General features: G+C 46.4%; 49 protein-coding genes and 2 tRNA genes (1 of these 51 running past the window's edge). 36 read left to right on the top strand and 15 right to left on the bottom strand.

Translation table 11 applies throughout. The features are described 5' to 3' along the window. Window positions 1–185 precede the first annotated feature (185 nt). A complete protein-coding gene (locus tag NH568_RS06320) occupies window positions 186–1,598 on the top strand; it encodes a glycosyl hydrolase family 18 protein (RefSeq protein ID WP_253045748.1) in 1,413 nt (470 codons plus the stop codon). A gap of 52 nt (window positions 1,599–1,650) precedes the next feature. Here NH568_RS06320 and NH568_RS06315 read toward each other — a convergent pair whose 3' ends face one another. After that, the gene (locus NH568_RS06315; protein ID WP_253045746.1) at window positions 1,651–2,439 is read right to left on the bottom strand and encodes a metal-dependent hydrolase; all 789 of its coding nucleotides are present in this window, start codon (window positions 2,437–2,439) and stop codon (window positions 1,651–1,653) included. 40 nt (window positions 2,440–2,479) lie between these two features. Beyond that, window positions 2,480–2,887 (bottom strand): MAPEG family protein, encoded by a 408-nt coding sequence (locus NH568_RS06310; RefSeq protein ID WP_253045744.1) that lies wholly within the window; start codon window positions 2,885–2,887, stop codon window positions 2,480–2,482. 97 nt (window positions 2,888–2,984) lie between these two features. Here NH568_RS06310 and NH568_RS06305 point away from each other — a divergent pair, with 97 nt between their 5' ends. From NH568_RS06305 to ccoG, 5 genes are all read left to right on the top strand, one after another. Beyond that, on the top strand, window positions 2,985–3,938 hold the full coding sequence (locus NH568_RS06305; RefSeq protein ID WP_253045741.1) for a helix-turn-helix domain-containing protein: 954 nt from the start codon (window positions 2,985–2,987) through the stop codon (window positions 3,936–3,938). A 73-nt stretch (window positions 3,939–4,011) separates the two neighbouring features. Beyond that, window positions 4,012–6,060, top strand: a complete 2,049-nt coding sequence (locus NH568_RS06300; protein WP_253045739.1) for a DUF1800 family protein — start codon at window positions 4,012–4,014, stop codon at window positions 6,058–6,060. 12 nt (window positions 6,061–6,072) lie between these two features. Further along, window positions 6,073–7,416 carry a DUF1501 domain-containing protein gene (locus tag NH568_RS06295; RefSeq protein WP_253045737.1) on the top strand — a complete coding sequence of 448 codons (1,344 nt, stop codon included), beginning with the start codon at window positions 6,073–6,075 and terminating at the stop codon, window positions 7,414–7,416. A 64-nt stretch (window positions 7,417–7,480) separates the two neighbouring features. Then, a complete protein-coding gene (locus tag NH568_RS06290; protein ID WP_253045731.1) occupies window positions 7,481–8,917 on the top strand; it encodes a sigma 54-interacting transcriptional regulator in 1,437 nt (478 codons plus the stop codon). A gap of 137 nt (window positions 8,918–9,054) precedes the next feature. Beyond that, entirely contained in the window at window positions 9,055–10,440 is a 1,386-nt protein-coding gene (gene ccoG / locus NH568_RS06285; RefSeq protein ID WP_253045721.1) for a cytochrome c oxidase accessory protein CcoG, read from the top strand. Window positions 10,441–10,447: 7 nt separating this feature from the next. Here ccoG and NH568_RS06280 read toward each other — a convergent pair whose 3' ends face one another. Beyond that, window positions 10,448–11,332: a transporter substrate-binding domain-containing protein gene (locus NH568_RS06280; protein ID WP_253045720.1), complete on the bottom strand. Its 885-nt coding sequence runs from the start codon at window positions 11,330–11,332 to the stop codon at window positions 10,448–10,450. Window positions 11,333–11,623: 291 nt separating this feature from the next. Here NH568_RS06280 and NH568_RS06275 point away from each other — a divergent pair, with 291 nt between their 5' ends. The 7 genes from NH568_RS06275 (at window position 11,624) to NH568_RS06245 (ending at window position 24,845) form a co-directional block, all read left to right on the top strand. Beyond that, window positions 11,624–12,238 carry a hypothetical protein gene (locus NH568_RS06275; protein ID WP_253045719.1) on the top strand — a complete coding sequence of 205 codons (615 nt, stop codon included), beginning with the start codon at window positions 11,624–11,626 and terminating at the stop codon, window positions 12,236–12,238. Window positions 12,239–12,401: 163 nt separating this feature from the next. Next, window positions 12,402–13,364, top strand: a complete 963-nt coding sequence (locus NH568_RS06270) for an acetoacetate decarboxylase family protein (RefSeq protein WP_253045718.1) — start codon at window positions 12,402–12,404, stop codon at window positions 13,362–13,364. 9 nt (window positions 13,365–13,373) lie between these two features. Beyond that, a complete protein-coding gene (locus NH568_RS06265) occupies window positions 13,374–15,611 on the top strand; it encodes an NAD(P)-binding protein (RefSeq protein WP_253045717.1) in 2,238 nt (745 codons plus the stop codon). 234 nt (window positions 15,612–15,845) lie between these two features. Then, complete coding sequence (locus NH568_RS06260) at window positions 15,846–17,996, top strand: TonB-dependent receptor (RefSeq protein ID WP_253045716.1); 2,151 nt, start codon at window positions 15,846–15,848, stop codon at window positions 17,994–17,996. A gap of 66 nt (window positions 17,997–18,062) precedes the next feature. Beyond that, complete coding sequence (locus NH568_RS06255; RefSeq protein ID WP_253045715.1) at window positions 18,063–20,717, top strand: ATP-binding protein; 2,655 nt, start codon at window positions 18,063–18,065, stop codon at window positions 20,715–20,717. A gap of 315 nt (window positions 20,718–21,032) precedes the next feature. Then, the gene (locus tag NH568_RS06250) at window positions 21,033–22,730 is read left to right on the top strand and encodes a hypothetical protein (RefSeq protein ID WP_253045714.1); all 1,698 of its coding nucleotides are present in this window, start codon (window positions 21,033–21,035) and stop codon (window positions 22,728–22,730) included. A gap of 213 nt (window positions 22,731–22,943) precedes the next feature. Continuing rightward, window positions 22,944–24,845: a propionyl-CoA synthetase gene (locus tag NH568_RS06245; RefSeq protein WP_253045713.1), complete on the top strand. Its 1,902-nt coding sequence runs from the start codon at window positions 22,944–22,946 to the stop codon at window positions 24,843–24,845. Window positions 24,846–24,857: 12 nt separating this feature from the next. On the opposite strand, the gene NH568_RS06240 is transcribed toward NH568_RS06245, so the two are convergent. From NH568_RS06240 to NH568_RS06220, 5 genes are read right to left on the bottom strand one after another with little or no spacing between them, the layout of a single operon-like run. After that, complete coding sequence (locus NH568_RS06240) at window positions 24,858–25,187, bottom strand: TusE/DsrC/DsvC family sulfur relay protein (RefSeq protein ID WP_010386021.1); 330 nt, start codon at window positions 25,185–25,187, stop codon at window positions 24,858–24,860. Between the two features lie 2 nt (window positions 25,188–25,189). Further along, window positions 25,190–25,465: a DsrH/TusB family sulfur relay protein gene (locus NH568_RS06235; RefSeq protein ID WP_253045712.1), complete on the bottom strand. Its 276-nt coding sequence runs from the start codon at window positions 25,463–25,465 to the stop codon at window positions 25,190–25,192. Further along, window positions 25,462–25,821 (bottom strand): sulfurtransferase complex subunit TusC, encoded by a 360-nt coding sequence (gene tusC / locus NH568_RS06230; protein WP_253045711.1) that lies wholly within the window; start codon window positions 25,819–25,821, stop codon window positions 25,462–25,464. Before tusC ends, NH568_RS06235 begins: the two co-directional genes overlap by 4 nt. Continuing rightward, on the bottom strand, window positions 25,818–26,171 hold the full coding sequence (locus NH568_RS06225; protein ID WP_253045707.1) for a DsrE family protein: 354 nt from the start codon (window positions 26,169–26,171) through the stop codon (window positions 25,818–25,820). The genes tusC and NH568_RS06225 overlap by 4 nt, the downstream gene beginning before the upstream one ends. Before the next feature lie 54 nt (window positions 26,172–26,225). After that, window positions 26,226–26,891, bottom strand: a complete 666-nt coding sequence (locus tag NH568_RS06220) for a Bax inhibitor-1/YccA family protein (RefSeq protein WP_253045702.1) — start codon at window positions 26,889–26,891, stop codon at window positions 26,226–26,228. Between the two features lie 261 nt (window positions 26,892–27,152). Here NH568_RS06220 and NH568_RS06215 point away from each other — a divergent pair. The 3 genes from NH568_RS06215 (at window position 27,153) to NH568_RS06205 (ending at window position 28,051) form a co-directional block, all read left to right on the top strand. Then, window positions 27,153–27,243: transfer RNA gene (locus NH568_RS06215), tRNA-Ser, on the top strand. Window positions 27,244–27,301: 58 nt separating this feature from the next. Then, window positions 27,302–27,392, top strand: a tRNA-Ser gene (locus NH568_RS06210). 347 nt (window positions 27,393–27,739) lie between these two features. Beyond that, window positions 27,740–28,051 carry a hypothetical protein gene (locus NH568_RS06205; RefSeq protein ID WP_253045698.1) on the top strand — a complete coding sequence of 104 codons (312 nt, stop codon included), beginning with the start codon at window positions 27,740–27,742 and terminating at the stop codon, window positions 28,049–28,051. A 177-nt stretch (window positions 28,052–28,228) separates the two neighbouring features. On the opposite strand, the gene NH568_RS06200 is transcribed toward NH568_RS06205, so the two are convergent. From NH568_RS06200 to NH568_RS06170, 7 genes are all read right to left on the bottom strand, one after another. After that, the gene (locus NH568_RS06200) at window positions 28,229–29,221 is read right to left on the bottom strand and encodes an AraC family transcriptional regulator (RefSeq protein ID WP_253045764.1); all 993 of its coding nucleotides are present in this window, start codon (window positions 29,219–29,221) and stop codon (window positions 28,229–28,231) included. Window positions 29,222–29,280: 59 nt separating this feature from the next. Continuing rightward, window positions 29,281–30,063, bottom strand: coding sequence for an SDR family oxidoreductase (locus NH568_RS06195; protein ID WP_253045693.1), 783 nt, complete (start codon window positions 30,061–30,063; stop codon window positions 29,281–29,283). 244 nt (window positions 30,064–30,307) lie between these two features. Further along, window positions 30,308–31,219 carry a helix-turn-helix domain-containing protein gene (locus NH568_RS06190; protein ID WP_253045689.1) on the bottom strand — a complete coding sequence of 304 codons (912 nt, stop codon included), beginning with the start codon at window positions 31,217–31,219 and terminating at the stop codon, window positions 30,308–30,310. A gap of 15 nt (window positions 31,220–31,234) precedes the next feature. Continuing rightward, window positions 31,235–31,726 carry an SRPBCC domain-containing protein gene (locus tag NH568_RS06185; RefSeq protein WP_009704350.1) on the bottom strand — a complete coding sequence of 164 codons (492 nt, stop codon included), beginning with the start codon at window positions 31,724–31,726 and terminating at the stop codon, window positions 31,235–31,237. Window positions 31,727–31,761: 35 nt separating this feature from the next. Continuing rightward, window positions 31,762–32,589 (bottom strand): oxidoreductase, encoded by an 828-nt coding sequence (locus NH568_RS06180; RefSeq protein ID WP_253045684.1) that lies wholly within the window; start codon window positions 32,587–32,589, stop codon window positions 31,762–31,764. A gap of 48 nt (window positions 32,590–32,637) precedes the next feature. Continuing rightward, window positions 32,638–33,510, bottom strand: coding sequence for an alpha/beta fold hydrolase (locus NH568_RS06175; RefSeq protein ID WP_253045679.1), 873 nt, complete (start codon window positions 33,508–33,510; stop codon window positions 32,638–32,640). 1,357 nt (window positions 33,511–34,867) lie between these two features. After that, entirely contained in the window at window positions 34,868–35,173 is a 306-nt protein-coding gene (locus NH568_RS06170) for an HPF/RaiA family ribosome-associated protein (RefSeq protein WP_138550623.1), read from the bottom strand. A gap of 170 nt (window positions 35,174–35,343) precedes the next feature. Between NH568_RS06170 and nhaR the strand changes: the two genes are divergently transcribed. The 20 genes from nhaR to NH568_RS06070 all read left to right on the top strand — a co-directional run. After that, window positions 35,344–36,246 (top strand): transcriptional activator NhaR, encoded by a 903-nt coding sequence (gene nhaR, locus NH568_RS06165; protein WP_253045675.1) that lies wholly within the window; start codon window positions 35,344–35,346, stop codon window positions 36,244–36,246. Between the two features lie 146 nt (window positions 36,247–36,392). Further along, window positions 36,393–39,155, top strand: a complete 2,763-nt coding sequence (locus NH568_RS06160; RefSeq protein WP_253045670.1) for a cation-transporting P-type ATPase — start codon at window positions 36,393–36,395, stop codon at window positions 39,153–39,155. Continuing rightward, window positions 39,152–39,712, top strand: coding sequence for a Na+/H+ antiporter subunit E (locus tag NH568_RS06155; protein WP_253045666.1), 561 nt, complete (start codon window positions 39,152–39,154; stop codon window positions 39,710–39,712). Before NH568_RS06160 ends, NH568_RS06155 begins: the two co-directional genes overlap by 4 nt. Further along, complete coding sequence (locus tag NH568_RS06150; protein WP_138546157.1) at window positions 39,709–39,966, top strand: MrpF/PhaF family protein; 258 nt, start codon at window positions 39,709–39,711, stop codon at window positions 39,964–39,966. The genes NH568_RS06155 and NH568_RS06150 overlap by 4 nt, the downstream gene beginning before the upstream one ends. After that, window positions 39,963–40,307, top strand: a complete 345-nt coding sequence (locus NH568_RS06145; RefSeq protein ID WP_253045661.1) for a monovalent cation/H(+) antiporter subunit G — start codon at window positions 39,963–39,965, stop codon at window positions 40,305–40,307. The genes NH568_RS06150 and NH568_RS06145 overlap by 4 nt, the downstream gene beginning before the upstream one ends. Continuing rightward, window positions 40,294–40,536, top strand: coding sequence for a DUF4040 domain-containing protein (locus NH568_RS06140; protein ID WP_253045656.1), 243 nt, complete (start codon window positions 40,294–40,296; stop codon window positions 40,534–40,536). Before NH568_RS06145 ends, NH568_RS06140 begins: the two co-directional genes overlap by 14 nt. Window positions 40,537–40,569: 33 nt before the next feature. Next, window positions 40,570–41,331 (top strand): Na(+)/H(+) antiporter subunit B, encoded by a 762-nt coding sequence (locus NH568_RS06135; RefSeq protein ID WP_253045651.1) that lies wholly within the window; start codon window positions 40,570–40,572, stop codon window positions 41,329–41,331. Next, window positions 41,328–41,615 (top strand): NADH-quinone oxidoreductase subunit K, encoded by a 288-nt coding sequence (locus tag NH568_RS06130; protein WP_253045647.1) that lies wholly within the window; start codon window positions 41,328–41,330, stop codon window positions 41,613–41,615. The genes NH568_RS06135 and NH568_RS06130 overlap by 4 nt, the downstream gene beginning before the upstream one ends. Then, the gene (locus tag NH568_RS06125) at window positions 41,615–43,129 is read left to right on the top strand and encodes a proton-conducting transporter membrane subunit (RefSeq protein WP_253045643.1); all 1,515 of its coding nucleotides are present in this window, start codon (window positions 41,615–41,617) and stop codon (window positions 43,127–43,129) included. Before NH568_RS06130 ends, NH568_RS06125 begins: the two co-directional genes overlap by 1 nt. Then, a complete protein-coding gene (locus NH568_RS06120) occupies window positions 43,126–46,335 on the top strand; it encodes a proton-conducting transporter membrane subunit (RefSeq protein WP_253045638.1) in 3,210 nt (1,069 codons plus the stop codon). The genes NH568_RS06125 and NH568_RS06120 overlap by 4 nt, the downstream gene beginning before the upstream one ends. An 88-nt stretch (window positions 46,336–46,423) precedes the next feature. After that, window positions 46,424–46,801: a hypothetical protein gene (locus NH568_RS06115; RefSeq protein WP_253045762.1), complete on the top strand. Its 378-nt coding sequence runs from the start codon at window positions 46,424–46,426 to the stop codon at window positions 46,799–46,801. 122 nt (window positions 46,802–46,923) lie between these two features. Then, entirely contained in the window at window positions 46,924–47,382 is a 459-nt protein-coding gene (locus tag NH568_RS06110; RefSeq protein WP_253045635.1) for a GAF domain-containing protein, read from the top strand. Continuing rightward, window positions 47,383–47,667, top strand: a complete 285-nt coding sequence (locus NH568_RS06105; protein WP_138546150.1) for a hypothetical protein — start codon at window positions 47,383–47,385, stop codon at window positions 47,665–47,667. A gap of 8 nt (window positions 47,668–47,675) precedes the next feature. Next, the gene (proQ, locus tag NH568_RS06100; RefSeq protein ID WP_054017147.1) at window positions 47,676–48,347 is read left to right on the top strand and encodes an RNA chaperone ProQ; all 672 of its coding nucleotides are present in this window, start codon (window positions 47,676–47,678) and stop codon (window positions 48,345–48,347) included. Between the two features lie 10 nt (window positions 48,348–48,357). Beyond that, window positions 48,358–50,394, top strand: coding sequence for a carboxy terminal-processing peptidase (gene prc / locus NH568_RS06095; protein WP_253045631.1), 2,037 nt, complete (start codon window positions 48,358–48,360; stop codon window positions 50,392–50,394). 241 nt (window positions 50,395–50,635) lie between these two features. After that, complete coding sequence (gene nhaC, locus NH568_RS06090; RefSeq protein ID WP_253045627.1) at window positions 50,636–52,111, top strand: Na+/H+ antiporter NhaC; 1,476 nt, start codon at window positions 50,636–50,638, stop codon at window positions 52,109–52,111. Window positions 52,112–52,303: 192 nt separating this feature from the next. Beyond that, a complete protein-coding gene (gene pepN, locus NH568_RS06085) occupies window positions 52,304–54,895 on the top strand; it encodes an aminopeptidase N (protein WP_253045623.1) in 2,592 nt (863 codons plus the stop codon). Between the two features lie 42 nt (window positions 54,896–54,937). Then, the gene (locus tag NH568_RS06080; protein WP_082353332.1) at window positions 54,938–55,159 is read left to right on the top strand and encodes a DUF2835 domain-containing protein; all 222 of its coding nucleotides are present in this window, start codon (window positions 54,938–54,940) and stop codon (window positions 55,157–55,159) included. A gap of 236 nt (window positions 55,160–55,395) precedes the next feature. Next, entirely contained in the window at window positions 55,396–57,513 is a 2,118-nt protein-coding gene (locus NH568_RS06075; protein WP_253045621.1) for a DUF1302 domain-containing protein, read from the top strand. An 11-nt stretch (window positions 57,514–57,524) separates the two neighbouring features. Further along, window positions 57,525–57,671, top strand: partial view of a DUF1329 domain-containing protein gene (locus NH568_RS06070; protein WP_253045619.1) — the start only. 1,221 nt of this gene lie beyond the right edge of the window; only the first 147 of its 1,368 coding nucleotides appear in the window; its start codon is at window positions 57,525–57,527; the stop codon falls past the right edge of the window.

Here is a 57,671-nt window from a genome sequence, read left to right as displayed (position 1 = left end):
ACTGAAAGTGCCTCCTATCACTCTGTCGCTTAGATGCGCCTTTACAGCTTGCTATTAGACTAAGGTCGCAGAATATGTTGTTTGTATGATTTTTGTTCGCTCTGTTACTCTGAGAGGGCAGGCCATCAACTCTTAAAACGTCGGCGCAGCCTGCGTTTGCCGACAAATACAACATGGAAAAGGTAATGAAATATAAAAACTTATTAATAGCGTTGCCATTGCTTGGTGCGATGGAAGTCGCGCTTGCGGTGGACTGTAGCAGCTTAGCTGAATGGCAAGCTCAGAATGTGTATACCAAAGGGGACTCAGTTACTTATCAGTCTGTGAGTTATACCGCAAAATGGTGGACTCAGAATCAAAACCCGGCGAATAATTCTACTACTTATGCTGTGTGGAATAAGGATGGTAACTGCGATGCAACTGATCCGGTACCATTAGTAACGGTCACCTCACCGAGCAACAATGCGAGCATTATTATCGGGACGCCGGTTGATCTGGCTGCATCTGTTTCTCATCCGCAGAATGTTGCGATTGAGCGGGCTGAATTCTTTATCGATGGAACGCTGATTGCGACAGACAATACCGCGCCGTATTCTGTACCCTGGCAAGCGCAAGGACTAGGTAGCCATCAGTTACAGGTATTTGCAGTCGATGCCGCAGGCGGCAGAGGGGAGTCCAGTGCAATAAACTTTACAGTCGCTGCCGATGATTTTCCTCCGGGTGATCCTAATTTTAAAATTGTCGGCTACTTCCCAAGCTGGCAGGGGGCACTCAGCGATATCCAGTTTGATAAACTGACGCATATCAATTACTCGTTCTTATTACCTAACGCGGATGGCACGCTTCAGCCTCTTGAAAATTTGAACAAAATGACAGCGCTGGTAAACTCTGCGCATGCAAACAATGTAAAAGTTGGCATTGCCATAGGTGGCTGGAATGGTGGCGATGACAGCGCATTCGAAACATTTGCGGCGTCAGCGCAAGGTCGCGCGACGTTTGTACGTGAAGTAGTGGCCTTCGTAGAGCTGCATAATCTGGATGGTGTAGATATGGACTGGGAATATCCGGATCCTGGCACCTCTGCTAATAACTATGCGTTGTTGATGAAGGAGTTAAGCGCAGAGTTACGTGCTCGTGGTAAGTTCCTGACCGCTGCGGTTGTTGCGTTAGGCTATACAGGCGGTGGGGTTCTGGAGTCTGTATTCCAGGATATCGATTTTCTGAACCTGATGGCTTACGACGCGAACAATGGCAACCATGCGTCGATGCAGTATGCCAAAGACTCTATTGCATACTGGCAGAGCCGTGGTCTGAGCAAAGAGAAAACAGTTTTAGGTGTGCCGTTTTATGCGCGCCCAACCTGGAAGGCATATCGGACATTGGTGCAGGAAAACCCAGCGAACGCCTGTCGGGATACAGATGGCAGCAGTTATTACAACGGTATTCCAACCATTCGAGCAAAAACTGAGTATGCCAAGCTAAACGCGGGCGGTATTATGAACTGGGAGTTGTCTCATGACAGCAAGGGAGCAGCTTCATTGCTCACTGCAAAATGGGAAGTTGCAAAAGGCCTGGCCCCCAGTTATAGCTGTCAGTAATTCATCAATAATCACAGAGTTCAGCGGCAAATGCAGCTGCTGAACTCTGTGTTTAGTAAAATTGTTTTAGTGTGTCCAGATCCGGCAGTAAAGGCAGATTAGATAGCCTGTTTTGCCAGTGCTGGATAACTTCAGGTATGCTCTCGTAATGAGGGTGAAGCAAATAGCTACCCAGTAGTACCACGATTAATTGAAGGATTGATGCCAGCGGAGCACTGGTTGCAACCGGTTTAAGCGCGCTGCCAAACGAAGATTTCAGTTCGTTATTATTAATATCCACCGCGTAACACTCATCCAGGATCAGGTGGGTCAACATGCCGAGCGTGACCATTACACCGCATAGCAGCGCAAAAGGCAGCGCTTTACCCAAAAATAAGGGCATGTTAACCGCGATAACGGCAAACATTATCACAGACAATAGTGAGTGGCTTGCGCCGCGGTGAATGGTATAGCTTTCGAAGATAGGTTTCAGGGCGTACATGAAAAGCAAATAGATGCCAAACCCCGACAACCAAATGGTGAGCAATGAATTAAACTCGATGGCCAGGGGCAGGCTGATTGCAGTGCAAAGCGCGAAAATTGAAAACAAACTGTTTAAAGAGCGTGATTTATCGGCATCAAGGTCGGGGAGTAATCCCGCTAACGAGCCAACGATAAATAACACAAGCATATCGTTGAGGCCTGCCAGGTTGGTTGCCAGTATAACGGATGAAGCGGCGGCGCTCACCACCACGGATGCTTTAAAGTGAGTTGCAAAATTAGCCACTGAATATATTTCCGAATGAATGGAGACTACATCAGCCACAGAAAGTGTCTGTGGCTGCTCTATCGGTCTGATCATAATGACATTTTCAACATATGACTAGTCCAAAAAAGGCTACTTAAAGCGATTGGAACAGCAGGGTAAACCAGGCAACGAACAGGGTGATACTGCCAAGGGCAAAAGCCAGTGTGCGCATTTTCAGATTGTGCCCAAGTATATGCTCGTAGCAATGCCAATATCGCGCTGCAACAAATACGGTGCTGTACACATACCAAATTTGGTTTTGAATCCCCTGAACGTGCAGCAGGAGTAACAGACAAATAAACAAGACTGGCAGCTGGAACTGATTGTCATAGCTGTTGGTTAATAGCCTTATCCGTTCAGGAAAGCCTTCTTTACTGACAAAGCGTATGTCTGTCAGAGATATTTTCCGTTGGTAGACTGCCCGAATACGCAAGGTGGCAGTGGTAAACCACAATAAGGTGTAAAGTAACACTAAGAAAAAGATAGGGATATGGATCCACATTGGGTTGTTCCTTTTTTAATTAAGACTGGTTTTACTTTATCTGAGGCAAGCGATAAGTTACTGTGTCAATATTGACTAATTTCAGGTTAAAAATGACATGCAGGTTTTACTTTTGTGTCCTCCTAAAGTATTCGCCAGCGCATTAACTGGTGTAATAGACATCTTCAACGTGGCTAATCAGGTAATGGGCAGGCAATTTTTCACCTGGAAAATTGCAGCACTGAGCAGCGAGCTTCAGGTTGCCAGTAGCCAGGGGCTGACGATCCACTGTGATGCCACTTTGACTGAGCTAAGAGATTACGATGCCATTGTTTGGGTGGGGGCTCAGTACAGCGGGTCTGATACCTTGTGGAAGCAATGCAGAGAGGTAACACAGGCGCTTAATGGGCTTGATAATACACTCAACGGTTGCCGCTATCATTTAGCGGGCTGTTGCGGTGTTGCTTATCTGGCAGCAACAGGATTGCTTAACGAACACAGGGTTACCGCAAGTTGGTGGTTAGCGCCATTTTTTGCCAAGTACTTTCCGCATATAGACTTTAAAGCAGATGAAATAGTGTTTCGTAGTGATAACGTTTACACAGCTGGGGCGGCACACAGTTACTTACACCTGATCCTGACCTTTATCAGCGATATGGCAGGACAAGAGGTCGCGGAGCAAATAGCCTCCTGGCTGGCAATTCCGCAAAAGTCGGCAAATCAAAATCAGTTTATCAGGCTTAGTGTGCTACTGGATCATGCAGATGAACAAGTCAGAGCGGTACAATCACTTATCGATGAAAAGCTCAACGAGACCTTGAGTCTGAAAACTCTGGCAGGCGCGGTGTATATGTCAGAGCGTACTTTGATCCGGCGTTTCAAACAACACGTAGGCATGACTCCCATGGACTACGTTCGCCTGGTACGGCTGGAGAAATCCAAACATCTACTGGCTGGTTCTACTTTATCTCAGGAGCAGATCGCGTATAAGGTCGGCTACCAGGACCCGCAAGCGCTGGCGAAACAGTTTAAGAAACACTTCCAGATTAGTATGAGGGCGTTCAGAGAATAATAGTAATTTAGTATATGTATTTTGTTCTGTTACTGTTATAAAAGTACTAAGTGTCATTGTGGACTCTGCAATTATGAACGTACACCTTGGTCTGGTCGCTTTTTGCCTGACAACTCTCGTCGCCTGCGGTGGTGGCTCCTCTGACAGTGGTGGTGCCACTGATAACAATTCATCTAATACGACAGCGAATGCAAACAACGGCCAGCAGCCCTCTGGTGGGACAGATTCGCCTTCAGATGACAATTCTGGTGGTGCAGTCGATCCATCTGGTGATCTGGGAGAGGGGGGTGGCGACTCCGAGCCACAAAATGCGCCCCCTGAGGTAGAAGTCTCTATTGATCAACCCGAGGTCGTTAAGGGGGCGCCGTTGACTTTATCTGCACACGTTGCAGATCCTCAGGACACCTCATTTAGTTACCTTTGGAAACAACTTACCGGACCTCCAGTAGAGCTGGGCGATGTTACTGGCCCAACTCTCACCGTAACCTTGCCTGAAACCTATCAGGCTCAAGCTGATAACTATCAATTTTCTGTGACCGTTACGGATGCTCAGGGCGCTGAAACAACAACAGGAATCGAGATCTACGCCAGCAATGCAATGTCTGATATACAGGCAGCCATGCTTCTGCATCAGGGCACGATGGGACCGACACTTGAAGAAGTGAATGCAGCAACTGGCATGAGTGAAGAGCAGTGGTTAGCTGACCAAATGGCCTTGCCGGCAACTTATCACTCGCCATTACTGGAGAACTATCCAGAAAGGGATGCCCCATATCAAATCAACCGCATAGATGCCTGGTGGAAGGCCACTTTGCATGCCGACGACCAGCTCAGACAGCGAGTAGCCTTCGCTTTAAGTGAAATATTCGTGGTTTCTGATGCAAACAATGCACTTAAAGGTGAGCCAGAAGGGATGCTGGCATACTACGATTTATTGCTTGAACATGCGTTTGGTAACTACCGTAGTTTGCTGGAAGCCGTAACCTTGTCTCCTGTGATGGGGACCTACCTGAGTCATCTGGGCAACGAAAAAGCGGATCCTGAACGGAATATCCGCCCTGATGAAAACTACGCGCGTGAAGTCATGCAGCTATTCACTATTGGGCTTGAAGTGCTAAACCAGGATGGCACTGTGAAGCTGGACGAAGGTAATCAGCCCATTGCTACTTATTCGCAGCAGGAAATCACCGGGTTTGCCCGGGTATTTACCGGCTGGACCTTTGCTTTTTCAGCACGCTGGAATCGCCCGAGCCGAAACTTCTCTCTGCCTATGCAGGCATTTCCGGAATATCACTCCGCGCTTGAAAAAACGCTGTTAAATGGTGTTGTGATCCCTGCCGGAGTTGGACCTGAAGAGTCTATGCAGATGGCGTTGGATAACTTGTTCAACCATCCTAATGTGGGCCCTTTTATCAGCAAGCAACTGATCCAACGTTTGATCACCTCCAACCCTTCTGCTCAGTATGTTGAACGGGTAGCAGAGGTGTTTAATGACAATGGCAACGGCGTTAGAGGGGATTTGAGCGCGGTGGTCCGCGCAATATACCTCGATGACGAAGCCCGGCGATATGGTTCGGTACTTACCTATCAGGGTAAAATCAAGGAGCCACTGCTAAAAGGTGTTCAGATGTGGCGCACATTGAACGCCCACAGCGAAGAAGGTAACTATTTCACCTGGAACCTCGATGACAGGTATGGTCAGGGTCCGATGTTATCACCATCAGTATTTAATTTTTTCCGGCCTGATCACCAACCGGCAGAGCTCAGCGCCCAGGGGTTATTTGCGCCTGAATTACAGATAGCCAATGATGCAGCTATGATAGGCACTCTAAATCAACAATATAGTGACCTAATATGGCGAATGGCAGAGCGCCACACGACCTTGAATCCATCAGCGATTTACCTGTATGGCCACAGTGATATTACTTTGCTGGAGTCAAACGGTCTGAGCGCTTTGCTTAACAGATACAACGTGCTGTATTTTGCCGGCAATATGTCAGAGTCGACTCGAAATGCCCTGATTGAGCTGGACGAATACTTCAGCAATAAGAGTGCCGCAGACAGGGTTGGACAGCTTTTGTTCATGGTGTCGTTATCACCTGAATTTAATGTGCAGTATTAGGAGGCAAAGAAGATGAACAAAAGCAGAAGAGACTTTTTGTCATTGTGCCTGAAAGGCGGCATGTCTGCGGCGGCGCTAACCAGTTTACAGCTTCAGGCCCTCTCTGGCAGCATACAGGCGCGTAGTTTTTCGAACTATAAAGCACTGGTGTGTGTGTATCTATATGGTGGCAATGACTCGATGAATATGTTGGTGCCGCTGAGTGGTGAGCCACGCGCCTGGTATGAAGCAAGCAGACAAAATCTGGCCGTGCAGGGAGCAACGGTTCTCAATCCGACAAGTGAATTCGAAGGTGGTGTGGGGTTGCATCCGGCATTGAATGCACTGCAGCCGCACTTTGAACAGCAATCGCTTGCTTTCGTCGGGGGGGTCGGTACATTAATTACACCAACGTCTTTGACACAATACAAAGCTAAAAGCGTTCCACTGCCACAGCATCTATTTTCCCATAATGATCAGCAAGCGACTTGGATGCATGGTCAGGAAAAACAGACTTTGAATACCGGCTGGGGTGCCAGGCTGTTAGAGAGGCTGGATCAAGGTACGGTATTTGGCAGTAATATCACAATTGATGGAGCTAATCCCTGGCAAACAGGTACCAATACCAGTGCTTTTGCGCTAAGTAAAAGTGGGATAAGTAAAATAAATGCATTGAGTGGCTATGAACCGCGTGTTGAACATGTGCGGCGTGTTATGCAAACCTTATTTAGTGAGGCTGCACACCCCTTAGCTGCAGCTTATGCGAGCAGGTTGAATGGCTCTATTGATCACACCTTACATATGAATAGCTTACTTGAGCAGGCACCGACTTTAACCACCGAATTTGGTGAATCTAGCTTGTCTGCGCAACTCGCTGCAGTTGCAAAAACCATCAGCATTCAGTCCCAGCTCGGTGCTAAACGGCAGATTTTCTTCGTATCCATGGGTGGCTTTGATACGCACGACAATCAGGAATCAACCCATCCGGCTTTATTGGAAGGACTGGCGCAAAGCATGGTCGAATTTCAAAGTGCAATGGCTGAACTTAACCTAACAGAGCAGGTGACCACATTTACTATGTCCGATTTTGGACGCACTTTGACCTCGAATGGTGACGGTACAGATCATGGTTGGGCGGGCAACCAATTGGTATTGGGTGGCGCAGTGAATGGAGGGGATGTACACGGAGCTATGATGGCACAACGACTTGATGGGAGCGAAGATGTTGGCGGCGGGCGCCTGATCCCTGCGTTCAGTAACGAGCAGTATTTTGCGCCGCTTGCACGTTGGTTTGGTCTTGCCGACAGTGAATTAACAGAACTGTTTCCCAATCTCAGTCATTTTGATGCGCAGGCACTGTCCTTATTTAAGAGTTAGTATTTCGGTTTTTCTTCAACGACTGGCGTGGTAAATTAGCTCGTGAAATGTCACGAGGTAAGCTATGTCTTCAGTAATTGCACAATTTTTGAATGATCCCCGCCTGTTGCTTAATGCCGTGGGCGAAGGGATCTATGGATTTGATCTGTCCGGCAATGCGGTTTTCATTAATCCGGCTGCTGAAAAAATGACCGGATGGTCAGCGGATGATTTACTGGGCAAGAAAATTCATCAGTATCACCACCATAGTTATGCAGACGGCACACCTTATCCTGCTGATCATTGTCAGATTTATCGCACTATGTTTGACGGCAAGACCCGCCATGTCACTGATGAAGTATTCTGGCGAAAAGACGGCAGTTGCTTTGCCGTAGAATATACCTCAACACCGGTTTTTAAAGATGAGCAGATAATAGGTGCTGTCGCGATATTTCGCGATATATCCAAACAAGTTGAAGCTGAGCAGGCACTGAGGGACGCACTTGAACAGGTTCAGACACTTTCTGAACAGCTTAAAGAGGAAAATAGTTACCTGCTTGCAGAGATCAATGAAGACTGGCAAGACTCGGGGCTGGTAGGACAGAGTCATATTTTTCAGACCATGCTCGAGCAGATCAAGCTGGTGAGCCAGACTGATAGTACCGTCCTTATCTTGGGTGAAAATGGCACCGGTAAAGAGCTGGTCGCACGTAACCTGCACCGCTTGAGCCTGCGTAACACACAGCCCTTTGTACGGGTTAATTGTGCAGCATTTTCGCCTAGTTTGCTGGAATCTGAGTTATTTGGCCATGAAAAAGGGGCGTTTACAGGAGCGAATGAAAGACGCAAGGGGCGTTTTGAATTAGCACATCAGGGAACATTGTTTTTGGATGAAATTGGCGAGTTACCGTTGGAAGCGCAGAGTAAGCTACTGAGAGTGCTGCAGGAGCAGGAGTTTGAACGTGTTGGCGGTAGCAAAACGATTTCGGTGGACATTCGTGTCATAGCTGCCACAAACAGAGACTTATGGCAAATGGTCGAAAAAGGCGAATTCAGGATGGACTTATATTATCGGCTGAACGTCTTTCCAATCAAAGTGCCCGCGCTCAGAGAACGCCTGGAGGACATTCCACTACTGTGTGCCAATATGCTATCCCGGCTCAATGCACGTTTGGGCAAGCATTTGCGGGGCATTGCCAAGTCTTCGCTGGCAAAACTACAGGCGTATGACTGGCCCGGTAATATCCGCGAATTGCAAAATATTCTGGAACGTGAAGCCATTTTAACGACTGGCAGAACATTGAGGCTGACCCAGGCATTGGCAGCTAATACCAGTGGCGTCGCTGTAGCTCAGGATTTATCCCTTGAACATGCTCAACGTGAGCACATAGTAACGGTGCTTGATCTTTGCCAGTGGCGTGTAGCAGGTGAGCAAGGTGCTGCAGCCCTGCTAGGTATGCCTGAAAGCACCCTGAGATCTAAAATGAAAAAGCTAAATATTCAAAGGGATCGCGAAATATAACGGGGTTTCGCGATATTTCACGACTCTAATTTCTTGGTTGTTTATAATTGTTAGCTAAAACAATAAGTTAAAAACTTTCAGTTTGGTCTGAAACTTGCAAATTGTATGGTGTGTTTCACTGACAATAAGCAAGTATTATGAAGTTCGATATTAAAGAAGAAGATATGATCATCAAGCCCTATAAGCAGGACGGGCCGATCTATATCCGTGAGCAAAAGGGGCCTTTTCAGCAGATCCGTCGCTACCTGGGCTGGTTCCTTATGCTGGTTTTTATTGCTATTCCCTGGATCCCATACAAAGGCCAGCAGGCCGTGTTGCTGGACGTGGCTTCTCAGCAGTTTCGTATTTTCGGCGTGACTTTATTACCACATGATTTCATGATCCTGGCCTGGGTATTTATGGCCGGCGCGTTTGGCTTGTTTTTTGTAACTAACTGGTTGGGTAGGGTGTGGTGTGGTTACACCTGTCCACAAACGATTTGGATGCTGATGTTCACTTGGGTTGAACATCGGATCGAAGGGACTCGAAACCAAAGGATTAAGCTGGATAAAAGTAATTGGGATAGTAAAAAGGTCTCTAAAAAGTTGGCAAAACATGCTGTATGGGTACTCATCTCCGTCTTTACTGCCACTTCTTTCATGGCCTATTTTGTGCCAGCAAAAACACTCTATACCGAGATGTTTACTCTGCAATGGTCTGGCCTGGTCAGTTTCTGGGTCTTCTTGTTCGCGTTTTGTACTTATGGAAACGCAGGCTTCCTGCGAGAGAAAATGTGTAATGTAGCTTGTCCTTATTCTCGTTTTCAATCTGTGATGTTTGACAAAGATACCTTAGTCGTATCATACGATGCGGCACGGGGTGAAAACCGAGGCCCCAGAAAGCGCAAGGCAGATCACAAAGCATTGGGGCTGGGTGATTGTGTTGATTGTAATTTATGTGTTGAAGTGTGTCCGGCTGGCATCGACATCAGAAACGGATTGCAATATGAATGCATTAACTGCGGACTCTGTATTGATGCATGTGATGAGACGATGAACAAGTTTGGTTATGACACCGGACTTATCAAGTACACCAGTGAAAATACACTATCAGGCAAAAAGACCAATCCATTCAGGCTTAAGTTGGTTGGCTATGCGGCCTTATTCGCCATGATTGTTGTCACTATGGTGATTTGGGCGATGAACCGTACGCCTATAGAAGCTTCGGTGATCCGTGACCGAAATGCGTTATACCGAGTAAACTATGAAGGACTGGTTGAAAACCCCTATACATTGAGCATTATCAACAAAACGCAGCAGGTTCTGCATTATCGGATCGGTATAAGTGGGATAGAGCACGCGACTCTTTCGGCGCCCGAATCTATTAAGATTGAAGCGGGGCAAATGCTGCTAGTGCCTGTAACTGTTACCGCTGATGGTTACGATCTTAGTCGCACTGCAACGCCCATTAACTTTATCGTGACAGCTGAAGAAGATGCAGGCATCACGATTGAAAAAGAAAGTTACTTCTACAAAAATCGCTAAAGGCGTTTTAATTTCGGTCTTCTCCGATGTACACCTCATTACTGAGATTATTTGTCTCAGTGATGAGGTGTCTATTCAGTTTGCTTTTTAAATGATCCGGTAGCCATTTTAACATAATCGTTTTGTAATCATCCTCTTTGACCAATCTGATGAGTGCATTGTCAAAGAGCTGAACCAGTTTTTTACCAGCTGCATTGTTAGTACAGCCAATATAGCCTTTGGCGACAAGTGGCACGCCAGACAGGGACAGCTGAGTCAGGTTGTCTGTTCCAAGACGTTTACTCAGATAGTAATGCTCACTGGGGTAGCCCAGCACCAAATCGACACGCTTCTTCAGTAACATGTTGGTCAGGCTTTGTAAGGTGTCCCATCCTGGTCTGACAACAATCTGGTCGCGTGGTAATCGTGCAATGAGCTGGTCCAGTGCTTGTCCATATGAGCGGCTTTGGGCAACGCCAAGAGTAAGCCCATGTTTGATGACCAGGTCGACCAGGGAGATATCCTGATGGACGTTCAGACCCAGTGCACTGGCTGTTTCTTTGCGAAGCGCCAAACCGGGTGCCAGGCCCAGCGTTGAATAGTGTTTTGTATAGGTGATGTGCTTTTCCCTGCTTTTTGTCTTGTATAAGGAGACCATACAGTAACCAGAGTGACTGTGGCTAAGCTCATAAATGGCGCGGCTTGCGGGAAACCCCTGGCGCTGATGTTGCCGATTATCAATCAAAGTATGTAAGAGCGTAATCAGTTGCTCATCCCGGCCTTCGCCTTCGTCCCGGTCTGAGTAGATGTAGTAGGGCGGAAAATCTATGGTGATCCATGATATGACGTTGTTATCGGTGCGTGCATGACAAAATAGAGTAAAACATGTTAACAGCAACAAAAAAACTTTCACGCAATACTCCGACAGTGTTACCTGACTAATCAGTGTAGCAGAGGCGATTTAAAACGCAGGAACGGTTGTACAGCTCGGCTCTTTAAAAGGGGGTGTTTAACACCATTTATTTTTTAAATTATTTTTACAAATTGCAAAGGTTTGCTACATTTTAAAGGTTCCCCTAGAGTTTTGCGCTAATTTAAGAACATGGACAGTCAAACTCAGTTACGCTGCAATCGGTGCATTTTTCAGTTAAGATCAGGGGTTGGCGTAACAATAATAATTTTACTGGAAATAAGAGAAAAAATTATGGTTACGCTCATCGTTGGTGACATATTCGGTCATAGTGACTATCTTGAGGACTTTGCACAGAACCTGGGGACGGATTACAAAGTCAGTTCGCCCTACGGCGAGTATGAGGCCAAAGTAAATCTTCCAGAAAGTCAGGTATATCAGAGCTTTGTTGATGAAGTTGGGCATGACAAATATATGAGGCAGGTGTTGGATGACATCCTTGCACATCAACCTGATCTCATCATCGCCTTTAGCGCTGGGGCTGTTGCAGCCTGGCGTGCTCTGTCAGCAATTGCGCTCAAAAGCTCCGTTAAACTCATTGCTTTTTATCCCGGGCAAATCCGTAATTACCTGCACCTCAACCCCGGATGTCGAGTCGATGTTTTCTTCCCCTATCAGGAAAGCCATTTTGATATTGTGCCAATAATGGAAATTTTGCAACAACAGCCGAATATCGAATGTTTTCGCACCCGATATGAGCACGGGTTTATGAATAGTCTGTCAGGCCATTATAACAGCGATGCTTATGGGCATTATCTGGCGAAATGTCAGGAGGAAGTAGCGCAATTAGCAAAGATCAAATTTAACTATCGGCGTATCAAAGATGAACTAGACTTAGTGTCATCTTAATCGTTGTGGGCACTTAATACACCCCAGTTATCAGTCATGGAAGTACAGCCTAAGGTTGTGAAGTGGTGGTTGCTGATAATGTAAAGGAGCAGTGATAGCAAACTGATTTGGTATCGCTGTGTTTTAGCGCCGCATGTTACCACCGCAATAGAAGGAGTTTTCTATGTCTGAAAAACTAACTGTCCCTTATCGACATTTTCTTGGCAATCCGATTGCTAAACCCCCGTGCAGAATGCTTAATGCAATGATGTACGGATTTTTTGTGAAGGGAAAAATTGAAAAAATACAAGCCTTTTTCGACGCTACGTTGAACTCCGTTCCGAACGAAACCAATACGTATAAAGCCATTTCTTCACACTGCCTGCTAACGTTCACGGACATCGAAAATATTGCTTCCAAAGTACCACCGTTTAGTAATTATGGCTATATGCAGGAAACAGACATCATCATTTGGGTACCTGTTGCTGAGGTGTGCAAAAATACCAACCGCATGACTCACCTATACTGGTATCCGGCATTCATCACGGTCAATAACATTAATGCGCTGATCAATGGTCGCGAGACTTGGGGGTACAATAAGTACTTGTGTCGCTACGAAATGCCTGCGGATCGCCGTCATGCTGACCACTTTTCACTGAGCCTCGAAACATTTCAACCTTATGATCCAAATAAGAAAATGGCCTGGTACGAGCTGTTGTCTATTGATCGTGTTGCTGATGATGACACCTGGTTTGAAGAGGCGGTTGAGATCAGTAAGGAAGTTGCTGAGCTACTGCACGAAAGTGCGAGCGAAATCGATATTAGTAGTGAGTTTATCAAGCAATTACTCACCGGGTTTACAAACCCAATGTTAGATCAAATTTTCTTTAAGCAGTTTCCCGACGGATTTGCCACAAACAGTGTTTATAGTGCCGTTGTTCATTCACCCTCGGAGGTTAAAAAACTACACAAGCTGGGCTTTTTGAAAGATGAGTACAAAGTCACTTTTAACCAGGTTGAGGCATTCCCGCTTGAAGATATGTTTGGGATCCCTGTCGGGGAGCAATTTGCCAAGCTGCCTTATTACCTATGTATGGACTTTGACCAGGATGGCGCACACGAGATTGTCAGGGCCGAGTTGGGGTAGGTGGATGCAATGAGTAAAGAAAAAATAGCAATTTTGGGTGGTGGTGTGTCAGCCATGACCGCAGCGGTCTATTTGACTGAGAAAGAAAACTGGCAGGAAGAATACGACATTACGGTATACCAGCTGGGTTGGCGGTTAGGAGGAAAAGGGGCGAGTGGACGTAATCCGGATGTGCACGAGCGTATTGAAGAGCATGGCTTACATGTTTGGTTTGGAGCGTACGTCAACTCATTTCGGGCTATTGAAACGGTTTATAATAACCTGGACAGGCCCAGCTCAGTACCGATTGCAACCTGGCAGCAAGCACTAAAACCACATAGTTTTGTAGTGTTGCAAGAGTACATAGACAATGAGTGGGAAACCTGGCCGATTGATTTTCCATTGGTACCAGGTAATCCTGCAGATGGCACGTTAGATCTGCACTTTTGGCAGTTGATCCAGATGACTATTGCCTGGCTACACAAATGGATTGATGGACTGGAAGACGAGGTTGAGGCTGCGCATCGGGAAATCCGCTTACAAACTCGTAAGCGCCGTGACCGTGGTTTGCTCCAGCACCTTGCGAGCGAGATCACTTCGGCATTTGACAGTTTGGAAGACAAAGTGTCTGATTTTTTTGACAGCGCTCAAGATGAGGCAAAGGAAATCTGGTCTACTCCCAGATTGTTGATCACCCAGCTGCATGAGTTACTCAACTTACGGGCTGCAGATAAGAACTTGTCAAACAGCCGAGATCGATTGGTGACCTGGTATATTGTCCGTAAGCTCAAACGCTGGCTCAGAGCAGAAGCTCGAGATTTACTGGACGACCATCCAGTGATCAGGCGTTTATACATTTGCGCCGATCTGGCTATCGCAATGTTAATAGGTCTGCTTAGGGATCATGTCCACTCAGATGGCTTTGAAGCCATAAACAAATATGACTTTAAAGCCTGGTTAAAGCGCAACGGCGCAGATGAATTGTATGTAGTTGAATCGGCTCCTGTGAGGGGGTTTTATGATCTGGTTTTTGGCTATGTCGATGGTGATTTTGACAAGGGAAATGTAGAAGCGGGTGTCGCTTCGTTGGCGATGTTGCGTTTGATGCTGTGCTACCGTGGTGGAGTGATGTGGAAAATGCAAGCGGGCATGGGCGACATCATCTTTTCACCTATCTATGAATTACTCAGCAAGCGAGGCGTGAAATTTGAGTATTTCCATCAGGTGGATGAACTGATCCCGGTATCGCAGGACGGTGAATATGTGGTTGATGAAATCACAATGACGCAGCAAGTTAAGCTGAAAAATGGTCACTATGACCCGTTTGTAGACGTCAAAGGGCTACCATGTTGGCCGGATCGGCCTAACTATGAGCAGATAGACGATGCGCAGGCTGCGTTGTTGCAACAGCACAATGTCAATCTGGAATCATTCTGGAGTAATTGGTCGGCACTTTATGAAGCCGAATTTGGTACTCCTTTACCCCGACTATCACTGAAGCGAGGGCAAGACTTCGATAAAGTGATCTTTGGAATCTCAGTGGGCGGACTGGAACATTTGTGTCCTCAACTGTTGGCATTAGATGGTGGGCTCAGGTTGCAAAGCAGTGAAGTTAAAACGGTGGCAACGCAAGCGTTTCAGGTTTGGCTAAATCAAACTGACGAGCAGCTCGGGTTTGACTACACACCGCCCAGTGAAGAGCGGCCTATACTCAGTGGCTTTTCACAACCATTTGATACCTGGGCTGCGATGTCTTTCTTGTTACCACGCGAAGACTGGCCGGCCAACGGCCCAAAAAATATCGCTTATTTTTGTAGTGCATTTGGCTGTGAGGAATATCCGCCCAGCCATGATCATGGTTTCCCCGCTGAGCAAAAGGCCAAAGTTAAAGTTAATGCGATTAACAAGCTGGCAACTGAAATGAAACCGCTGTGGCCCAATGCTTACAATGCTGCAGGGCAGTACAATTGGAACACACTCTATGACGATAGCATTGCGCAAGGTGAAGAGCGATTTGACAGCCAGTACTGGCGTGTGAATGTTGACCCCAGTGAGCGCTATGTATTATCGGTTGTGGATAGTAGTCAGTACAGGTTACCAACGGACGGCACTGTGTTTAGAAACTTGTATCTGACAGGAGACTGGATCAGTACGGGCGTAAATGCCGGGTGTGTAGAAGCCGCAGTAATGGCTGGCATGCAAACTTCGCGCGCAATTTGCGGGTTGCCGGAAAACATCAGTGGGGAGGATGGATTTAAACCTGATTAAGTTGGCTCAGATAACTGGTCAGGTAACTGGTCAGGTAACAGCGTTAGCTAACTACTGATAGAATATACAAAAGGCCTCCAATTTTGTTGGAGGTCTTTACATTTAGACTATACTCAAACAAGCACAAGCGTGAAGCAGAAAAAGAGCACGGATATGTTTAAACTCTCAGCGATCTCAATATCATTAATTTCAGTTTTTCTCTCTCCCGTATGTGTTTTTGCAAGCAATGATAGTATGGAAGTCATTGAGGTATATGCGCAAAAACGTAAGCAAACACTAGAGGAAGTGAGTATCTCAATCGCCACACTCAATGGCGATAATATGACCCAGCAGGGCATTAAAGATATCAGCGAATTGGGTGGGTATGTCGCCAATTTTAAGGTCAGCCAGAATGCAGCAGAAGGCACACCACCTGCTTTGAATATTCGTGGTGTCGGGTTGATAGATTACAATACGGCCAATACGTCACCTATAGCTATGTATATAGACGGCAGACCTGTCGGTTCTGCAAACAATCAGATTGCGAACTTGTTTGATGTTGAACAAATTGAAGTGTTAAAAGGACCACAGGGCACCCTGTTTGGCCGTAATAGTACCGGTGGTGCATTACTTGTCAGGACCAAGCGGCCAGATGACGGGAATTATGGTTTTATTAAAGCCGGTGTGGGCACTGACGAGTGGCGTCGGGTTCAGGGCGCCTATAATGCAAGGGTGAATGACCAAAGCGCGCTGCGATTTTCCTTTAACCACACTGATTACGAATATACGAGCTACAACTTGTTTGAGCCTTCTCCGGAAGCGGGCCTAAAACAGCAAGACGTCCGTCTCAGTTACTTGGCTGAGTGGGATGCGTTTTCACTGTATGCAAAGCTCGAATATGGTCATTGGGATGGTATTGTCCAGCCAGTTGGCAGCATAGGTATTTACAAAGACCCTGCAAATGGAGTTCGTTGCACCCCGAGTGAAGCGGGAGGCGCGGGATGTTACGACGCATTTGGTTTCAATGATGGCAGCTCGGATTATTGGGCTGTTAGTGTGAATAATAATTCACCGCACTTGTCAATTTATAAAGGCTGGACAGTACAGGGAGACTGGCAGTTATCTGACAGTCAGCAATTGACCTACATAAATGGCTTTAACCGCCTCGACAGGCGCCATGCGTTCAACTGTGATGGAAGCCCAGCCAGGTTATGTGAAGGGGAGCTCGGTCTTAAAAATGAAATCCTCTCCAATGAATTAAGGTACAGTCAAACCATAAACAGAGACCACCTGACACTGGGCTTATTTCATATAGAAGAGCGCATATACCAGGACAACTTTAACGACATTTTACGTGACATGCGTGGTTTGTTAGACACCACCCTGACGAATACTTTTTTCTATGATAATGAAATTATTGTGAAGTCAGCGGCCGTATTTGCTCAGTATGAGTGGCAACTAAACGATGCACACCGTATTACAGTGGGCCTTCGCTACAGCGATGAGACCGTTGATTATGACTCTGTTTCCCGGCTGAATACTGTATTAGGTGTGGCACAACTTGATGGTGTGACCATTCCATACTATCGAGTAAATGGAAAAGTGGAGGATGACGGACTATCTGGTCGCCTGGCCTGGAATTATCAGCTTTCAGATCCATTAATGCTCTATTATAGCTTTGCTAATGGGACTAAAAGTGGCGGCTACAATGGCGGCTTACTCGCGACGGAAGAACAGGCTCGCCTGGCAGACTATGGTCCCGAAGAGTTATATGCCCATGAAGTGGGGGTAAAGTACAACAATGCCGACAACCTGTCGCTCAACGGCGCGTTGTTCTTCTACGATTACAGTGACCAGCAAGTGTTTATGAATCAGGCATCCACTGTGTCTGGTGCTCCGCCATTGCAGCTTCTTGAGAATGTTGGTAGCTCTACAATATATGGCACAGAGTTCGCTGTGCAATATAAGATGAACGAGTCTCTTAAGTTCAGAAGTGCCGCGGGGTACGTGCCCGAAGCGAACTTTGATCAATTCACCGACCCTGTGGGCAATGTATTAACAGACAATCGTTTACCCTTTACCCCAGAGTGGAGCATTAATGCGGATCTCACACATTCTTTACCACTTTGGCAGGGAGAGTTAGTGTCAACAGTTGGGTTTGACTATCAATCAGAATATTACTTCGACCAAAATCAAAACGCCTATGCGATGCAATCAGGATATACTTTATGGCGAGGGAGTGTGCACTTTGAACAAGGTGACTGGCGAGTAGGTATCTGGGGAAAGAACCTATTTGATAAAGAATACAGCCATTTAAAATTCGACTTAAGTGCCTTTCTGGGTATGCTGGAAGACTTTAAAGGAGAGGGGAGACGTCTTGGGGTTGATTTTTCGTATCGGTTTTAGCCGGGCTTTTGCCCTGGGTTATCTAAGTTAAGGTCCGATATGGGTAGTTTTAGGCTATTAACTATAATGATACTGTGCCTGTGCACTTTTTTTGCCAGCGCAAACGTATATGTGTTCGACGGAACACAACGCGGGCATAATCTGCATGACAAAGGCTTAGTGTTATCAGCCGAGAATAACGCACGGTTCCCGGACAGTTTTGCTCAGGTAGAACAGTGGGCAAGTATGCAAGCGGAACAGACGCAACGTGCGTTGTTTTCTGGCCGATATTGGTTGGTAACTGAGATTGAAAATCACTCCAGGTATCAGGACCTGGTGCTTTACCCCTATAACACCGTATTATCCAATGTAGAGACGCGAATCTACTCCGAGACGGAGGTTGAGCGGTTCTTTACGGGTGGTATGCATGCCAACGAATACCCATTTCACTATGGCAACAAAATCCATCTGTTACCAAATCAGAGGTATTACATAGTCACTTTATTTGAAAGTGACTATTTTTATACGCCAATTAAGCTGGAGCTTATTCCCGTGAAGGAATTTGAGCGCCAGGTTACTATGGACAACCTTTTGATGTCCCTGTGCTTTAGTGTCGGTATTGTACTTGGTTTGTACAACTTGCTGATTTACATTGGCTCAAAGGACATGACGCATCTTTATTATGCGATGTTTGCTGCAACTTGGGTATTCGCCTGGAGCCATTTCTTCCACATCTCAGATCAACTCTTTGGCTTTTACTCAGCTCACTTGCATTGGCTGGGTTTTGCCCTGACGCCGATCACCAACGTATTATTTTATAATCAACTGCTTAAGCTTAAAGAGACGCACCCCGCCTTGTCGACGGCATCGCTCTGGGTTGGCGCAATCGGCGCGATTGGCACGCCATTTTGTATTCTGTTTCCAGGATTTGGCTTTTTGTGGGCAACGCTGGCGACAGGGTCAGCTTTGTGTATGGGGCTTTATGTTGGGATATTACGGCTGACGGAAGGGTTTAAACCGGCACGTTATTTTGTTCTGGCATACGTGTGTATGGCGATACCAAACATGGTCGGGAATTTCACTAACCTCGGTTTACTCCCTCCTATCGCGGTCAACTTGTATTTAATCGGGCTGATAGGGACTGCCCTGGATGCCTTGCTATTGGCTTTTGCGGTGGCAGATAAATATCGCTTGACGAATGAAGAAAACATAGAGCTGAATAAAAATCTAGAAGCAAAAGTCCTTAAGCGAACTTACGAACTGGAGCAGTTGGCGTCAGAGTTACGTGATGCAAGCGAAGCGAAAAGCCGCTTCCTGGCCAATATGAGCCATGAAATACGTACTCCGATGACGTCTATTATTGGCTATGCAGATGGCATCATGTTGGGTGATATTAAACCCCATGAACGCAATCATGCGATTTCGGTGATCCTGCAAAACTCACGTCATGTTCTGGGCTTGATCAACGATATTCTCGACATGTCTAAAATCGAGGCCAACCGACTCGAAGTTGAACTCATTGAGGCTAATTTATTTCAATCCATTACTCATGTTGAATCACTGTTGGGTAAACAGATCAGAGACAAAGGTTTGGAGTTTGAGTTGAATTATCACTTTCCATTGCCTGATTATATTGTGATTGACCCGACTCGGTTGCGACAAATATTGCTCAATCTGACTTCTAATGCACTTAAGTTTACCTCGGTAGGCAAAATTTCGATCGATGTGAGTTGCACTCAGGATATTTTGTCCGTTCGGGTTCAGGATACCGGGATTGGGATGACTTCTGCTGAGCAAAAAGAGCTGTTTAACGCCTTTCATCAGGCCGACTCGTCAACGACCAGAAAATATGGCGGCACCGGCCTTGGGTTAAATATCTCGAAAAGCCTGGCACAGAAACTCGACGGGGATATTACCGTTGAGAGTGAAGTCGGCTCAGGGACTGCTTTTACGCTGTCTGTAGGCTTGTATACCACGCAACGAACAAAGTGGTTAAATACGTTCTCGGAAATTCATCAATCAGAGGAACTCGGCACAGAGTCAGAGAGTTATGAAACCGAATCGTTAAAAGGTGAAGTATTACTGGCCGAAGATCACCTTGATAACTGCCGGTTGATCACGCGTATTCTGGAGCGAATGGGGCTGAGTGTTACGGCCGTTGAAAATGGCCAGCTTGCTGTGCAAGCGGTGCTGGATGACGAATTTGATTTGATCCTAATGGACATACAGATGCCTGTGATGGACGGTGAACAGGCATTTAACTTTATCCAGGCAACGGGTTGCACTGCACCTGTGATAGCGCTGACTGCAAATACGATGAGCCATGAAGTAGAACGCTACCTCAAGCTTGGCTTTACCGATCATCTTGCCAAACCTATCGACAGAGCTGAATTTGCTAAGAAGGTCAGTCACTACCTGAACATCACGGTTGAAGAGGACCTTGCTTTACCTGACGAAGAGTTTTCTATACTAAAATCCCAGTACATAGCAGGACTGCATGAACAGCTTGTACAGTTACAAAACCAGCTGAAATACCACGACTTTGATGGTCTGGCGCGGTCTATTCATGCGTTAAAAGGCACATCAGCTATGTTCGATTGCCATGATATTTATCAGACAGTCACTAAAATTGATGGGCTGCTTAAAGAAAAACATTATGACAAGGTTGAAGAACCAATGGTTGATTTATTTGAACTGATACATATTGCAATCCAGCAGTCCGAGTGCAATCAGGCCATCTGATTGCTGGCGAATAAACGGTACAAGTAAAATAACACACAGCTTCAATTGTAATAAGTTGTTTAATTTGTGTGCTTTGCAGATTACAATCTTTTGTTCTGAAAAATTCAACAAATTGTAATGTAATCACTACGCTAGTCTATTTTCTGAAATCTAAATGAGAATACATACTTTTGCTAACTTTGTGCAAAAGTAGAAACATCAAAGCCTTAGCACTGAAGTGCAAAACATATTTTCACACTTCAGGATGGTTGTTTTTTGAGCTGTTGGTCTTTTTGGCTTACTTTTAAAACGGGTTAGACAACAAGGTATGCAACTATGAAAACATATATTCCTTATATTTTACTGGCATTATTGGCTGGGTGTTCATCGTCGGACAACGATGAACCTGGTAACTCCAACGCTCAGGATCAACAACAAGCCGCTTCTGATGATTCATCCGATGGTGATTCAGGAGACAGTAATAACGGTTCTGAAGGAGATAGTTCGGGTGATGCAGGGTCTGGCGACAACGGCTCGGATGATGATGCTGATCAGAACGAGCCGGATGATTCGCGTGGCACATATTTCCCCAGAGAGGTAATGGCATCATCTCCTTTTAGTGATAGCAGCAACGAGGTGGAGCGTGGTTTTGGCGCTCGGCCTGCGGTAGAGTACGGGCCTTCAGTTCCCACTTATTTATGGTCGACACAGCGGATTGGTCGCATACTCAATGGTACAGTGCCTTTGCTGGATGTCTTTAAAGTTCAGTCATTTTATCGCAATAGTACTAATGCAGCATGTTTTGGTCCTCAGGTCGCTTATACAGGTCACCCTGATGCGACCGATCCAGCTTCAGCTTCCGGCACTTTACCAGGTGGCGACTTAGGGCTGTGGTTAGAGAGTGACACTGATGGCAATGCCTGTGCTGTGGCTCAGACCAACGCGTTGTTGAGTGGTCTGAGAGATCAATCGCGAATGAGCCTGATGACCTTAGCCAGCATGGTTTCTGCGGCGCTTGATTCTGGTATTAGCCTGCCTGCAGATGGCAGCAATATTGATGTAACCGGTGAAATGAATGCCAAAGGTGTTTCTGGTGTGACGTTCAGCACTGCCGCTATCACTCGTGCTGGCAGTGAATGGCAATATACCGTTTCGCTCACTTATACAGTCAGTGGTTCCGACTACGATATTTCACTCTCTATGGCTCATACTCCCGGCGCCGATCTGTTGAATTACTCGGGCCACCTGACTTATCTGGTGGAAGGCGAACAAGGCGTAAGTGGCATTGAATTTCCCGGCGGAAATTGCGCCCAAAATGAGCGTACCCGGGCGGGCTCTTTGGCTTATGAGCGGGCTGGAGACAACATGTCCTTACAAGCCAGAGTGGTCACCCTATGTGGTCACGGTAACAGTGGTATGTTCAATACTGATAGCCAGGTAGATGTGAACAACAAGTATCACAACGTCGATAATCCCGATGGTTGGAGCGAAAACTTTTCGATATTTGGTGCGAACTTTGACCTGACCACATTGGCCGGGCAATATGCCTATGTTTGGCAGGCCGGAGTTAACGACAGTAACAGCCGAATTTTCAATATCGGGTTTAACTCCCCCAGTCTGGATAATGGCGAAGCACACTTTGGCTACGGGTCGAAAATAGAGGACACCGACGGGCTGATCCAAGGCTTTATCTGTAATTGGGCTGGCCCGGGAAACGATCACAGCATGCAGGCATTCTCGCAACGCCAATTCTTCCAGTACGACACTGCAACGGCTACCTATGACGGCAGTGGTAGCAAAGCGAATATAGAATATGCACCAACGGCTTCGTGCAGTTATGACGGCACGGGCAGCTTTGTGTTTGATATTGATGCCAGTGGAATATTAGGCGATATCGCTCAGGAAGATGCGACGCTGGCGTTCAGTCAGGATCTGTGGGCGCCAACTGATCCAAGCAAGACAGTAGCTGAATCTATAACCGATCGAGGCTTGTCGGTGCCTACGGTCCCTTATACCTGGCCTGTTGATGAATAAATTGAATCAAACCGGGCTCTCGGCAGAGGGCCTTTAACTTTTTCGGCTAATCGAAAGTTTGCGACAGATCAAATTTCTTCCTGGCATCGACCAATGTCTACTGTTGTCTTTATTTCAGTAATTCTATGTTTAATAGGGTATCGGTCGTTAACCGGGTTTTAACCAGTTGGCAGAGTTTCATACCTGCCAAGCCCGGCCCAACAGGAAATCATTATGACAACAACTGCATATCAGGCCTATCAACGGGCATATGAACATTTTGAGCAAAATCCAGAGGCATACTGGCTCAATCAAGCTGGCCGCATCAACTGGCATACCCCACCTAAAATCGGAGTCAGCTACGACGAGGCGTCGTTGAGCCACTGGTTTGAAGATGGCAGACTTAACACCAGTTATCTTGCACTGGATCATCAGGTAAACGAGGGCAGAGGTAAGCAAGCCGCACTGATTTATGATTCACCGGTAACAGGACAAAAGCAGAACTACACCTATTCACAATTGCTGGACGAAGTCAGTACATTTGCCGGGGCGCTCAGTAAGCTTGGTGTGATAGCTGGAGATCGGGTAGTGATCTACATGCCGATGATCCCGCAAGCTGTGATAGCCATGCTGGCATGTGCACGGATCGGGGCAATTCATTCTGTGGTGTTTGGTGGCTTTGCACCCAAAGAGCTTGCGGTACGCATTGATGATGCAAAACCTAAGCTGGTGCTGAGTGCATCCTGTGGCGTTGAAGTTGGCCGGGTGATTGAATACAAGCCCATGCTAGACGAAGCCTTGGCACAGGCTGAACATCAAATAGAGCACGCGATTGTCTGGCAGCGTCCTCAGTATCGTGCACACATGTTTGCGCCGCGTGATCTTGACTGGTGTGAGCTGGTTGCAGCGGCCTCGCAGGCCGATGCTGTGCCATTGAGTGCAACTCACCCTCTGTATATTTTGTACACTTCAGGTACGACCGGCACCCCAAAAGGCGTTGTGCGCGAGCAGGGAGGACATGCAGTAGCGCTGCATTATAGTATGGAAACGGTATATGGTATGAAACCGGGTCAGGTATTTTGGGCTGCGTCTGATATCGGCTGGGTAGTGGGCCACTCTTATATTGTATATGCACCTCTTCTGTTTGGTTGTACAACTTTGTTGTACGAGGGCAAGCCGGTCAGAACTCCGGATGCAGGTGCATTTTGGCGGGTAGTTGAGGAATATCAGGTGAATGCGCTCTTCAGTGCGCCGACTGCGTTTCGCGCTATTAAGAAAGAAGACCCTGAAGGTAAGTTGTTTGCACAATATGATACCCGCTCATTACAAACCTTGTTTCTTGCGGGTGAGCGCCTGGATCCCGCTACCTACGACTGGCTACAATCTGTTACGCGCCTGCCGGTGATTGACCACTGGTGGCAAACCGAAACAGGCTGGCCCATTGCCGCCAATCCAATGGGGTTATCACCTTTACCAACCAAAGCGGGCAGTGCGTCGGTGCCAACACCAGGTTATCAACTGAGCGTACTGGATGCGAGCGGCGAGCCTTGTGCGCCTAATGAGCAAGGGTTAATTGCAATTAAGACTCCTTTACCACCTGGTTGCCTGAGTAACATCTGGCAAAATAGCAGTCGTTTTAAACAAGGATATTTGTCTGAATTTCCAGGTTATTACTTGTCAGGTGACGGGGGCTACCTGGATGAAGAAGGGTATTTGTTTATTATGGGACGCACGGATGATGTGATAAACGTGGCTGGTCACCGTTTGTCGACCGGAGAGATGGAAGAGGTCGTTGCTGCGCATGACGCTGTAGCCGAATGTGCCGTATTTGCGGCTAAAGATGAGCTAAAAGGCCAGGTGCCTGTGGCTATGGTGGTGCTTAAAGATGGCGTGGAACTTACCCAGGAACAGTTGCGCGAAGCACTCGTTCAGTCTGTTCGGGGCAAAATAGGGGCAATTGCCTGTTTGAAGCAAATTCTGGTTGTAGAGCGGTTACCAAAAACACGTTCCGGAAAGATACTACGCAAAAACTTACGCCAGCTGGTGGATGGTGAAGCGATGACAGTCCCGTCGACCATTGACGACCCTGCCACGCTTGATGAAATCAGTGTGCTGTGGCATGCCACACAGCCATAACGATACAAAGAGCTAGATACATTTAGCCGGTTTTGGCAGGCCGGCTATCTTAGTGGCTTGCTTTGCAGGTCCCTTCGGAAACAACTTATACAAGTAGATGCTTTTGCCTTTGTCTTCACCCAGCTTTTGACCAATGGCTTTAACCAGCATACGAATGGCCGGGCTGGTATTGTACTCTTCATAAAAGTCGCGGACGAAGTTGACGACCTCCCAATGTGCGTCTGTGAGCGTAATATTCTCTTGCTCCGCCAACAATGGCGCCAGTTCTTTATGCCAGTCCTGATGATTTAGCAGGTAGCCTTCTTTATCTGTTTCGATCTGTTTGTCTTGAAAAACGAGCATAGTTACCACGTAATAGTTTTATTGCATTGCTCAACCAGCGTGATCCACTGCTGGTCGCTGAGCGGTTCGATATTATTTTGCGCACCGATACCGCGCGCCAGTGCACAGACATTCAGCATGCAAGTACGATTAGTACTCAGAGCGCGCCATGCTGCCTGATCATAACAGGCGTCTCTTGTGAGCAGTATCACATCCTGCTTAGCGAGCAAACCTGCACTGAATACGTCATGATAGTAACTCAGCGGCTTAGTAAAAATATGTAATGTGGGGAGGCTCATAAACTGACCACCTTACTTTGTTGAGACAGTAATGCTTGCTGTTCGTCTACAGTCAGAAGCTGAGCGTCGATATTCAGGTCGTCAGGGGTAAGCGCAAATCGCTTCATGGCTTCGGCGCATACATAGACTTGCTCAACATCATAAATCTCCAGCGTTTTAAGCTGTTTAAAGTAGTTTTTAATTCCCAGTGCGGATGCATCATTGCCTTGTTTTAGGGCTAATACGGCTGGGCCCTTGAAAAGCCAGGAGATGTTCTGATCCAGCGCAGCAAAAATGAGTGCCATGTCTAGCCCTTCGCGGATATGTGCACCATCGAAAGGAGCGGTGTGGTTGATCACCAGAATGTTTTCACTCATTTAAATTGCACCCACTTATCTGCTTTGGTTGCTAACATGGCAAATTCCGCCAACCCTGCAACTTCAAAAGGAGCACACTGTGTGGTATCCAGTCCGTGCTTTTCTGCCGCTGTAACACATAGCTTGAGCGCAATACCTGCGTCATGCAGGGATTGCCACACCTGAGCTGGCTGAAGTTCATCGCTGGCCAGGCTGAAATGCGGACTGGCAAACAAAACGGCTTGCTGGTAAAGAAAGATACATTCAATTTGATGATCTTGTGCTTGTAAAGCATTGGCGAATCGCAGCAGCTGCTGCAATGCGTCATGGTCACTGACATCGCTGTGCAGGGAAAGTACGTACTGGCTCAAAAGTTACTCATAAAAAAAGCCCCGAATGGGGCTTATTTTAGCAAACTGAGCAGATTAGTCATCACTTGAGCCGAGCAACGCAAGGATAGATGTGAACAGGTTGTAGATGCTCAGGTACAGGCTTACCGTTGCCAGGATGTAGTTTGTTTCACCACCGTTTACGATGCGGCTGGTGTCATACAAGATAAAACCAGACATCAACAGCACAACAGCGGCGTTAATCGCGATAAAGGCAACTGAACTGCCGATAAACAGGTTAACCAGGCTAGAGACAATCACGACCAGCATACCTACAACCAGGAAGCCGCCCATGAAGGAGAAGTCTTTTTTGGTTGTTAGTGCGTAAGCAGATAAACCAAAGAACACTAACGCTGTTGAACCCAGTGCTTGTGCAATCAGTAAGCTGCCATTTGGCATCGCGGCGTAGTGACTAAGCATAGGACCTAAGCCGAAGCCCATTAGACCTGTGAACAGAAAAACCAGACCAATCGCTGAGCTAGAGTTCGCTTTTTTCTGGATCACGAACAAAAGACCAAAAGCAACCAGTGAACAGACAAGACCGGTGAAGCGCGGTAGTGCCATAGTCATAGAGATGGCAGCAGTAATCGCACTAAATGCCAGTGTCATTGCCAGTAGGAAGTAGGTGTTTTTAAGCACCTTGTTAGTTTCGACCGTCGACATAGCCACTTTTTGGCCAGTGTACGAATGATTGAACGCCATTATCAGCTCCTTATTAGAAACACAATGTTCCGAAAATTATTCTAGGCCAAGATTACCAAGAGTTAAATCGCTCGGCAAACCTTTCTGGATCAGTAGACCCTAAAACTGTGCTAAAAGTTCTCAAACTCCCGATTAGTGACCATAAAACCTCTCAATATGTCCGATGTTTGTACAAATAAAATGAAATTTAACCAATTAAACAAAAAAGCGAAAAAAAAGCTTCACAAGGGCGTCAGGATTCACTAATATTCGCCCCGCTGCGGAGAGATGGCTGAGCGGTTGAAAGCACCGGTCTTGAAAACCGGCATACGTTAATAGCGTATCTAGGGTTCAAATCCCTATCTCTCCGCCACTAATTTTACGAAAATCTGCCAAGTGAGGTTCACTGGCGGGTTTATACAATCTGTTTTGGAGAGATGGCTGAGTGGTTGAAAGCACCGGTCTTGAAAACCGGCATACGTTAATAGCGTATCTAGGGTTCAAATCCCTATCTCTCCGCCACATTCAAAACAAAAAGCCGTTGATTATCAACGGCTTTTTTGTATCTAGGTGCACTTGCTCAATCAAAATAGGATAGACTGAGACAATGTACTTATTCAAATCGCCATCCGGCACTTACTATACTCGCCATTGTTTACCGAAAGCCCTAAAAATCAGAGGGTTTCCTTTTGACATCAAAGCCTCGCTATTAACCAAAGAGCGTCACATAGCCATGTATCGTAATGCGCTGATTGTTGCCAAATTGCACCCTGTCGTTCATAGCACACGCATACCTGGAAATGACCAGGAGCAGTCCGAGTAATCATGATATTGAATTACCCAGCGAGCTAGCAGAAATTTTGAACACGATGAGCAAAAAGCTACTTACTGATCTGGAAAGTATGGCAAAGGAAATGCACGCGACTGCTGTTCAATCCGCAGAGTATCGAGTTCGTCACGCCATCAAACTGGCTGAAGAGCGTGAGCAAAATGCTGAAGCGGAGGTAAAAGATGCCATGCAGATCATTGAAGAGCTAGAGAGGCAACTGTCCTCAGCTAATCAGAGAGCAGCAAAACTAAATGACAAGGTAATCCAACTCAAACATGAGAATGGAGGGTTGCTTAAAAGCAATTGCATGTTAACCAGTTACCTTCACGACAAGAATGGCGAGCCTGGTTAGAGAGGTTCTATCGGTGGGCTGCGTTTGTTACCGAGTTCTTTTCCTCAAAAATTTCCGCATACCTCCCCTCTAACGAGTTTTAGTACAGTACATTCATACATAGGGCACTTCTGACTCAGAAATGCCCCAAAGTTTATTATAGGTATGTAAACAACAATTACATAATCTAATCACATTCTAGGTACGAACTTGTCCTGGTGAAATTCCAGTCCATGCACTGTACGCCCGAATAAACGAGTTTGACTCTTGATAGCCTAACAAGAAAGATACCTCAATCAGTGGCAGCTCGGTTTCATTCAAGTAATGTTCGGCTAGTTGCAGACGTACTTGCTGTAGGAGGGCTTGATAACTAACCCCTTCACTAGTGAGCTTTCTTTGTAAGGTACGCTTACTGACGGCCATATGAGACGCAACAGATTCAATAGAGCTTTCACCTTGAGGAAGCAAATCTAACAGAATTTTAGAAACCGAATCAGAAGTTGTACCACGATGGGTCACAGCCTCTAACCTCTGTTTTAACTCACCATCAAAAACAGACAGCATCACCTGATTATCCGTCAGGAATGGCATTCGAGCGTCTTCAGCACGAAACGTAATGCTTGTTTTGGAACCTTGGCGAATGGAACAACCAAAGTAAGCTTGATAGGCATGCAGGTTATTTGGCAGTTCTGGCAGTATAACTTCAACGGGTTGTACGTTTGACCGAGTAGCAAGCCTTGTCAATTGAGTGAAAAATACTAGCTCCATAAGGTTAAGCATGCTCGGCAGTTTGCCTTCATAGCCGTAACAACCAATATCAATACGAGTATGTTGCTCAGTTTGTTCGATAGTGAGCAACATTGGCCCGATTAGAGGTTTATATTCCTGAAGCCGTTTGACTGCTGCATTAAGGTTCGCGCTGCATATTGCGGCGAATATTGGAGCATCAAATGACTCAAAGCTCATAACTTGTGCAAATTTAAGCGCGATATCAATGCCTCTCACCTGAGCAGCAGCTTCTATACCATGCCATAGTTGGAAGTACTGAGACGGGGTTAATTGCACCTTATTTTGCTCAAACAAACTTGGCGGTAGCTCAGCAAAGCCCAATATGTGTTTAAGCTCAATCCCCAAGTCATTAAATAGCACCTTCCAGTTTGGAGGGATAACAAATTTACTCGCTCTTTTCATCGCCACACTTTTACCTATTGATACTACAGATACCGACTATAACAAATTAACCCGCTACTTTATTTAGTGCTCTTTTCCATTGTTTGGCGTGAGATTTTTAACACGAGCTTGCGCGGTAAAAACGGGATAATCCAGTTAAGCATGAACTTTAACGAAGGCTCATTAAATGCCACTAGCTCACCTTTTTTCATAGCGTTATAGCCACACTCTGCAACGGAGCTAGGTGTTTTTGCATGTTTAAATACATCAACGCCCTCTAGATTTCCCGCTTTTACAAACCCAGTCGCCACAGCTCCAGGGCATAGTGCCGTCACGGTTACACCGCTATCTTTAACCTCCTCTGCTACCGCCTGGCTAAATGAGGTGACATACGATTTTGTTGCGTAATACACCGCCTGTAATGGACCAGGCATAAATGACGCGGTTGATGACACATTAAGGATTTTGCCGTGTTTACGTTCAACCATGCCTTTTAGATAAAGGTGCGTCAGATTAGTCAATGTAACCATGTTCACTTGCATCATCGCTTGTTCATCGGCCAGAGAACGTTCATGGAATTTGCCATGCCCACCAAAACCTGCGTTGTTAATTAGGGTATCGGCTTGTAGAGAACGCGCTTCGGTTTGTTCAAATAGCGCTTGAGCTGAGCTAGGTTGAGAGAGATCTAAAGAAATGACTGTAACCTGAACACCATACTGATTTTCTAGTTCTGATTTGAGGTCATTGAGTTTTGACTCAGAACGAGCAACAAGTATCAGGTTACTACCTTTGCTTGCGTGAATTTTTGCCAGTTCCAGGCCGATACCGCTTGATGCGCCAGTAATTAATGCTGTATTTGTCATGCTGAGTGCCTCTTTTCGTATGCCATGATTTGCTTAGAGTTGTAAGCTGATGGATACATTATAGGCTCTCAGATCGCGCCACCAGACATCCAATGACGACAGCATTCATTCAGATCGTGCCAATCATTCAGTATTGAAGAGAAGCCTGCATCTTTGCTTCTCTGTGTCATTTTATATCGGGAATGAAAGATCCTACATTTTGCGTAAAGTTATTTTCGTTCTCTGTAGATGTAGGCTTAAGCGTTTAGTTCATCGACTTTCTATACTCAATTGGGGTCAATCCTGTTTTCGCTTTAAACAGTTTCGATAGATGCTGCGGGTATTCGAAGCCTAACCCATAAGCAATCTGACTCACTTGCTCATTAGTGCTCAGCAGAGCGTTCTTTATCCTATCGATCAGTTGATCTTGAATATATTGCTGAGCGTTGCGACCCGTTGCATTTTTCATCATATCGCTAAGGTAACTACTAGACATACACATCGCTTCACTAAGGTATTTCACCGTTGGTAAGCCATGTTCAAGAGCTTTTTCTGACTCAAAATACTGCTTTAATATACTGTCGACCCGCTCCATCAAATCGAGGTTATGATTTTGGCGCACAAGGAATTGACGCTCATAGTAACGAGTGCAGTAATTTAGAATCAGTTCAATATTGGAAACGATCAAACGTTGCGTATGTTTATCTATGTTCTGGCTATACTCTTCTTCAATCTGATTGACTAGGTCACTCAAGATAGCCTTTTCTCGCTCTGATAGGTGCAATGCTTCATTGGTATCGTAAGAAAAAAACGAGTAGCTCTCCATCTGACTTGCCAGCCCTGAGCGGCGTATTAAGTCTGGGTGAAACAGCAATACCCAACCTTGCTCGTTATCAGTTTCACCAGTGTTGCTATAGTGCTGAGCTTGCCCTGGTTTGGTAAATACCATACTGCCTTGGTCATAATCATAATGATTTCGACCGTAGGTGATGTCACCAGTAATCCCAGACTTAAACGCTATTTGATAGAAGTCGTAAACGTAAGTTGCGTCACCATAGTCATACTTAGTGATCCGCTCATCAATTTGAATTAAGGAGATAAGTGGATGCATAGGTGCTGCTAGACCAAGTGCTTTGTGGATTTGGGCGATAGTATTTATATTGATGATGTTTGACATAAATGACCTGCAACTTTACTCATTAGGGTATAAATCTAACACGCGACTCTGTAGCACATCCGCCATATTTTGATACTGCTTCTGGGTGTGTGACTCATCCCAAAAATTCACGTACACCCCAGTATAATCCTCGTGAATAATAAACTTAGTCCCAAGCTCGTGCGGCTCTAGATAGTAGTGCTGGTCAAAAGTGATGATACCCCAAATCCCACCTTTGTGGTTAAGATGGCGATGAGGGGAAATCTCAATGACTTCTGAAGAGATATTCGCGGCTTTGGTATCGGTTTCTTGAAAGCGATAGGTTACTTTATTACCTTCTTTAAGCTCACCTTCCACTAGGGTAATCGCAGGATTCCACTCGCTATAGCGCTCAATATCTGTGAGTACTTGCCATACCTTTTCCGGTGTACTAGGGATGATGACTTCGGTATGAACCGATTTTGAACCAAGCAACGCACTGACTGACATACTAGCAGCAAGTAACGCTTGAGAACTAAAGATAGGCATGGCAGCCTCCAATCGTGAGTGGTAAAAAGTTAAAGTTAGCGAACCATAAAATCGATGATTCGATCAAACGCTCTATCGCTAAGGAAGCGTCTCATCAACAAGGTTGTGGTGGAGAACTTGCCCGCTGCGTAACGTGTTTTAGGTTTCGGGTTGTTGATGATCTCTTGAATCACCTTTGAAATCACCGAAGTCGGGGAGCCAGCTCCATCTTTACCTGATTCTTTCAGGCTTAAGTTAGCCACTCGCTTTGCTAAATCTTGGTATGGGCCGTTACCAGAATTTCCTAATACCTGTTTTGACATTACCTCAGGGAACTCAGTCTTAATTGCTCCTGGTTCCAAGACCACAACATTAATACCTTTAGGTTCTAATTCTAGTCTTAAACAGTCACTAAAGCCCTCAATGGCGTGTTTACTTGCGTGATACCAAGCCCCCATAGGCGCATAGATTTTCCCACCAATCGAAGAGGTATTGATGATGGTGCCTGATTTCGCCTCTCGCATATAAGGAGTCATCAATTGAGTTAGACGAGCAAGCCCAAAAACATTCACCTCGAACTGATACCTTGCATCATCTAGGCTCGTCTCTTCGACTGAGCCATATAAACCGTAGCCGGCATTGTTCCATAACACGTCAATGCGACCTTGTTCTTCAATGACCTGATTTACACAGCGTGTGATGTCTTGTTCGTTTGATATATCCAGTTGAAGAACGTGACCACCTGCTTGCTTGAGGTCATCCATCTCTTCAACGCGACGAGCCGCGCAATAAACAATGTAGCCTTGCTTAATTAGGTCCATCGCGGTGTCTTTGCCCATACCAGAGGATGCACCGGTAATGAAAATCACTTTCGAATTATTCATATCTCTTTCCACTTTGAGTCTATAAAAATTAGGTTCAGTTGCTGAGGCTTACATGTATTTGTTGAAGAATGCGCTTAGTGACTCTGGTGACTCCCCTAACCAGTCATAAGCAGCCGCTCTATTTTTTGCTAAATCCAACATCAACAACTCTTTTTTGCCCCCAAGCAGTTGGTAGTATTCGTCCACTTGCTCAAGTTTGGTCCAAGGATCATTCTTGTTTTGGATAACTAGGGTTGGCACCTTGATCTTCGAAACGTGTTCGAAAAAAGACCCAGAAAGGTCAGCACCACCACGCTTGATGTTGTATTGATTCACGCGCTTAGCTAAGAAGTTGGGAACGCCCATCGCGCTCATGTAATCAACATAACGAAGCGGCTGAACGGAAATGAGCGCTTTGATGTTTGGGTAGTTTTGTAAGCCATTGTCTAACCCATAAGCAAAGGAAGTCGAACTGGTGCCCATGCAGATGCTAAGTAGCCCAATCTGACTCTCTTTGTACTGAGGGTGAGTGGAGATAAAATTCACCGCAGCGAGAACGTCTTTCGCTTCCTCAGATCCCCATGCAATGTATGGATTGGTTCCTTGACCGCTGTTGCCATGATTCCGCAGATCGTACATTAGAACGCTGTAACCTTGTTCTACGAGGTGCTTTGCTTGGCGCAAAAATGAAATATTCTGCTTATAGAGTTTGATGAGCCCTTTACCTTCAGGAGTGAAACCAGCACGGCTACATTGAACCCCAAAATGTGACTGTATGATGACCTTGTCTGATGAACCTTCGATCAACCAGCCAGACAATGTCACACCATCTTCCGCCTGAAAGGTCACATCTTTATAGTTCAAACCATACTGCGCAGGCGTTTCGAATACTGGTGATCGACCGCCTTTCGTCATCATATCTGTAAGGTATTTTGTAATCATGATCATCTCTCCATATCAAGGAATGCTAGAACGAGAACAAGTATATCGAGGATGGTTTTTGAGGACGTATACATATCCCAGAAGCATGTATACATCTTCAATTAAGTATGGGAAAACTGGTTTGTTGTGGATTAGTTGATTTGGCCAAGCGGTACGAGGTGTTGCAATACATCAGATTATCCGTCAAATGCTAATTTAGCAAAGTCACTGACAAGCTTTTGTCCAGAACGTTCACAGGTGATCACAGTTCACAGGTGGCACTTCGAAACTCAGAAGTGCCCCTTTTCTTCTTAGTGCAAAAGTTCATTCACATGCTATTAATAAAACATTTTCCATATCATAAGTTACCCGAACATTCGTCAAACGAGTAGCTTAAAACCGTATAACAGTGTACGTAAGCTAATAGTTAGGAAGAACGTTCAATCAACATCATTTCATGTTTCTTTATCCAAACGAACCAAGTCAGAGTTACTGCTCTAACTTGGTTCTGTCCATTTTTTAGCTAGTCGAGCTTTAAGTTGATGTGTGATCTCTAAGTTGATGCTCAACAGATAGTTATTGCTTCGTAATCGAGGATTATTAATCAAGTTTGGTTAACCGACTCTTGGAAAGATGTAGCTTCGAAAACGTACTTCAAACATGGAAGTACGTTAACTAGGCTTGAGATTACAGTTTGTACATATGATTGACTCTTAGTCAGGTGTTAGCCATATAGCTACCTTTTCGCACTTTCAAGTAAATGTTAGCTATATGGCTAACATGCCTCAATCTGATTATCTGGCATGTGGGCGTAAATGCTCGAATAGTTGGGTGGTAATATTATGGCGTAGCAGTAGGATCGTTGTCTGAGCTTAGTCACAATGCAAAAAGCGAACCTTGTAGGGGTGGCGCTTTTTTTACCTTTTGGATTTAACCAAATTCACTCAATCGTTAACCAATTAAATGATTTATCCACAGTGCTCGTGTATCGCAGTTTCCAACTTGATATGACATGATCAATACTCAATTGTTCGGAACTCACTTCTGTCCAAAAACGTGTCAGAGAGGACCTCTACCCGCTGTGATCACCAAGCGATTTTGGCACCTTGTTTGGGGTGATAACACAATATCAAGTGATGCCAGTTATGTTTCCTTTTTCAGTTCAAAAGTTGTCGAACCCTATCGAAAAGGCTATAGTCAACTGTAGGAATTAATTGTTTAACCGCAGCATGTGTTACCGATTTTAGTTATTGATAGTTAACAATAATTTTTAGTTTTAATGATGGCACCTTGGGTTCAAATCCCTATCTCTCCGCCATATTAAGGCCGCAAGTCTCAGACTTGCGGCCTTTTTATTTACTTCATCTTGCAATAGTTTCTAACCCGATAGTCTCAGTGCGCGTTTTACGTAACGTTTAGCCCGGTGAGCGCAGGCATTAATTGCATCGGATGCTTTATCTGCCACTTCATTCACTTCAACCTGCTGATAGCCCCTCAGCCCGACTCGGATCGTACAGTGAACTTGTTGAATGTCGTCTAACTGGTTTTCATCCATCAAAAGATAAACTTCGACTTTGTCAATTTGCCCTGCATAGCGGCCAAGCATAAGCCTGATTTGTGCATCTACATGATTGTTTTCGGCTTCTGTCGCGTCACTATGGGATGAAAACACATCTACCCACATAATTTATTCTCATTGATTGATTTAAAGTTCGTTTATCTGCTTAAACGTCGCCTGTAATGTGATCGTGCTACCTCATCAAGCGTATCAATCGAAAAGAATTAAGTGAAATCGTTTGTTCTATATACTACAGTTCGGATTATTCGAAGTGTCTTTAACTATGAGGAAGCCCCATGCAGGATGTCATTAACTACAAACACTTAAAGTACTTCTGGGCTGTTGCGCATGAGGGCAGTATTGCCAAGGCCAGTGCTAAACTGAACATTACCCCGCAAACCATCAGCGGTCAGTTGTCTTTGCTCGAAGAGCGCGTCGGTAATGAGCTTTTGCAAAAAGAGGGCCGTGGGCTGCGACTAACCGACACTGGCAGAGTCGTATTGCGCTACGCTGATGAGATCTTTGAGTTGGGTAATGAGTTGAGTGATGTTTTAAAAGGCAACAGTGCTGTGGGCCCGGCAGAGTTTATTGTTGGCGCCTCCAGTGTATTGCCCAAAACCATAGTCCATAAGATTATTGAGCCTGCCATGCATATTGAGCCGGACATTCGCCTGACCAGCCTGGAAGGGCCAGTAGAAAGTATGCTTGCAGACTTGGCGGTTCATAAAGTTGACTTAGTGTTGAGTGATGTGCCTGTTACAGGGGCGTTCAGTGTTAAGGCGTATAACCATTTGCTGGGAGAAAGTAGTATTACCTTTTTGGCGGCCCCAGCACTTGCCAGACAATACGCCCAGAATTTTCCTATGTCGCTTAATAATGCACCTTTATTACTGCCGACACAGCAACATGAAATTCGCAAAGAGTTTGATTTTTGGTTGAGCGATCAGAATATTCACCCCAATATCGTGGCGCAGTTTGACGACAGTGCGTTAATGAAATCGTTTGGCCAGTCTGGTTTGGGGCTGTTTTTTATGCCCAGTACCATTGCTCAAGATGTGTGTGATGCATTCCATGTACGCCCGGTGGGTGAGCTGTCAAACATTAAACAAAAGTTTTATGCGATTTCGGCAGAGCGAAAAATCCGACACCCGGCTATTGCTGCGATATGCAATACAGCCAAATCGTCGTTATTCAAATGAGCTACGTTATCAAAGTGGCAAAAGATCAACCTTGTTCCAAAATTACAGTTCGTATTTTTCGACGCTTAAAATTTAATAATTCGAGTTTTACATAGCATTGCTGCACCCTAGTATAGTTTTAGTACAACTAGTTCCCGAGGTGTTTTATGCAAGATCTGAAAGACTGGCACAGTCAACACTCAGAAGCAGTACTCAAGCAGTTCGAGGCCGACCCGGAGCGAGGGTTATCTTCGCAACAGGTCGACAGGCAACAGGCAGAATTTGGGCCAAATGCCATTACTAAACATGATGGAGACGGACCGATAAAACGGTTCGCCCTGCAGTTCCATCAGCCTTTGGTTTACATCTTGCTTTCGGCAGTGGTAGTGACGCTGGCACTCCAGGAGTGGGTCGACGCCATCGTCATTTTTGCTGTGGTGCTACTCAACGCCATCATTGGTTTTGTGCAAGAATCTAAAGCCATCAATGCCATCAATGCCTTGTCTGGCAGTGTTAAATCAACCGCAATCGTGATCCGTGATGGGGTAAAAACGACCATTGCTGCACAACAACTGGTGCCTGGCGACATTGTACTGCTGCAGGCAGGTGATAAAGTGACCGCGGATATGCGCCTGGTGAAGGTCAGAGATTTACAGGTTGATGAGTCGGCACTGACCGGAGAATCCGTGCCTGTTGAGAAAAACCTCGAGGTGCTTGCCAAAGAAGCGTTGCTGGGAGACCGCCAGAATATGGCGTTTTCATCGACGCTGGTGGTTTATGGCACCGGCGTTGGGGTGGTCACTGAAACAGGCGATAACACCGAAATAGGTAAAATTTCTGAGCTGATCGCGACGACGCCAACGCTGGACACACCGTTGACCAAACGCATCAAGCAATTTAGTCATGTCTTGTTATATGCGATTGTCGGCCTGGCAGCGATCACTTTGCTGATAGGGTACTTGCACGGACAACCACTACTTGATTCCTTTATGGCCGCGGTTGCTTTGGCTGTGGGGGCTATTCCGGAAGGGTTGCCTGCCGCAGTCACGATTATGCTGGCCATTGGCGTTTCCCGCATGGCTAAACGTAAAGCTGTTATTCGTAATCTACCCGCGGTTGAAACGTTGGGAAGTACCACCATTATCTGCTCCGACAAGACTGGTACTTTGACCAAAAATGAGATGACCGTAGAGCAAATCTACAGCGGCGGGCAGCTCTATGCAGTATCTGGCAATGGGTATGATCCTGCCGGTGAGATCCAAACTCACATGTCGCAGTCTGAGTTACAGTCAGCGTCAGTTGAGGCCAACACCCATCCTGGTCTTTATGCAACACTCAGAGCTGGTGCGCTGTGCAATGATGCTCAACTATTGGCACCGGATACAGGAAATGCACAGTGGCGTATCAGCGGTGATCCGACCGAGGCAGCATTACTGGTGTCTGCACGCAAAGCCAACATGGCATCAGAAAGCTTGAATACCAAACGAGTTGATTGCATACCGTTTCAATCAGAATACCAGTATATGGCCACCCTGGATGACGTCGACGACATGCGCATAATCCATATGAAGGGGTCCATCGAGAGTATTCTGCCTAAATGTCGGTTTATGCTTAATGAGCAGGGCGCCTCAATTCCTCTTGATCAGGGGGCGGTAGAGCAACAAGCCGAACGCTTGGCTGCTAAAGGCTTGCGCGTACTGGCTTTTGCAAGCAAAGCGACACGTCGGGAGCAAACGAGCCTGAGCCATGACGATGTTGCTCAGGAGCTGGTGTTTCTGGGGCTACAAGCAATGATAGATCCGCCTCGCCCTGAGGCCATTGAAGCTGTAGCTGCCTGTCACAGAGCCGGGGTCCGGGTCAAGATGATCACCGGAGATCATGCGCTGACTGCCACCAGTATTGCCAAGCAGCTCGGCATTATTCAACCGCAAAGCGCAGGAAAAACCGTTACGGGCTATCAGCTTGGTGACCTATCGGAGCATGAGTTCAGTGATATTGCCAGTAATAATGATGTGTTTGCACGGGTCAGTCCTGAAAATAAACTTCAACTGGTGAAATCGTTACAGGCCGAAGGCCATGTTGTGGCCATGACAGGGGATGGTGTTAATGATGCGCCCGCGCTCAGACGGGCCGACATTGGTGTTGCCATGGCACTCAATGGCACTGAAGTGGCCAGAGATGCGTCGGATATGATGCTGACCGATGATAACTTTGCCACAGTGCGGGCTGCTGTTGAGGAAGGTCGGGGTGTTTTTGACAACCTGAAAAAGTTCATTGTCTGGACCTTACCAACCAACGGTGGCGAAGGCTTGGTGATTTTGCTTGCGGTGTTACTTGGCGTGTCATTGCCTCTATTGCCGGTACATATTCTATGGGTCAACATGACCACTGCCATTTTACTCGGTCTGATGCTGGCATTTGAGCCCAGAGAAAAGGGCATTATGGACCGTCCACCCTACGACCCGGATGCACCTATCATTGACAGGATCTTAATGTGGCGAATTTTGTTGGTGTCCTCTTTATTGTGTATCACGGCCTTCGGCTTATACGAGCTTGAATTAATGTGGGGCGCGACTGAAGCGCAAGCCAGAACCGTCGCAGTCGCTATGTTCGTGGTCGGTGAAGCATTCTACCTGTTCAACTGTCGCTCGTTGGAGCGGTCGGTATTTTCGGTCGGCTTGTTTTCAAACCGCTGGATCTGGATAGGCATCGCACTGATGATGGCATTGCAGTTGCTGTTTACCTACCTGCCCTTGATGAATGACTGGTTCCAGAGTGCGCCTATCTCACTTGAGGCCTGGTTACGAGTTATTGTCTGTGGCTGGTTGATTTCGCTGATTGTCGGAGCTGAAAAGCACCTGCGCAGTCGCAATAAAGAACCACAGTCAACCTCAGATTCAAATACCAACAGAGTGAGTGAATCGGTATGAATAAAAAGACGCATTCTCACAATTCAGACAAACGGACCTTGCTTATCCGGGCAGTGATCTTCAGCGCTTTATGGCTGCTGCTCACAAAAGGGGTTTGGTCCTCCTTGGCAATAGGTATTTTCGTTGTGCCTGTGTCGGTCTGGATGAGCATGCGTCTTTTTCATAACGCGGCAGCCGTGCCTGTTCATTCTGTAACAGGGCAGCTGCATTATAGTCGTCTGTTGCGCCTGCTGCCGTATTTTTTGCTTAACTCGTTGAAAGGGGGAATACAAACAGCGCGGCTGGCTTTTGCTCACCGCATTGAAATGCGTCCTGGTACGGTTTTCTATCCGCTACGTTTGCCTTCGGGCCATACACAGCTGTGGTTTATTCACCTGATCAGCTTACTACCAGGTACGTTGAGTGCCCAACTGAATGGTGATTTCTTGTTGGTACACATGCTGGAAGTAAATGAAAGCAATTATCGGGATGTGATTGAATGTGAACAAAAGATCGCCTATTTGTTTGATTTAGAACTAGATAAGCAAGTGGTGCCGGTTTTGAAGGAGCAACTATGAGTGAGTATTTAAACCTGGTTATTACAATTTTAACCCTGGTTCTGCTTGGCGGGCTGTGGCGGCTCTGGCTGGGCCCATCGAAGCTTAACCGGATACTGTCTCTACAACTGTTTGGCACCATAGGCGTTGCGATTTTGGCGCTGCTGGCAGTTGTATATCAACAAAGCGCTTTATTTAACGTAGCGCTTGTATTGGCCCTGCTGGCTCCGACCGCAACGGTCATTTTGGTCAAAATGGGAGATACTAAATCATGACATTTTTTGACTGGTACAGTGTAGTTATGGTGACGCTTGGGGTTTTCTTTTTCATTGCTGGGGGCGTTGGTCTGTGGCGTTTTCCAGACGAGTTATCCCGGCTGCATGCGCTGACCAAGGCCGACAATCTGGGCTTAGGGTTTGTCGTGCTGGGGGTGTTACCTCAGGTTGTAGAAGTAGCAGATGCAATTCAGCTGTTGTTGATTTGGGTCGCTGTGATGTTGGCAGGAGCCGTCTCTTGCTATCTATTAGCCAGTCACACAGGTTTGGATCAAGGTGAACACCCGGTAGAACACCGGGGCAGACTGGAAGAACAGGAGGCTGTGCATGATAAGCGGTGAGTTATTTATCGACCTGCTATTAGGCAGCGGGGCCTTAGTAACCGCAATATTGTGTCTCACAGCCAAAGACCTATTTCAGGCGATTTTACTGTTTATCAGCATGGGCCTGCTCGTAACGCTTGCCTGGGTCAGGCTGGGTGCGTGGGATATTGCCATCGCAGAGGCGGCGATTGGAGCGGGTTTGACTGGCGCATTGCTTATCGCCACACGTCGGCAGCTCAACCAATAAAACTGCGTTAGATAATAACAACAGAGGTAACTTATGTTTAATAACATGACGTTAAGTGACAGTGCACAACAAGAAGCAGACTTGCCCGGCAGCGTCTTGTTGATTATTGGTATGGTGGTTGTTGCAGCCTGTCTATTTCTGGCTATGTCCCTGGTCCAGTTTCAGTCTACAGACCAACCGCTAGTGACACTGGTTGTCTCTAACCTGGAGCAAAGTGGTGTAGAGAACCCGGTTACGGCCGTGCTACTTAACTTTCGCAGTTATGATACCTTGCTGGAAGTTGCGGTGCTGTTGATTGTTGCCCTGGCAGTGATGCCCTTCAGTTTACAAGACACCAGGCTGCCATTTATTAAAGTATCTGAACCCGTAGAGCGAAGTTTGGTACTTGAAGCTTTCCTGCGGTGGTTGTTACCGGCGATAATCGTTACATCTGGGTATTTACTTTGGACTGGTGCGGTATTGCCAGGCGGTGCGTTTCAGGCGGGTGCATTGCTGGCAGGCGCAGGGATTTTGCTGCTACTTGCCGGTCATCACAGTTTTAACTTCAATGCACCCACCGCACGCCTGTTGTTAGTGGTTGGCTTGGCCATGTTTTTGTTGGTCGGTGCAGGTGTCGTCTTGTCAAGTGGCATCGCGTTGGCCTATCCGGTGGCTATGGCTGGCATGTTAATTCTGGTAATAGAAGTGGCGGCGACAATAACCATAGCGGCGGTATTGGTTTTGCTATTTTGTGCGTTGCAGATTGAGCCTTTGGGCCCACAGCCAAATCGTGTTGAGAAGGAGAAGCACTCATGACACAAGCTTTGTTGTATGGTGTATTTGGTATAGCACTGTTCGGTATTGGTCTGTTTGGCGTCTTGGCAATTGCCCATGTCGTTAAGAAGATACTCGCCATCAATATTTGTGGTGTGGGGGTGTTTATGGTGTTTATAGCTAATGCCTCATCCGGCGCTGCACCAGATTTTGTACCACACGCTATGGTATTAACTGGGATCGTGGTCGCGGTCGCAGGTACGGCAATGGCTTTGTCTTTGGTGGTTCGGATCAACGCACTTGAAAAGCCTGAGGAAGGCGCTTAATGCCAGTAATCGACGTTGCTTCTTTACTACCCCTGCTGATTGCGATCCCCCTGATTGGGGCTATTTTCTCGGTATTGCTGAGTACCAAATACGCGCAAGTGCTGATTGGGCTGCTTAGCGCACTGGCCTTGGTGCTCGTAATTGGACTCATCTTGGTCAATTTGCCTTCTGTAGACACTGAGTTTACGACACCGCTGAGGTATGTCCTTGCGGGCTGGGAGGCTCCTTTGGGTATTGCGCTAAGCCTTGATGGGTTCTCAGCTCTGCTACTGTCATTGACTGTTTTTTTGGTCACAGTATTGACCTTTTATTCTGCTTTCTATTTCGCAGCATCACCTGCACGTGTGCGTTTTTGGCCTCTGTGGTGGTTGTTGGTGGCGGGGATCAATGCGTTATTCCTGTCTGCTGACATTTTCAATGTCTATGTGACACTCGAAATTATCGGATTGGCAGCGGTTGCTCTGGTCGCGTTAAGTGGCAATAAAGCGGGCCTGACGGCAGCGTTGCGTTATTTATTAGTCGGTCTGTTAGGGTCTCTTTGTTATCTGCTTGCTGTGGCTTTGTTGTATCACGTCTATGGTACTCTAGACTTTGCACAGCTTGCAGCCAAAGCTGAATCCAATCCATTAAGCTGGGCTGCATTGGCGCTAATCACTGTGGGTTTGGTGCTAAAAACCGCCCTGGTTCCATTGCACTTTTGGTTACCTCATGCTCATGGCAGTGCACCGGCACCAGTTAGTGCTATTTTGTCCGCTTTGGTTGTCAAAGCGTCGTTTTATCTGTTGGTACGATTTTGGATGGAGATCCTGGCACCCGCCGTTACCAATGAAGCGTTAATGCTATTGGGCATATTAGGAGGGACAGCTATTCTGTGGGGGTGTGTGCAGGCACTCAGAGCAAAGCGTCTCAAACTGATGGTGGCATACTCGACCGTCGCGCAAATTGGTTATCTCTTTTTGCTGTTTCCACTTTTGATGAGCACTGAGGAAGCATCGGCATCGCAACTGGCTGCCCAGCAGCAAAGTGCGCTCGCCGCGGTATCTTATTTTATTGTCGCCCATGCCTGTGCCAAGGCAGCGATGTTTATTGCTGCCGGCAACATCATACATTCGCTTGGCCATGATGACATTGCTAAGCTGCAGGGCATGGCAAAGTATATGCCATTGAGTTTGTTTACTTTTGCAATAGCAGGAGGCAGCTTAATTGGCCTGCCACCCAGCGCAGGCTTTATCGCCAAATGGTTACTGCTTAATGTTGCCATTGATACTCACCAGTGGTGGTGGGTTGTGATCATTCTTACCGGCGGTCTGTTGGCAGCACTTGCGATATTCAGAGTGCTGGATCAGGCATTTATTAAACCGGAACAGGCGTCTGATCACGTTGCCCCTGACAACTGGCAGAAGGTGCCTGTGGCTATGCCTGTCAGTGGCCTGGCGTTGGCCCTGTGTACTATGGCGCTGGGTTTCAATGCGGACCTGATCATTGACCTGATAGCGATAGAAGGCGGCGAATGATGTGGCAAAGTACTCTGCCTTTATTGATTTTACTGAGCGCACTGGTATCCGGGGTTGCGATATTTTTTGTCAGCGACAACAAGCCTATACTCAGAAAAACCCTGAACTTTTTCGGGGCCGGCAGCTGTGTTGGCCTGATCTTAGTGATGATCTCGGGTGTGTATCAGGGACAGGTTTTTGAAACGCGTTTGCCCTTGCTGCCCAATATGGATCTGGTTCTTCATGCTGATGCTTTGTCCTTGCTGTTTGTTGCGCTATCCGGTTTTCTGTGGTTATTAACGACGATTTATGCCATTGGCTATCTGGAACAATCACCTAATCGTAGCCGCTTTTTCGGGTTCTTTAGCCTGTGTGTGTTCGCAACCATAGGCGTCGCGCTGGCTGGTAACTTAATCACCTTTTTGATTTTCTATGAGTTACTGACGCTGACAACTTATCCGCTGGTAGTCCATAAGGGGAATAAAGCCTCGCTGGCGGCAGGACGTAAATATTTGATCTATACCATGCTAGGTGGCGCCAGTTTGCTCGCCGGTGTTGTTTGGTTAAAAGCTCTGGCTGGGTCATTGGACTTTACCGCGACAGGGATCCTCGCGTCCATGCCTCATTTAGACCCATTCCATCTGAAAGTGATTTTTGCCCTCATAATTATAGGTTTAGGGGTAAAGGCGGCATTGATCCCGCTGCATGGCTGGCTACCTTCTGCCATGGCTGCACCAGCTCCTGTGAGTGCATTGTTACACGCGGTTGCCGTGGTTAAAGCGGGTGCATTTGGCATAGTACGGGTTGTTTATGACGTCTATGGGGTTGAATTTGCCCAGGAGCTCGGGCTGACCATCATTCTGGCCGTGATGGCTTCTGTGACAATTGTTTATGGCTCTACCCGAGCTGTGTTCCAGGATGACCTTAAACGCAGGCTGGCTTATTCAACGGTTAGTCAGGTTTCCTACATTGCACTCGGCACCGCCATTGCCGGACCAATCGCGACAATCGGTGGCATTGCACATCTGGTCCATCAGGGATTGATGAAAATCACCATGTTCTTCTGCGCCGGTAGCATAGCAGAAACTCTGGGTGTCACTAAGGTCAGTCAGATGAATGGGGCCGGGAAACGAATGCCGTTAACCATGTTGGCGTTTAGCCTGGCGGTATTGGGCATGATAGGGATACCGCCCGCAGCGGGTTTTATTTCAAAATGGTATCTGGGCACCGGAGCACTTGAGGCAGGCTTTTATTGGGTACTGGGGGTGCTTATTATCAGTAGTTTGCTCAATGCTACCTACTTTCTGCCAATTTTATACGCGGCTTGGTTTAAACCACAGCAGGGGGCCTGGCCAAAAGAAAAACCCAAAGGGCGGCTAGAAACGCACTGGATGCTCATGTTACCACCTGTCGTGACTGCACTACTGGCGCTCAGCGCAGGCTTGTTTGCTGATGCCCAGTTTAGCCCGCTGAACTGGGTGAAACTGATAGCAGCCCGAGAATATGGCAGTGAGTTTGTATCAATACTGGCAGCCAGTTCGCAACAAATTCCTGCAATGTGGCTGGCGCTTGGTGCGCCGTTATTGTGTGCGCTATTGCTGGTGCGCAAGCAAATGCAGCAGGTTGCACACTGGTTTTTACCCTTATCAGCAGGTATAGCACTGCTTGCCTATGCAATTTCTGGACAAGGCTCCAACACCACACCTTGGTTATTTTTTGGCAGTGTACTGACGCTAAATGATACAACATCGACCTTCTTCCTGCTTGCTGTCAGTCTGTGGTTACTGGCAGCGGTTTTTGCCGTTAATTTTGTTAAAGCTGATGAGCGCAAAGTTAGGTTTTGTCTGTTTTTCCTGCTAGCTATGTGCGGCAACTTCGGGCTTGTGCTGGCCCAGGATATTTCAGGTTTTATCAGCTTCTTCACCTTGATGAGTCTGGCTTCGTATGGCCTGGTTGTGCACTTTGATACGGATGAAGCCCATCAGGCGGGCAAATCTTACATGCAATGGGCTGTACTGGGAGAGTTGTTGCTTTTTACAGGACTCGCAGGCCTGGCATTTGGATCAATTGATCCCTCCTTAGCTGGAAATCCGGAGCAAACTTATCCGGCCTGGGTAATCGGGTTTTTACTTGCCGGGTTTGGAGTAAAGGCAGGCTTGTTTGGCTTGCACGTATGGCTGCCAATGGCGCATCCGGTTGCACCCGTTGCAGCCAGTGCGTTACTAAGCGGGGTTATGGTGAAAGCGGGGCTGCTGGGATGGCTTAAATTTATTCCTTTCGGTGAGGTGGCATTCGCAACGTATGGCTCTGTGCTCGTGGTGCTTGGATTATTTGCCGCATTTTTTGGTGTTCTGGTAGGGGTTACACAGGATAACCCTAAAGCCTTACTTGCATACTCAACGATGAGCCAGATGGGCATTTTGATTGCGGCTGTGGGGGTAGGGTTGAAATATCCCGAATTATGGTCCTTATTGCTGCCCGCTATTGTGTTGTACGCAGTGCATCATGGTTTGGCTAAGGCTGCACTGTTTCTTTTTGCTGGTATGAATAGCACTTTAACATGGCACAAGTATCGCTGGGTTTGCTGGCTGGCAGCTGCATTACCCGCTGCTGCACTGGCCGGGTTGCCACTAACCAGTGGTGCGGTTGCCAAGATCGCGCTAAAGGATGTTGTGGAGCGGGATTTGCTCATGGGGACAGTGCTCCCGTTGACAGCAACAGGGACCACCTGGCTGATGATGCGATTCTTGCAGTTGATTGCGCAAAAGCAACCAAAAAAGGTGACTGGCCAGCCTGATGTACTTCAGTTAGGTGCGTACGGCACATTATTGATATTGGTGACGGTGCTGAGTTATCTGATATCGCAAGCCAATGGTACTTGGGCTAATCACCTGACCGCGGCAAGCTTTTGGAGCAGTGCATGGCCTGTACTTCTTGGTCTGGGGATCTATTTTATAACACGAGCATTACCGGCTGGCGATATCAATGTCGCTTATACGGAAGCGGGCAGTCTGGTACGTCTTGGTGCAGAGACACTGTCGCAGGGCTTAAAATTATTAAAAGATGAAATAGAGAATACCTCTTGGCAGTTGCCTCAGCGTGTGGTTTGTCGGCAGGCGCGTGTAGTTGGTCTCGCGATGGCGGCCGTACGTTCTTTGATGACGCCTGGCGTTTTGTTTGCCTTGCTTTTGTGCATGCTGCTGTTGGCGATGATAGCAGCAAGGTAAGCTTATACGACCAAAGTTGACTTGTGATACTTGTGTTTCGCGTCAACACTGACTATCTCTGTGCAAAGTAATAATGGTGAAAGAGATGATCAAAAGGCAAGTGGCAAAAGCGGTGGCATATTCGTTATTATCACCGCTTATCGTTGGCATAGTGCTCGGAGGGTATTATGCCCTGATAAGTGGCCAGAGTAAGATTTTATTTCAACTACTCATGACGGCTGTAGCCAATGCCCATATCGTTGGCCTGTCCATGGCGTTTTTTGTTTTGCCAGCTTATGTGATACTGTTGCGCCATAACAAGCTGAGTTACTCGGGTATTTTGACCGCAGGTATGCTCGGAGGCGCACTGTTTAGCTACTTGTTTGTTGCAAGCTCTGGTATGGTTTTTATAATCAATGCTGTGATGGCAGCGCTGGGGGGCGGGCTGTTTTTGTTCAGTTTACGGCGCAATGCTCAGAGTGCCTGATGGCTTTTTGTACAGTGCGGCGTTGTTTTACACTAATTTAATAGTTTTTCTGTCTAAAAGGTTTCATTTAGCTGCACGAAAGAGTACCTTTACTTCTTATGTAAATTTGTTGAATGACCGCAATGCAGAAGAAAAAGTTCTACGATACTCTCAGCCTACAAGCTCAGGCCCTGATTGGTGATGAGCATAACTACATCGCCAATATGGCAAACCTCAGCGCCCTGTTATTTACCTCAATGGAAGACATAAACTGGGCTGGCTTTTACCTGTTAGATGGTAAAGAAGAGCTCGTACTAGGTCCTTTCCAGGGCAATCCAGCCTGCATTCGAATCCCATTAGGCAAAGGCGTCTGTGGCACAGCTGCCGCTGAGTTAACGACCCAGCTTGTCGAAGATGTACACAGTTTTGATGGTCATATTGCCTGTGATGCTGCATCAAACTCAGAAATTGTCATTCCTGTGATGAGAAATGGTGAATTGTTTGCTGTATTGGATATTGATAGCCCGAGTTTGGCTAGGTTTGACGATGAAGATAAACTTGGCCTCGAAGCACTGGTGAAATGCTTTGAAGGTACATTGTAAATGAAAGAATTACTCAACGTTCAGGACTACCTGTTTTCCAATTTTGATGTGGGAGACTGGGAAGGGGAAGAAGAGCGAGTTGCAGAGACGCTGAATGAGCTTATTCACGTAGCCTGGGATCAGCTTCCCGATGACCTGGAATGTGAGAAGATCGATTTAATTATAAATGGAATATGGGAACATCTGCGCGGCGAGCTGGCGCTTGTCGAAGCCGAGTATGATGAACTCGTCGACTGGGTTACACATTACATTCAGTCATCTCTTGATGAAAATATTGAACTATAGGTTTAGACATGGAAACCACAAACAAGCTAAAAGATATCAAAGAGGTTCTCGACTTTTTATATGCCGAGTTTCCTCAGTGTTTTAAACAAAAAGACGGTATTAAACCGCTGAAGGTTGGCATATTTAAAGATATTGCTGCCAGAATCGAAGGTTCTGACAAGGTCAGTAAGACTCAGGTTCGCCAGGCATTACGCAAGTACACCTCTTCTTGGCGTTATTTAGAAGCCGTCATCAACAATGAGTTTCGTGTTGATTTAGACGGAAATGATGCTGAGAAAGTAGAGCAAGAGCACGTAGAGCACGCGCAAAAGGCGTTGGAAGAATCACGTGCCAAAATGGCTAAACGTAAAAAACCTCAACGTCCCAGACAAGATGGTCGTGGCGAGCGCCGTCGCGATGGTGACACAAAATCTTACAAATCACGTGGTGATAACAAGCACCGCCACGGGAATAAAAACGCTAAAGTTAATGCTAAGCCTGAGCAGCAGCAGCGTCGTAGTTCAGGGAAAGTTGAACCTCTGCCAGCAAATGAGGTCAAGGTAAATAATAAGGTTAAAGTGAAGTTGGGACAGGCGTTGGTCAATGCAACCATCACAGAAGTCAACAAAGATGAAGTTCATGTTGAGTTGGTGACGGGAATGCAAGTTAAAACCAAAGCAGAAAGCCTGTTTATTCTTTAAGGAGTCGTGTATGAGTAATAAGTTACCTTTAGTTGGTGTAATCGCACTGTTTGTATCTGGCGTGTGCTCAGCTGCAACACAGACGGTGACGGAAAAAGATATTCCCATATTGGAACCCGAAATCCAGCATGCGACGGCAACCAAAAGGGTAACCAGTAAATTTACTCGTGAACACTATAAGCGCTTTAAGCTAGACGATGCCTTGTCTGAGCAGATATTTGACCGTTATATCGAAAACCTCGATTATAATAAGTCTCTGTTCCTGCAGTCTGATATTGACAAATATGCAGGGTATAAAAAGCAATTCGACGACGCTTTGAAAAAGGGCAAGCTCGATTTTGCTTTTGCTATGTTCAACGACAGTATGCAACGTCGTTATGAGCGCTTTAACTATGCTATTTCTCTGTTAGATACAGAAATGAAGTTTGATAAACCAGACGAATTTGTGTTTGACAGAGAAGACATGCAATTTGCCACGACCCAGGCCGAGTTGGATGAGTACTGGCGTCAGCGTGTCAAGTCTGATGCATTAAGGTTAAAACTCACAGGCAAAGACTGGACAGGCATCAAAGAAGTCCTGACCAAGCGCTACAAAAATACCATTAAGCGTCTGGTACAAACCAACAATGAAGATGCTTTTCAAATTGTAATGAATGCATTTGCACGTAGCATCGAAGCCCACACTTCTTATTTGTCACCTCGCCGTGCCGAACAGTTTAAGATGGATATGGAGCTTGAGCTTGAAGGTATTGGTGCAGTACTTGGTTACGACGAAGATTACACCATTATCCGCAGCCTGGTACCTGGCGGCCCAGCTGACAAGACGGAAAAAATAAAGCCTGACGACCGTATTGTTGGTGTTGCACAAGACGGGGAAGAATTTGTCGATGTGATTGGCTGGCGTCTTGATGATGTCGTTGATCTCATCAAAGGTCCTAAGGGGACCAAAGTAAGGCTACAATACCTCAAAGGCAGTGATACCCACGGTACACCTAAGGTTGTTGAAATCGTCCGTGATAAAATACGCCTTGAGGACAGAGCCGCAAAATCGGAAATCTTCGAAGCAAAATATTCAGATCTCACCAGCAAAATAGGCGTGATAGAGATACCGAGCTTTTACAACAATCTGTCGAAAGACGTGAAAAAAGAGCTTGAAAAGCTTAAAGAACAAAATGTTGATGGGATTATCGTTGATCTTAGGCAAAATGGCGGGGGCTCTTTGTATGAGGCCACTCAGCTGTCAGGTTTATTTATAGATAAAGGTCCGGTAGTTCAAATCCATACCGCTTATAACCGTGTGGAAGCACAGAAAGATAGCGATGGGATAACCTATTATAACGGCCCGCTAACCGTGTTGGTTGACCGTTACAGTGCATCTGCTTCGGAGATATTTGCGGCGGCGATGCAGGATTACGGGCGCGCCGTGGTCATTGGTGAACAAACTTTTGGCAAAGGAACGGTGCAGCAACACCGGGGCCTCAGAAAGACCTATGATCTGTTCGACAATGCACTTGGTAGCATTACCTATACAATCGCCAAGTTCTATCGTATTGATGGTGGCAGTACGCAGAATAAAGGTGTTATCCCAGATATTTTACTGCCCTCTGCGGTCGACCCTGCGGAATGGGGTGAGAGCCAGGAAGATAATGCCTTGCCTTGGGACAGTATTGTCAGGGCCAAGTATCAGCAATTGGATGATTTGAATCCAACCATTGCATATTTGAATGAACGTCATGGCCTGCGGATTGCGAAAGAACCAGAGTTTGCATACGTTTACGATGATATTGCGCGATACAAAGCCCAAAAAGACGATATTGCTATTTCTCTGGTTGAAGCTGAGCGCACAAAAGAGCGTGAAGAGCGTGATGAACGAGCGCTAAAACGTACCAATGAACGCCTCAAGCGTCTTGGACAAGAGCCTGTAAAAGATTTGGACGATGTACCAGATATCATTGCTGAGCTGGACCCTTACCTGGAAGAAGCAGCGTTGATCACACAAGACATGATCAACTATGGTCGTCTGGCTAAAAACGAAGCGAGTGACTGAGTATTTAATTACAGGTAAGACGTACAGAAGGCTAAACTATGAAAAGGCGCATTGAGCGCCTTTTTTCGTTACCAGTGCGTGGGAAATTTGTTATTATTGTCAGCTGCAATATTAAAAATAGTCAGGCAGGAATATGCCTGGCGCTGTCTTGGGCGCAGATTCATGTGTTGTGCTTAACATTGAACTGACCCGACAGAGATAATAATAAAGCACTCCATTAAGTGCGAAGGAGTATTCTGGTTTGAGACAACAAAAACAAGCATCCTATCTGGATGCCTTTATTCCGATTGTGGTATTGGTCAGCCTGTTAGGTGCGGCTGTGTACCTGTACGGTGATAATTCTTCTTCGGGGCCGAACCAGATAGCCCTGCTATTTGCTACCTTTACAGCTGCGCTGATTGGGCTGAAGAACGGCTTTACCTGGAAAACACTCGAAGAGGCAATGATTAAAGGGATCACCATCTCTTTAGGTGCAATTCTGATTCTACTCATGGTAGGTGCATTAATTGGCACCTGGTTGCTGTCTGGTACGGTACCAACCTTGATCTACTATGGTTTGCAAATAATCCACCCCTCCTGGTTTTACGCTGCTGGTTGTTTGATCTGTGGCATTGTGGCCATGAGTATTGGCAGTTCCTGGACCACAGCTGCAACCATAGGTGTGGCATTACTCGGTGTGGCCAACGGCTTAGGGCTTGACCCGGTAGTTACCGCTGGTGCGGTGATCTCAGGTGCTTATTTCGGCGACAAATTATCACCGCTCTCAGAAACTACCAATCTGGCGCCCGCGGTAGCCGGAAGTGATCTGTTCGAACATATTCAGCATATGTTGTGGACGACAGTACCAAGCTTTGTCATTGCCCTGATTATCTTCATCGTAATGGGTTTCAATGCCGATGTATCGAGCGAATCCGGCAAAATCGACGAAATTGCTACGATTCTGGAAACCAACTTTAATATTGGTTTGGTGAACCTGGTACCCTTGATCATTCTACTTGCTCTGGCGATTAAAAAAATGCCAGCCTTTCCTGCCATCTCTATCGGGGCTGTGATTGGTGCAATCTGGGCGTTGTTATTTCAGGGGGACTTAATAGCGAGTCAGGTCAACCCGGATGAAGGTGTGTTGGTCAGTCACTTCAAACTGGTTTGGGCTACCTTCTTTGATGGATTCAGCCTGGAAACAGGCAATGCTAAAATGGATGATCTGCTTAGTGGCGGAGGCATGTCAAGCATGTTGACGACAACCTGGCTCGTCATGACGGCTTTGATGTTTGGCGCTATCATGGAGAAAACAGGGTTACTTGAGTTGTTTGTTAAGAGTATCCTTAAGGTTGCAAAAAGCACAGGCTCATTAATCGCTTCAACCGTCGCCACTTGTTTTGGTACCAACCTGGTGGCAGCTGACCAATACATTGCAATCGTAGTCCCGGGACGCATGTTTAAAGAAGAATACAAGCAGCGGGGCCTGCGCAGTGTCAACCTGTCCAGAACGCTTGAAGATGGTGGCACGATCACAAGTCCACTTATCCCGTGGAATACCTGTGGTGCTTATATGCAAAGTGTGCTGTTGATTAACCCTCTGGATTATGCCGTTTATGCGTTCTTCAACTTGATCAACCCATTCCTGGCAATAGTCTATGCATACCTGGGTATTAAGATTTTGAAAATTAAGCCAAAGGCAATGCAACAGGCTGAGACTCCAGCTAACGCATCGTAATTAGCAATACGCAACGTTAAGAAAAACGCCTCACTTAATTTGAGGCGTTTTTGCACGTCTGCAATTCATAAATCCCTTTGCCCTCAGCGCAGGCCGTTCTACAATAAAGATATTGATTTGTACTCATTTTTTCATTTTGCTTAGTCGTGCCACACGCACTGCAGCAACTGTAAATTGATAATAGGAATTGTCATGACCTCAAAACCTCAGGCCAAATACCTGCATGATTATCAGCCGCCCACACATGCAGTTGAAAACCTCTCCCTAACCTTTGAACTGGATCCGCAGCACACTAAGGTAACTGCTCGGTTTATATTAACGGCACAGGGCGACGTCAACTCTGTTATGCTCGATGGCATTGAATTGACACTGAAATCAGTGCATGTAAACGGACAAGTGCACACCAATTATAGGTTACATGATACTGGCCTGGAGTTATTCGGACTGGGTGAGCGCGCTGAAATTGAAATTGTGAACACTATCTCTCCAGGGACAAACACATCACTTGAAGGATTGTACCTGTCAGATGGCGCGTATTGCACGCAATGCGAGGCAGAAGGTTTTCGCAAGATAACTTACTTCCTGGATCGTCCAGACGTACTGACGACCTACCAAGTGAAGATAATCGGCCCTAAACAAATGCCGTACCTTTTATCCAATGGCAATAAGGTCGACAGTGGTGAATTATCAGACGGTCGCCATTATGTTTGCTGGGAAGATCCCTTTAAAAAGCCTTCTTATCTTTTTGCTTTGGTGGCAGGGGATTTCGATGTACTGACGGATCAATTTGAAACACGAACGGGGCGTAAAGTTGATTTACAGCTGTTTGTTGATAAAGGAAACCTGAGCAAAGCACCTCATGCAATGACCTCTCTGAAAAAGGCCATGGCCTGGGACGAACAACGCTTTGACCTGGAATACGACCTCGACATTTATATGATAGTGGCGGTCGACTTTTTCAATATGGGCGCGATGGAGAACAAAGGTCTGAATGTTTTCAACAGCGCCTGTGTACTGGCAAACCAGGAAACGGCAACGGATCGGGATTTCCATATCATAGAGTCGATCGTCGGACATGAGTATTTTCACAACTGGACTGGCAACCGCGTGACCTGTCGCGATTGGTTTCAGCTGAGCCTAAAAGAGGGTCTCACGGTATTTCGTGATCAGGAATTCAGTAGTGACCTGGGCTCTCGCGCACTGAACCGGATAGATGCCGTCAATACGGTCCGTACACATCAGTTTGCTGAAGACGCCGGGCCTATGGCGCACCCAATCAGGCCACAACAAGTAATCGAGATGAACAACTTCTATACGGTCACTGTATATAACAAAGGCGCTGAAGTGATCCGAATGATGCATACTATCTTGGGTGAAACTGGTTTCCAAAAGGGAATGAAGCTCTATTTTGAGCGCCACGATGGGCAGGCTGTGACCTGTGATGACTTTGTAGCCGCCATGAGTGATGCCAATGGTAAAGATTTAAGCCAGTTTAAACTCTGGTATAACCAGGTTGGTACGCCAAAGGTCAGCGCTCGCACGAGTTTTGACGATCAACAAGGGGAGTTTACCCTACATCTGGCGCAAAGCCATGCAGATAACGACCCGGTAGAAGCCTCACTGCATATTCCAGTTGCAATAGAGCTGCTTGATAAGCAAGGGCAGGTCATTAAGGTGCCTGAGTCGATTGCCAAGCAGGGTAAAGTCCTGGAGCTGACCGAGAAGCAACAAAGCTTTGTATTCTGTGGACTCGAAAGCGAGCCTGTGATTGTGTTACTTGAAGGGTTCTCCGCACCTTGTTCATTGAGTTACGATTATCAGCAACATCAATTGCTCCACATTGCCAAGTATGCAAGCAGTGATTACGCGCGTTGGGAAGCCATTCAGCAACTTTACAAAGCGGAAATTAAGACTCTGGTAAACACCCAGACATTTTCCGAGTATCAGTTGCCCGAATGTTTGACGCAGGCACTAAACATGTTACTTGACGATCTCAGCGGTGATTTATCAATTTTAGCTGAGCTATTTACCGTCCCCGGGTTTGATGCGCTCAGTGCGGACTATACTCCGGTTCCAGTCGCACAGCTGGAGCAGGCTATTTCTACGGTAGAGTACCAAATAGCAGAACAACTTAAGTCAGCCTGGTGTGCAACCTATTCGCAGCTCCAGGACGATGGCAGCCTTGATGCTAAGGCTGTGGCAATTCGCACAATGAAAAACAAATGCCTGTTTTATCTTGCTCAGGTATCGGACTCGCAGATCCAAGGCTGGATACAGGCACAAAGTGAAAGCCACAATATGACTTTGAAACTGGGTGCGCTCAGGGCTGCTGTGAATGCCCAGCACGTGCTGACGCAGTTGTTGTTGGACGATTTTGACAAGCAATGGCAGTCAGACCTGTTGGTAATGGACAAATGGTTTGCGTTGCAGGCAAGCCGACGCGATGAGCACTGTATAGACAACATTTTGTCACTTTATACCCATCCCTGTTTTGACAAAGCGAATCCAAACCGGGTACGTGCACTGATAGGTGCATTTACTCGCACAAATCCGCGCCACTTCCATCGGGAGGATGGTCGAGGCTATGCGCTACTGGGCGAATTGATCGCAGAGCTAAATCAGGTTAACCCGCAAAATGCTGCCAGGATCATTACACCTTTGCTGTCTTTCAAACGCTTTGACGAGACTCGTCAGGCTCTGATGAGGGCACAGTTAGAGAAATTAGCGCGATTGCCTGAACTGAGTGATGATTTGTACGAAAAAATCGATAAAGCGTTGAACTAACAGCGCTTTTAGTTGTGATATGTAAAGGTTTTTATCCACAAAATGCATGAGTATTACTTTTACATGGATTTGAGCCATGAACAGTGCATGGCGTATTACCATGGACATGTTGAGTTTATACAGGTCGTTGAGGATGGTGGGAAGCGGATCCGCTTTCCCGCTCATCATATCCGGCGGCATGTCTCAAGTTTGGGAGTCCGTGGGCGCTTTCGTTTGTTGCTTGATGAAAATAACCGCTTCGTAGCGTTAGAAAAAGTAGTTTGATGACAATTATGCGACGAGACATAAAGTATTTTTGTTAAATCGGTTTGTTTTAAACTTAAATTACGTGTTATAACTACTCTGGTAGGACGTCTTACCATGAGTGAAATGCGCTCCAATGAGATAAAAATGCACCGATCAGACGCGTATTATTTGTAATTTAAAGCTATCGCTTCTATCGTTACGACAACAAAAAACAATAACTTGATAAGAATTACCCGCCAAAGGGGGGAGAAATAATGATAAAAACATCGCGCTTTGTGAAGAACAAGATCATGTTGGGCCTCAGTGCTGCATGTCTTGGTGTCGCTGGCACTGCTGCGCAAGCCGCCACGTTCCAAGTTGGTGATTTTGATGTAACCTTTGATTCTACGTTTTCTTATGGCCAGAGTATTCGTGTAGAAGACCGCGACTTTGACCATATTGGTAAAAGTAATCACCCTCGCTATAACTGGACAGGTTATAATGCTTCGTTAGGCAACACCATCTATTCATCTTCTCAGATCTGGTCGCAGCAGGGTGCATACTCAAACAATGGTGATGCCGGTAATTTAAACTTTGACTCGGGCGACACATTTTCTCAGTTGCTAAAAGGAACACATGAATTTGGCATTACGAAGGACAACTACGGTTTCTTCTCTCGCTTCATGTATTTCAAAGATTTTGCAATGGAAGATGGTGACTTTGCTTACACTAACCCTGTGTCAGGTCAAAAAGTGGATCCCTGTGCAGACGACGATACTAAGGAGCAGGTATGTTCAGATTTACGCTTGTTAGATGCGTTCGTTTGGGCTGATTTTGATCTTAATGGTGGTCAAAACCCATTATCTGTCAGACTTGGTCGGCAGGTTGTCAACTGGGGTGAAAGTACGCTGATCAGCCATGGTATCAACGTAAACCCGGTGGACATTGACCGTCTGAAAGCGCCCGGGGCTGAACTTAAAGAAGCCTTCATTCCTGTTGGTATGTTTTGGGCCTCTCTTGGTTTAACAGACAATGTGACGCTTGAAGCTTTTTATCAGTACGAATGGCACGAGACTCGCCTTCCTGCGACAGGGAGTTATTTCTCTACTAACGACTTCGCGTCAGAAAACGGTTATAACCAGAATATTCAGCTCGGCTTTACCGCTAACCCTGATATAGATTTGGCTCACCTGACGGAAGCGCTTAACAATCTGCATACGAACTGGATGGGGGCATTAGCTGCTCAAGGTTTGGATGTAACTGACGAAAACGTACTGAAAAGTGAAGAAGCAATTTCTCAGTTAACGTCTATGTATCTGGCTTATCCAACCAAAGTAGCTCTAAAGGGCAAAGGTCATAATGGTAAGAAAGAGCCAAAAGACAGCGGTCAGTTTGGTATTCGTTTAGGCGTGTTTGCACCTGAACTAAATGATACTGAATTTGCACTTTACTACATTAATTATCACGCCCGCCGACCGCTGATTTCTGGTAAAGCGTCTGACTTCCGCGCCGAGTCAATTGCTGCAGATCTTGACTACATCAAAAACAACACACTGGATGCTGAGAATTTCACTAACCTGAATGCCTTTACCCAGGGTTTGATCGAATATCCTGAAGATATCAAACTATATGGTTTGAGCTTTAATACCGCCATCGGCGAGACAGCGTTTTCTGGTGAGTTTTCATATCGCCAGGACGAACCACTTCAAATCGATGACGTAGAACTGCTGTATGCAGGTATGTTGGAGCAGCTTGCATTGGCTGGCATTCGTACCGACGTTGCAGGTCTATCTCAGTTGAGTAAAGGCGATGATGTCGCTTTTGTTAAGCCGGGTGAAATTGCACAAGGTTATGTCCTGAAAGACACCATGCAGCTGCAATTTACTGCAACGCATTTGTTTGGCCCGTCACTGGGAGCCGACAGTTGGGCGTTAGTTGGTGAAGTGGGTGGCGTCACCATCAAAGACATGCCTAGTTATGATGAGTTACGTTTGAACGTAGCCGGAACTGGCCGAAGTGGTACAATTGAAGGGGTAAATGACTACGAGTACGACTTGCTCCACAAGGCTATTTCAAATGGCCCTGAGGTTAATCCTTTCCCAACCGCATCTGCCTGGGGTTATCGACTTATTGCTAAAGGCGAGTACAACAACCTGTTTGCCGGCGTCAATATGTCACCGCGCATTGTGTTTTCACATGATGTTAATGGTATCACGCCAGACCCAATGTTCCTGTTTGTTGAAGACCGTAAATCTGTGGGCATGACGCTTAACTTCAGTTATCAAAATGCCTGGTCATTTGACTTTGGTTATAACGCATTCTGGGGTGGTGGTAAGACTAACACATTCTCAGACCGTGACTTTGTTTCATTTAATATTAAGTATTCAATCTAAGGGCTTTCAATATGTTTAGAAAACCTACTATGCTTGCTGCAACAATTATAACAATGATGGCAGCACCGGGGGCATTTGCAAAAATGACCCCAGAAGAAATTGCGCGCCTGGGCGCCGACCTGACGCCAATCGGCGCAGAGAAAGCGGGTAATGCCGAC

This window comes from Pseudoalteromonas sp. XMcav2-N (assembly GCF_024124545.1).
GTDB lineage: Bacteria > Pseudomonadota > Gammaproteobacteria > Enterobacterales > Alteromonadaceae > Pseudoalteromonas.
The sequence above is the reverse complement of the archived record's forward strand: the minus strand, read 5'-3'. Positions and strand labels throughout refer to the sequence as shown.

What these genes read in the sequence shown, in the direction of transcription:
- NH568_RS06265 (WP_253045717.1), top strand. Translation starts at nt 13,374, where the DNA reads ATGAGTAAAGAAAAAATAGCAATTTTGGGTGGTGGTGTGTCAGCCATG.
- NH568_RS06275 (WP_253045719.1), top strand. Translation starts at nt 11,624, where the DNA reads ATGGTTACGCTCATCGTTGGTGACATATTCGGTCATAGTGACTATCTT.
- pepN (WP_253045623.1), top strand. Translation starts at nt 52,304, where the DNA reads ATGACCTCAAAACCTCAGGCCAAATACCTGCATGATTATCAGCCGCCC.
- NH568_RS06135 (WP_253045651.1), top strand. Translation starts at nt 40,570, where the DNA reads ATGTTTAATAACATGACGTTAAGTGACAGTGCACAACAAGAAGCAGAC.
- NH568_RS06075 (WP_253045621.1), top strand. Translation starts at nt 55,396, where the DNA reads ATGATAAAAACATCGCGCTTTGTGAAGAACAAGATCATGTTGGGCCTC.
- NH568_RS06305 (WP_253045741.1), top strand. Translation starts at nt 2,985, where the DNA reads ATGCAGGTTTTACTTTTGTGTCCTCCTAAAGTATTCGCCAGCGCATTA.
- NH568_RS06170 (WP_138550623.1), bottom strand. Translation starts at nt 35,173, where the DNA reads ATGTGGGTAGATGTGTTTTCATCCCATAGTGACGCGACAGAAGCCGAA.
- NH568_RS06220 (WP_253045702.1), bottom strand. Translation starts at nt 26,891, where the DNA reads ATGGCGTTCAATCATTCGTACACTGGCCAAAAAGTGGCTATGTCGACG.
- NH568_RS06260 (WP_253045716.1), top strand. Translation starts at nt 15,846, where the DNA reads ATGGAAGTCATTGAGGTATATGCGCAAAAACGTAAGCAAACACTAGAG.
- NH568_RS06205 (WP_253045698.1), top strand. Translation starts at nt 27,740, where the DNA reads ATGAGCAAAAAGCTACTTACTGATCTGGAAAGTATGGCAAAGGAAATG.
- NH568_RS06240 (WP_010386021.1), bottom strand. Translation starts at nt 25,187, where the DNA reads ATGCTCGTTTTTCAAGACAAACAGATCGAAACAGATAAAGAAGGCTAC.
- NH568_RS06295 (WP_253045737.1), top strand. Translation starts at nt 6,073, where the DNA reads ATGAACAAAAGCAGAAGAGACTTTTTGTCATTGTGCCTGAAAGGCGGC.
- NH568_RS06270 (WP_253045718.1), top strand. Translation starts at nt 12,402, where the DNA reads ATGTCTGAAAAACTAACTGTCCCTTATCGACATTTTCTTGGCAATCCG.
- NH568_RS06250 (WP_253045714.1), top strand. Translation starts at nt 21,033, where the DNA reads ATGAAAACATATATTCCTTATATTTTACTGGCATTATTGGCTGGGTGT.
- tusC (WP_253045711.1), bottom strand. Translation starts at nt 25,821, where the DNA reads ATGAGTGAAAACATTCTGGTGATCAACCACACCGCTCCTTTCGATGGT.
- NH568_RS06315 (WP_253045746.1), bottom strand. Translation starts at nt 2,439, where the DNA reads ATGATCAGACCGATAGAGCAGCCACAGACACTTTCTGTGGCTGATGTA.
- proQ (WP_054017147.1), top strand. Translation starts at nt 47,676, where the DNA reads ATGGAAACCACAAACAAGCTAAAAGATATCAAAGAGGTTCTCGACTTT.
- NH568_RS06080 (WP_082353332.1), top strand. Translation starts at nt 54,938, where the DNA reads ATGCATGAGTATTACTTTTACATGGATTTGAGCCATGAACAGTGCATG.
- ccoG (WP_253045721.1), top strand. Translation starts at nt 9,055, where the DNA reads ATGAAGTTCGATATTAAAGAAGAAGATATGATCATCAAGCCCTATAAG.
- NH568_RS06245 (WP_253045713.1), top strand. Translation starts at nt 22,944, where the DNA reads ATGACAACAACTGCATATCAGGCCTATCAACGGGCATATGAACATTTT.
- NH568_RS06235 (WP_253045712.1), bottom strand. Translation starts at nt 25,465, where the DNA reads ATGAGCCTCCCCACATTACATATTTTTACTAAGCCGCTGAGTTACTAT.
- NH568_RS06130 (WP_253045647.1), top strand. Translation starts at nt 41,328, where the DNA reads ATGACACAAGCTTTGTTGTATGGTGTATTTGGTATAGCACTGTTCGGT.
- NH568_RS06105 (WP_138546150.1), top strand. Translation starts at nt 47,383, where the DNA reads ATGAAAGAATTACTCAACGTTCAGGACTACCTGTTTTCCAATTTTGAT.
- NH568_RS06310 (WP_253045744.1), bottom strand. Translation starts at nt 2,887, where the DNA reads ATGTGGATCCATATCCCTATCTTTTTCTTAGTGTTACTTTACACCTTA.
- NH568_RS06185 (WP_009704350.1), bottom strand. Translation starts at nt 31,726, where the DNA reads ATGCCTATCTTTAGTTCTCAAGCGTTACTTGCTGCTAGTATGTCAGTC.
- NH568_RS06155 (WP_253045666.1), top strand. Translation starts at nt 39,152, where the DNA reads ATGAATAAAAAGACGCATTCTCACAATTCAGACAAACGGACCTTGCTT.
- NH568_RS06150 (WP_138546157.1), top strand. Translation starts at nt 39,709, where the DNA reads ATGAGTGAGTATTTAAACCTGGTTATTACAATTTTAACCCTGGTTCTG.
- NH568_RS06195 (WP_253045693.1), bottom strand. Translation starts at nt 30,063, where the DNA reads ATGACAAATACAGCATTAATTACTGGCGCATCAAGCGGTATCGGCCTG.
- NH568_RS06180 (WP_253045684.1), bottom strand. Translation starts at nt 32,589, where the DNA reads ATGAATAATTCGAAAGTGATTTTCATTACCGGTGCATCCTCTGGTATG.
- NH568_RS06190 (WP_253045689.1), bottom strand. Translation starts at nt 31,219, where the DNA reads ATGTCAAACATCATCAATATAAATACTATCGCCCAAATCCACAAAGCA.
- NH568_RS06140 (WP_253045656.1), top strand. Translation starts at nt 40,294, where the DNA reads ATGATAAGCGGTGAGTTATTTATCGACCTGCTATTAGGCAGCGGGGCC.
- NH568_RS06145 (WP_253045661.1), top strand. Translation starts at nt 39,963, where the DNA reads ATGACATTTTTTGACTGGTACAGTGTAGTTATGGTGACGCTTGGGGTT.
- NH568_RS06120 (WP_253045638.1), top strand. Translation starts at nt 43,126, where the DNA reads ATGATGTGGCAAAGTACTCTGCCTTTATTGATTTTACTGAGCGCACTG.
- NH568_RS06110 (WP_253045635.1), top strand. Translation starts at nt 46,924, where the DNA reads ATGCAGAAGAAAAAGTTCTACGATACTCTCAGCCTACAAGCTCAGGCC.
- NH568_RS06290 (WP_253045731.1), top strand. Translation starts at nt 7,481, where the DNA reads ATGTCTTCAGTAATTGCACAATTTTTGAATGATCCCCGCCTGTTGCTT.
- nhaR (WP_253045675.1), top strand. Translation starts at nt 35,344, where the DNA reads ATGCAGGATGTCATTAACTACAAACACTTAAAGTACTTCTGGGCTGTT.
- NH568_RS06160 (WP_253045670.1), top strand. Translation starts at nt 36,393, where the DNA reads ATGCAAGATCTGAAAGACTGGCACAGTCAACACTCAGAAGCAGTACTC.
- NH568_RS06125 (WP_253045643.1), top strand. Translation starts at nt 41,615, where the DNA reads ATGCCAGTAATCGACGTTGCTTCTTTACTACCCCTGCTGATTGCGATC.
- NH568_RS06175 (WP_253045679.1), bottom strand. Translation starts at nt 33,510, where the DNA reads ATGATTACAAAATACCTTACAGATATGATGACGAAAGGCGGTCGATCA.
- NH568_RS06255 (WP_253045715.1), top strand. Translation starts at nt 18,063, where the DNA reads ATGATACTGTGCCTGTGCACTTTTTTTGCCAGCGCAAACGTATATGTG.
- NH568_RS06320 (WP_253045748.1), top strand. Translation starts at nt 186, where the DNA reads ATGAAATATAAAAACTTATTAATAGCGTTGCCATTGCTTGGTGCGATG.
- NH568_RS06200 (WP_253045764.1), bottom strand. Translation starts at nt 29,221, where the DNA reads ATGAAAAGAGCGAGTAAATTTGTTATCCCTCCAAACTGGAAGGTGCTA.
- prc (WP_253045631.1), top strand. Translation starts at nt 48,358, where the DNA reads ATGAGTAATAAGTTACCTTTAGTTGGTGTAATCGCACTGTTTGTATCT.
- NH568_RS06300 (WP_253045739.1), top strand. Translation starts at nt 4,012, where the DNA reads ATGAACGTACACCTTGGTCTGGTCGCTTTTTGCCTGACAACTCTCGTC.